The sequence below is a fragment of the Acetobacterium wieringae genome, assembly GCF_026646375.1.
GTDB lineage: Bacteria > Bacillota > Clostridia > Eubacteriales > Eubacteriaceae > Acetobacterium > Acetobacterium wieringae_A.
Genome location: NZ_JAIPPU010000010.1, coordinates 57672 through 115342 on the forward strand (window position 1 = coordinate 57672; position 57671 = coordinate 115342).

Genomic DNA, 57671 nt, shown 5'->3' on the forward strand with positions numbered 1-57671 from the left:
GGATTAATCAGTGGAATCAGGTTGTCTTCAAGTTGAGTATTTAGTCCACGAAGACGCTTTTCGCTGGTAAAAGAGGATGTCAGGGTTTCATAATACCCCTGACCCACCAGAATGTTTTTCAGGCTGTCTTCAAATTTCTGCACTGGGGTTTTACCGCCAACCATCGTTTCACCACCCATGATGGTGCCAGGGATGCGATCGTAGCCAAAAATCCTTACCACTTCCTCAGCCAGATCTTCTTTTAGCTCGATGTCCATCCGATAGCTGGGTACTTCAACTTCCAGAACGGTATCGCTTATTCTTTTCACTGTAAAGAATAACCGGGTCAACATGCTTGAAACTTCCTCAACAGTCAAAGAAATCCCCACAAACGCATTAAACCAATTCACATCGAGGGCCACTTTTTTTAATGTGGCCACCTGAGGGTAAACATCAATCATCCCTTCGATAACATCACATGCACTAATATCCAGCAATAGCTGGGTAGCCCGCAGTGCTGCCACTGAGGCTAATTCGGGATCAACACCTTTTTCAAAGCGTGACGACGCTTCGGTTCGCAAGCCCAGTTGTTTGGCCGTTAAGCGTACACTGCCTTTGTTAAAGTTGGCCGATTCCAGGACAACCAGGCTGGTTTTTTCAGTGATTTCAGAATTTTCACCGCCCATGACCCCAGCAATGGCTACTGGGGCTTTACCATTGGTGATCATTAGCATCGATTCATCAATTTCACGCTCTTTATCATCTAATGTGACAATCTTCTTATCCACAACAGTTCTGACTACAATTTCCTGGGATTGGAGACTGTGGTAATCAAAAGCATGGAGCGGTTGGCCCAACTCAAGCATCACATAGTTGGTGACATCAACAATATTGTTGATTGGCCGTACCCCACTGTTTAGCAACTTGATTTGCAGCCAAAGCGGTGAGTCTTCGATTTTCTTGACTTTGAGCATCTTGGCGACATATCGAGGACAAGCCGGATCTTCAATACGGACTGCTAAATAATCGGCGATTTCTGCGTTACTTTCTGATGTGGCATCATATCCTGTAACTTCAGCCATCGGCAGATCCAGTGTTGCTGCTGCTTCCCGGGCGATCCCCACAATCGATTGGCAATCCGACCGGTTAGCAGTCAGTTCCACATCAATGATCACATCATCAAGCCACAGCAATTCACGGGCATCCATTCCCAGTGGTGTATTTTCCGGCAGAATTAAAATCCCTTCCATGATTTCTTTAGAAAATAAATCGGTGTTCATTCCCAGTTCTTCAATTGAGCAGAACATTCCGTATGAAAGCACTCCTCTGAAATCATTGGTACCGATTTTGGTTCCATTAGCAATGACCGCACCATCAATCGCTACCGGAACAATGGCACCTTCAAAAACGTTTTTGGCAGCAGTGACAATCACCCGTTCATCCATTCCCAAATCTACCGTGCAGATGGTCAGCTTATCCGCATTGGGATGAGCTTCAATTTTGGTAATTTTTCCGGTAAAGATATTAACAACATTTTCCGAAACAATCGTTAGAGTTTCTACCTTTGTCCCAGACATCGTCAGAGCCTCCCCAAAATCAAATGGTGCCATTTTTATATCAACAAATTCTTTTAACCAATTCAGTGAAACGAGCATAGTTGGGTTCCTCCTATTTAAACTGCGCTAAAAAACGCAGATCATTTTCAAACAATAAACGCAGATCGTTGATGCCGTACTTGATCATCGTGATCCGGTCAAGACCCATGCCAAAGGCAAAGCCACTGTATTCATCCGGATCGATACCACAGAAACGCAAAACATTCGGATGAACCATCCCGCAACCAAGAATTTCAATCCAGCCGGTATTACTGCAAACCTTACAGCCAACGCCACCGCATTTAAAGCAGGTTACATCCATCTCAGCGCTTGGTTCGGTAAAATAAAACTGGTGGGGGCGGAACTTGGTTTTCGTCTGTTCTCCAAAAAGTTTCTTGGCAAATAAATCAAGGGTTCCTTTTAGATCACTCATGGTGATACCTTTATCAATAACCAATCCCTCCATTTGATGGAAGACTGGAGAATGAGTCGCATCGATTTCGTCGCATCGATAAACCCGACCCGGTGAAATAATCCGTAGGGGTGGCTGCTGTTCTTCCATGACCCGAACTTGAACCGGCGAAGTCTGGGTTCTCAGAACGATATCATCCTGATAGTAAAAGGTGTCTTGGAGGTCTCGGGCCGAATGATCCTGAGGAACATTCAAATAATCAAAATTATATTTTGCCCATTCAATTTCCGGACCTTCGGCAATGGAGAATCCCATTCCCAGAAAGATTTCTTTTAAATCATTGATAATCGTGGTTAGCGGATGCAGATTTCCTGCCTGATGTTTTTGCCCCGGCAGGGATACATCGATGCTTTCTTCTTTGATCTGCGCTTCAATTTCCTGGCGTTCCAGAAACTGTTTTTGCGCCATGATGTTGCTTTCAATTTCTTCCCGGATTTCATTGGCCAACTTGCCAATGATCGGACGTTCCTCATTAGAAAGCTTTCCCATGCCTTTTAGGGCAATGGTCAGTTCGCCTTTTTTACCCAGATACTTAATTCTAACATTATCTAATGTTTTCAGTTCGGTAACAGCATTTAGATCAGCTATACAGCGATCTCTTAATTGTTTGAGTTCTAACTCCATTTCTTTCTCCTTATAAATAAAAAAATCGTCCTCTCAAAAGGACGAAATCATTCCGCGGTACCACCTTAAATTAATACTCAATTGTATTCACTCAAAATTTTAACGCAATTAACGTTAGCTGCTATAAAACATCAAAATTGGTTGATGCGGTTCACAGCTAAAACTCCAGAGGGAACTTCAATAAATTTAAACACAAAATCTCTCAGCCTGGGATTTTTTCTCTGTAAAGTCTAATCTTTATTTACTCGCTCTATCATTGTAGATTAGTTATTCAATTATCTTCTTGCTTTGATCTGGAATACTGAAAGTGTTTTTACTTACAATCCCGAATCAGATCATACATGATGATGCCTGCAGCTGTTGACACATTTAGTGACTCCGCCTGACCAAAAATGGGAATTTTCAGTAACAGATCGCAGCATTCACTCATTTGTTTTGACATTCCCTGGGATTCATTTCCCATAACAACAGCAAACGATCCGCTGAGGGACTGACGTTCCCACAAGGAACTGCCACTTAAGGAAGTGCCGATTATCATTACTTGCTGATCTTTTAACTGCTTGACCGTTTCAAGCAAAGAAGAGACCTGTATAATTGGTATGTGAAAGACTGATCCCATCGAACCCCGCAGCACTTTTTCATTGTAAATATCAGCTGTTTTGGCTGATGTAATCACACAATCAAAGCCAGCAGCATCGGCAGTTCGAATAATGGTGCCAACATTGTAGGGATCCTGAACATCCTCCAGCAAAACGGTGCGTTTAATGGTTTTCGGTTGGCTGCTCATTTTATATAGCACCGCCATTATTCCTTCGGGTTTTTGTAAACTGGACAGGCTTGCCAAAATTGTTGGACTGACAATTGCAATGGTCACTTTATTTTTCTCCAAAGCAACCAGACAATCCCTGATGGAAGCACCATTGACTTCCAACCAGGTACTAGTGATAAAAATCTGCTTAAACTGCAATTGATTTTTAACTGCTTCCAGAAAAAGTTTGGTGCCTTCGATGGCAAATACACCTTCGGTATCCCGAAAAGATTTACTGTTGAGTTTACGCAAATACTTCAGTTGCTCATTATTTTTTGAAGTGATTTCGGGAAACATCGTTAATGGTCTTTTCGGGACAGTTTGTTAATCTCATTTATGGATCGATTCTCGCCCATTACAATTAATTTATCTCCGGCATGAATCACATCACTGGCCAAAGGAGAGGCATTCAGAACATCCAGACTCCGAATTGCAATTACATTCAAACCGTGCTTTTCTCGAAGGTTTAGCTGCTCCAGAGTCTTTTCTTCCCAGATATGAAGAGATTCCACCTCAACAATGGAATGGTTGGTATCCAGCTCCAAAATATCGATAAAATCGCCAGAAAACAGATTATGGGCAACCCGCTCGCCCATATCCCGCTCTGGAGAAAACACTTTTTTGACCCCTAATTTAAGTAGCACCTTTTCGTGCTGGGCATTGTTTGCTTTTCCATAGATTTCATTAATTCCCAGTTCCTGAGCATTGACTATCCCCATGATGCTGCTGTTAATGTCTGAGGTAATCGAAACAACCACCGCATCAACATTCTTTAAGCCAATAGACTTCAGCGCATTAATATCAGTCACATCCGCTTGCACCGCATAGGTTACCAAATTCGCAATGTTCTGAATTTTTTCTTCGTCATTATCGACGACAACAACATTACAGCCCAATTCGCTGAGGGTGATGGCCAGTGCTTCACCAAAACGCCCTAAACCAAGAACCGCAAACTGCTTTTCTTTCAATTAATACTCCTCCTCTAGCCAATCATAATGTTGCCTTCCGGCAATTTGAAATTTCCCACGTTTTCCCGGGCTCGTTTTTCACTGCGTGAAATCGCATAGGCTACCGTTAACGGACCCAGCCGGCCAACAAACATGGTCAAACTGATGGCTATTTTCCCCGCCGTTGATAAATGAGGGGTTAAACCGGTTGTTAAGCCAACCGTACCAAATGCTGAAAGCACTTCAAAAACCACCGTTTCAAAAGACGCTTCAGGTTCTGTACATAATAACACAAAAATCATGAAGATGACAATACCCAATGCAATGACAATCACTGAAATAGACCGGCGGATCGCTGGACCTAAGATGCTACGTTTAAATGCCACCACATCTTTTCGACCATGAAGAACTGAGACAACCGTCATCATAATGATCGCAAAGGTGGTAGTTTTAACGCCGCCACCAGTAGACCCCGGTGAAGCTCCGATAAACATAAACAGCATGGTTAAAAACAGTGATGGTGTTGTTAAAGCGGCAATGTCAATGGTGTTATAGCCTGCGGTTCTTGGTGTGATTGACTGGAAAGCGGCGGCCAGTAGTTTTTCGGGAAAAGAAAGTTTTCCCATGGTGTTTGGATTATTGTATTCAAAAATAAAAAAAAGCACAAAACCAATAATCAGAAGGACGCCGGTAACAGTCAAGGCCAGTTTGGCATGCATGGTCATCTTTTCAAATTTTCGAATGTTGATGATATCACTGGTAACAGCAAATCCCAAGCCCCCCAGAATAATCAGACCGCCAATAACAAAATTGACAATAAAATTGCCGACATATTTTGTCAAGCTGGAGTAATTTCCAAATAGATCAAAGCCGGCATTACAAAAGGCCGAAATCGAATGAAAAAAGCTGTATGCAGTGCCCCGTAAAAATCCATATTCCGGAATAAAAACCAGAGCCAATAATAATGCCCCAACTGCTTCAATGACCAGCGATGAAAAGAAAATATACTTGGTGAATTTGACTACTCCGGAAAGAGAATCCATGTTCACCGAGGATTGAATCAGCAGACGATCCTTGATCGTAATCCGTTTTCCCGCCAGTACAAAAAACATTGTCGTCAGCGACATGAAACCCAATCCACCAATCTGTATCAGTAAAATAATAACGACTTTTCCAAATACCGACCAAAAGGTACCGGTGTCTACAACCACAAGCCCCGTCACGCATACCGCTGAGGTCGCCGTAAATAATGCATTAATAAAACCACCGCTAGTTCCTGAAGCGCTGGCCATTGGTAAGGTCAACAAAGTGGCTCCCAGTAGGATCACCAGAGCAAATCCATAAATCAGCATTTCTGCCGGGGAACGTTGTCCCGCAAATTTTTTAAAGTTCCAACGTATTTTTTCTGCCATGATTCAAATCCTACCTAAAATATTTAATAACCATACCTATTCTAACACGACACAATAAAAAAGCAAGGATAATATCCATAAAAAAAACTTCTCAAGCATGGATAATCCGTTGAGAAGTTTTTCATTACGATTAGTTCATGTTTTTCTTTGATACTTCAACTAAGTCTTTGAAAGCATTACTGTCATTCATAGCCAGATCAGCTAAGATTTTACGGTCGATTTCAACACCAGCCTGTTTCAAACCAAACATAAATTTGCTGTAGCTTAAACCATGTATTCTGGCACCGGCATTGATTCGGGTAATCCATAATCTTCTGAAGTTTCGTTTCTTTTCTTTACGGCCAACATATGAAGATCTGAGTGCTCGCATAACGGCTTCATTAGCTGATCGATATAACTTACTCTTAGCACCATAATAGCCTTTTGCAAGTTTTAGTACTTTTTTATGTTTCTTTTTGGCATTAACGCCTTTTTTAATTCGCATTATCTATTTCCTCCTATCTTCAAATATTATCTTTTTACGATTTTGATCATTTTCATTACTACTTTAGCATCACCAGGTGCTAAACCAGTTGCTTTTCTTAAATTTCTTTTTCGCTTGCTGCTCTTTTTGTTAAGAATATGACGTTTGAACGCTCTTGAACGTTTAATATAACCTGATTTTTTTATTTTAAAACGCTTTGCAGCACCACGGTGGGTTTTCATTTTTGGCATAACTATTTCCTCCTCCCTGTACAAGGTTTCATTTATAAAAAACTATATCTGAGAAACGAACGTTTCACAATCAGATAGTCAATTAACAGTGTGAATTACTTATCTTTTTTGGGGGCTAAATACATAACCATGTTTCGGCCTTCAATTTTTGGTGCTTTCTCGACTACCGCCAGATCAGCAACCCGCTCAGCAAAATCCAGTAATACTTCTTTTCCCTGTTCGGTGTAAGCCATCTCTCGACCTCGGAAACGGATCGCCACCTTCACTCGGCTGCCTTGCTCTAAAAACTTGATGCAATTTTTAATTTTAACATTAATATCATGCTCTTCAACTCGAACCGACATACGAATTTCTTTAATAACCACAGCTTTTTGATTTTTTTTAGCTTCTTTTAATCGTTGAATTTCTTCGTATCTAAACTTACCGTAGTCAAGAATCTTACAAACCGGCGGTTTTGCGTTTGGTGAAACTTTCACTAGATCCAAATTTTTCTCATCGGCTAATGCTTGAGCTTCTCTGGTATTCATGACACCAAGCATTTCACCAGTTTCGTCAATTACACGGATTTCGCGATCACGGATCTCGTTATTAATTTCGTGTTGAACATCTTTGCTAATAGTAATATACCTCCATATAAAAAAATTGCAGGTAGAGTTACTCCACCTGCAAAAAAATACTTACGAACAATGATCATGCGTTCATTCATATTTACCTATTTCCCTGAGAAATGAGGTGAGAAGTGTGTTCCTCTACTTTGTTACTAAGCTAGTATATGCTTCTTTGAATCGATTGTCAAGTTTTTTTTTATGAAAGTAAGGCGCGGTCGTTGGCAAACTCTTCACCACTGACTTGGCCAAAGCGTTTTAGCAAATCTTCAACTGTGAGGCTCCGTTTTTCTTCACCGCTGATATCTAAAATTACATGGCCCTCATGCATCATAATCAAGCGATTACCATGTTCAATGGCATGGCGCATATTGTGAGTGACCATCAGGGTCGTCAGATTCCCTTCGTGGACAAAACGATCGCTGAGTTTTAAAACCTTGTCAGCTGTTTTCGGATCAAGTGCCGCTGTATGTTCATCCAACAATAACAGCTTCGGCTTTTTCAACGTCGCCATCAAAAGGGTCAAGGCCTGCCGCTGTCCGCCAGAGAGCAGACCAACCTTGGCATGAAGACGATTCTCAAGCCCCAGATCGAGATGGCTCAGGTACTCTTTATATATTTCCCGTTCTTTATTGCTAATTCCCCAGCTCAGTGACCGGGTTTTGCCGCGACGGTATGCCAGCGCCAGGTTTTCTTCAATTCCCATATTACCAGCTGTGCCCATCATGGGATCCTGAAAAACCCGGCCTATGACAGCTGAGCGTTTATGCTCGGGTAACTTGGTAACATTCTGTCCGTCAATCAGAATGGATCCCTTATCGACGCCAAAAACCCCGGCTACACAATTAAGAAAGGTCGACTTGCCGGCGCCGTTACCACCAATAACGGTGACAAAATCACCCTCGGCCAGAGACAGACTAAAATTTCGGAGGGCCACTTTTTCGTTGACCGTTCCGGCATTGAATTTTTTTTCAATTTCATTTATGACTAGCATTTTAGAGATCGCCTCCATTCATCGATTTTTTAATGGGACGAAGATAGCTTTTAAAGACTGGCAGTGACAGCGCAATGGCAACTGTTATGGCGGTAAATAGTTTTAAGTCGTTGGCTGGCATCCCCATTTTTAACACCAGGGCAATGATAATCCGATAGGTAATCGCACCGAGGACCAAAGAAATCAGGCAATTGAAAAAATTTCGGGTGCCAAAAATAACTTCACCAATAATAACCGAGGCTAACCCGATAACAATGGAGCCGATCCCCATTTGGATGTCCGCAAAGCTCTGACTCTGAGCGATTAATGAACCCGAAAGAGCAACCAGTCCATTACTGATCACCAGGCCTAAAATAATCATATTATTGGTATTAATGCCCTGGGCACGGGCCATCTGCGGATTGTTACCGGTTGCTCGGATGGCACAACCGATTTCGGTTCCAAAAAACCAGTATAAAAGACCAACAATTGCCATCACACTGATAAAGCCAAAAAGCATGACTGCATTGGTTGGGCTTAATCCCAGGTTCTCAAGTGGGGTAAAAACGGTGTCAATCCGCAGCAGAGACAGATTGGCTTTACCCATAATTCGGAGATTAACCGAATAAAGTGCTATCATCGTTAAAATGCCGGCCAGCAAGGCGGGTATTTTTAGTTTGGTATGTAGAATCCCGGTGACCAGTCCGGCCAGCATCCCGCCGACAAAAGCCAAACAGGTTGCGATGAATGGATTCATCCCGTTAAAAATTGAAAAAGCTGCGATGGCAGCTCCCATGGCAATACTGCCTTCGACTGTTAAATCAGCAATATCGAGTATTCGGTAGGTGATATATACGCCAATCGTCATGATCGCCCAGAGCAGGCCCAGCGATATTGCACCTAATAGTATCTCAAACATTATCATGCCTCACTTCTTATCTATTGTTTATGTTGATTAATAATTTTAGCAAGCAGCAATGGTACTCATTACTGCTTGCTAAATCGTTTCTATGTTAAGTTATTTATTTTGCGGTAATCACGTATTGCTGAAGATCCACAGGAATCGTTAAGCCAATTTCCTGTGCGACGGCACCGTTAATGGCATATTCAAACTTTGTTGCTGATTCAATCGGCATCGTTGCTGGTTCAGCTTCACCCTTAAGAATTTTTACAGCCATTAAACCAGTCTGATAACCCAAGTCTGAGTAGCTGATTCCTAAGGTCGCCAGTCCACCAGATTCCACCATTCCGGCTTCCCCACATATTACTGGGGTTTTTGACTGCGAAGTAATGCTTTGAACCTGAGGCATGGCTGAGGCAAAAACATTGTCAGTTGGAATATAAATGGCATCGCATTGGCTGACGATCGATTGGGTCGCCTGTTGTACGTCATTTGAGTTGGTAACCGTTACTTCGACATATTTCAGACCGAGTTTTTCAATGGCTTCTTTAGCGATTTTTGCCTGGATTACTGAATTATCTTCACTGGATGTATAAAGTACTCCAACGGTTTTTGCTGTTGGCACCAGTTTTACCAGAAGGTCAATTTGTTCTTTAATCGGATTCATGTCAGTGGTACCGCTGACATTCCCACCGGGAGCTTCGTTTGAAGAAACCAGACGAGCCGCTTCATAATCAGTGATGGCCGTTCCCAGAATCGGGATTTCAGTCGTTTTACCAGCAATGGCTTGAGCTGCTGGCGTGGCTATAGCTAACACCATGTCAACCTTGTTGCTGACAAAACGGTCGCTGATGGTTGAAAGATTACTTTGATCCCCCTGGGCATTTTGAACATCAAGGGTGATATTATCCCCATCTGTATAACCATTATCAGCCAAGGCAGTCACAAAGCCTTCCCGGGCTGCATCAAGGGCTACGTGATCCACGTATTGAACAATCCCGATGGTGGCATTCTTGCTGTCATCTTTTGACGCCGTACTTGAACAGCCAGCGCTTAAAGCGACCACAGCTGCAACGGTCAGCACAGCCATTAATTTTTTTCCGTGTTTTTTCATTTTCTTTTCCTCCATTTTCATTTTTATTCAATCAAACCTTTTCAGGCTGAATTGTTCGTTTTTAATATTTACACAAAAAAAATTCGTCTCTGTCTAACAGGGACGAACACAAATTCGCGGTACCACCTTGCCTTTGATGCATGTACATCACACTCTGCAAGTAACAAAAGTCACTTATCCATGATAACGGTTGGTATCCGGCCCAGCCTACCGGGCAGTGCCTTTCGGTGAGCAGCTCACAGGATGTATTCATAACGACGTCTTGCTTCCTTGCACCTACCGAAAGCTCTCTGTAAAGATCATCTTGTTATTACTGGTTCCTGATCATCACTTTATTGTTTTTTATTATATTGATACGGGTCGAATTTGTCAACCATTATTGCAAATTCGACCCGTATTATTCATTGATTAGTCTAAGGTTAATGATTTTGTTTTGATTTTTTCAATCAGCTTTTCTTTGAGATCCGCCAGGCTAATCAGACCAGCATCGCCAGTATCCCGGATTCGTAGCGCCAAGTCACCGCCTTCGGCTTCCTTATCACCAACCACCAGCATATAAGGCACTTTTTGCATCTGGGCTTCCCGGATCCGGTAACCCAACTTTTCATCACGACCATCCACTGAGGCCCGAACACCAATGGCGGTTAGTTCGTCGGCAATACCTTTGGCAAAATCATGATGGGCATCTGCTACCGGAATAATCATTACCTGCACCGGTGCCAACCATACCGGGAACTTCCCGGCAAAATGCTCAATCAGTATACCAAAGAACCGCTCAATACTGCCGAGAATGGTACGATGGACAATAACCGGACGGTGTTTTTCGCCGTCAGATCCAATGTAGTTTAGATCAAAACGTTCCGGCATCTGGAAATCCAGTTGAATGGTACCACATTGCCAGGTTCGGCCGAGGCTGTCTTCCAGATGGAAGTCAATTTTAGGTCCATAGAAAGCCCCATCGCCAGGGTTTAAGCGATAGTCGATTTCTTTCTTTTCCAGCGCGTTTCTCAGAGCATCGGTAGCAATTTCCCAGACTTCATCGGAGCCAATGGCTTTTTCCGGCTTGGTTGATAATTCGACCTTATAGTTAAATCCAAACACCCGGTACACATCATCTGCCAGATCAATCACCTTAATGACTTCTGCTTCAATTTGTTCAGGAGTCATAAAGATATGGGCATCATCCTGGGTAAAGTTTCGCACCCTCATCAGACCATGAAGCGCCCCATGCAGTTCGTGGCGGTGAACCAGACCCAGTTCGGCCATCTTTAATGGTAGATCCCGATAAGAATGGCCTTTGCGTTTATAAACCAGCATACCACCGGGGCAATTCATCGGTTTTACCGCATAGGAGGCGTCATCTATTTCAGTAAAATACATGTTTTCCTGATAGTGATCCCAGTGGCCGGAACGTTTCCATAGATCGGCATTTAAAATTATCGGTGTTTTTATTTCCTGATAACCCCTGAGCTGATGTTCCTGTCGCCAAAAATTCTCCAGTTCGTTGCGGATAATCATCCCTTTGGGGTGGAAAAATGGGAACCCCGGGCCTTCTTCCTGAAGTGAGAAAAGATCCAGTTCCTTGCCCAATTTTCGATGATCCCGCTTTTTTGCTTCTTCCAGTCGTGTTAAATAGGCTTCCAGTTCACTTTTTTTAGGGAAGCTAATTCCGTAGATTCGCTGAAGCATTTTATTTTTTTCATCACCACGCCAGTAGGCACCAGCCAAACTGAGCAGTTTAATGGCTTTAATCCCGCTGAGGTTTTGAATATGGGGACCCGCACACAGATCCGAGAATTCGCCCTGTGAATAGAAGCTGATAATGGCATCTTCTGGGAGGTTTTCGATAAGCTCAGCTTTGTAAATTTCACCTTCAGCATTAACTTTGGCCAGCGCCTCATTACGACTCAACACATAACGGTTGATTTCCAGGCCTTCCTTAACAATCTTGGCCATTTCTTTTTCAATTTTTTCCATGATTTCCGGTGTGATAACTACATCCACATCAATATCATAGTAAAATCCATTTTCAATAGCCGGGCCAATGGCTAGTTTGGCTTGAGGATAAAGCCGTTTAACCGCCTGGGCCAAGAGATGGGAACCAGTATGCCAAAAGGCGTGCTTGCCGCCCTCATCTTCAAATTTCAACAGATTAAGGGTGGCATCTTCATTTATGGCCTGGCGGATATCAACAACCTCACCGTTTAGTTCTCCAGCCAGGGTATTTTTAGCTAATCCCGGGCTGATATCATTGGCCACTTCAAGAACTGTAATTCCGGGTTCATAAGCCTTTATGGATCCGTCTTTTAACGTAATAGTAATCATCATTTTCTCCTTTTTTGCATTTCTATAAGCATATCGCGAATCTTAGCGATCCGACTGCTAAAAACGATTTAAATTTAAAAACAAAAAAGTCCCTTTGTCAAACAAAGGGACGTCTCAACGCGGTTCCACCCAATTTGATTCACAGTACGTGAATCCACTTAAGTTCTGAATAACGGTCAGCTCCGAAAAACCCTACTATTAACGAAAGCGCACATCAGAGCTTTCGGATCGAATTCAGGTTTCGACTCCAAGGTGGTTTTCAATTATCTTTCGTACAAGCAATTACAGCCAGGTTGCTTACTCTCTGAAACGTATGGATAACTTACTCGTCCTTATCAGCGTCTTTTTTTATTTTTATTGTCTATCAGTATAACCTTTATCTAACCAGGAATCAATACTTTTCAGAAAATTTAATATTTTATTGAATAACACTCTGCAATCCTGTTGCTGTAAAGAGCACTAATCCCGGCTGATCTGCAGTTGATAACGAAGCTCCGGAGAGTCGACTAAGAAAGGCTGCTGAAAAATATTGAAACTTGACCTGATTATAGATCTTTTTAGGAGCAAGATCGATAAAGTCAGCCAGATACTTATGAATATTATGCGGCTCTTTTAGAAACTCAAAGATCCATTCTTTATCCGGGGCCTGGTCACTCATACCCATTGGCATTCTAAAATTGCCCTGGGCGAGCCAATCATATCGAAGCCACTCATCAATCTGATCGACCTGTTGATGGTCCTTGAAAAAGTCGTGAAGAATACCAAAGATCTGTTCCTTTGATTTTCCCACATCATAATAGCCCTGATCTTCCCAATAACAGGAAAAGCGCTCAAAAAATTCGAAGGGCGTAAGAAAAATCTTATCCTCAAAAATATAGTTCATGCTTTGTTTAAAAACCCCACTATTGTAGTACCGATCGACCAATACTTCAATTTGACGTAATTGATAAAGTTCTTCTGCGCTGATGTATTTATTTGAAATAATTTCATAGGGTGGATAGCTGGCGTACTGATATTGATGAATTTCTGCTTCGTTGCGAATCCGGGTACCTTTTAGACATTTAAGAAAACCGAGCTGCAGCATATCCGGGCCAAGAGCTATCACCTGATTAAAGGATTCTCTAAAAATATCATAGCTTTCAAAGGGTAAGCCAGCAATCAGATCCAGATGGATGTGGATATTCTGTGGCACCAGCATTCTTTTTACATGCTCGGCAGTTCGGGTCACACTGATTTTTCGACCAATGGCGGAAAGGGTTTCCGGAGACGTGCTCTGGACGCCAATTTCAAATTGAATCAATCCCGGCGGGGCCGTTGTAAGTAGGTCAAGCATCTCATCATCAATCAGATCGCCAGTCATTTCAAAGTGAAAATTAGTTGTCCCGCCACGCTCTATCATATGGTTAAATATTCTTTTGGCCCGACTGATGTCGCAGTTAAAGGTACGATCCACCAGTTTGACCTGTTTGACACCGGACTCAATAAAAAAATCCAATTCAGCAAAAACCCGGTCGAGCCCCAACATATTTAATCCTTGTTTAGCTGAGGAAAGACAATAGGCACAACAAAACGGACAGCCCCGCATGGTTTCATAATAAATGATCTTATTCGTGAGGCTGGCCATATCCACATTAATATAGGGAAACACCAATTGACTTAAGGGTAACGCTTCAGTATCAGGTATTGTAAAAATCTGCTCCATTGAATTGCGATAGCAAAGTCCCGGAATTGTCTTAAGGCCTTCACGTCTATTACTGCACTCCAGCAGTGCTTTTAACTTGGCTTCCCCTTCACCCTGAATAATCAGATCACAAAAAGGATGGGCTTGCAGCAGCGCCGCTCCATCAAAACTAACCTCGGGACCACCGAAAATAATCTGTACCAGAGGATTCGCTTTTTTAATGACTTCCGCCAACTTGAGCACCATCTCCATATTCCAGATATAACAAGAGAAACCAATCCGTCTGGTATTCTGATCCAGAAGCAATTTGACAATTCGATGAAAGGGATCATTAATTGACGTCTCCACGATTTCGACATCAAAATCCGGCAGTTGTGCTTTCAAAGAACGTACTGCCAGATTCGTATGGATATATTTGGCATTAATGGCGACTAGGACAAGATCTTTCACGGTAACCTCCAGGCATTCGGGGATTCAATTCTGGGAATAAGTTAATAAAATTGCTTTGCTGCCGAGTCATCACACTCGTTGATGTCCTGAGCAGATGAACAGAACCAGATAAGCCAGTTTAACTTTGGACAACAACATTCCAGCGTAAACGGAAGCATGCTCACAGCGATTAAGAAAACAAACGATACTTGCTATACATTAAACCGGAAAAAAGTAACGTCGCCATCTTTCATGACATACTCTTTACCTTCAACCCGGGTGACTCCGCTTTCTTTGGCTTTTACTTCTGAACCGGCTTCAACCAGCTGATCGAAGCTGGTGATTTCAGCTCGAATAAAACCCCGTTCAATATCGCTGTGTATTTTTCCGGCAGCCTGGGGGGCTTTCGTTCCTTCAGTAACTGTCCAGGCCCGAATTTCCTGGGGGCCGGCAGTTAAAAAGGTAATCAGTCCCAACAGCTTATAGCCTGAGCGAATAACCTGATCCAGGCCAGATTCTTCCAAACCCATATCCGATAAAAACTCTGCCTTTTCAGCTTCGTCAAATTGGGCGATTTCTTCTTCAATTTTAGCCGATATTTTAATGATGTCTTTATGACTGCCGGAGTGATTTTCCTGCACTGTTGCCTTTAAACGGGTAACCATATCATTATCTTCATGGAGATCATCTTCAGAAACGTTGGCAATATACAGCACCGGCTTGATTGAAATCAGTTGAATGGTTTGGATAAATTCCCATTCATCCGCTGTAAAATCCTCGTCATTGGGCATTTTTCCACCTTCTAAGATTTCCCGGAGACGCATCGCCACTTCAATGTTAGCTTTTTCCTGGGGATTGGTCTTAGCGAGTTTTTTATTTTTTTCTATTCGTCGATCCAACATTTCAATATCAGCAAAGATCAGTTCCAGATTAATGGTTTCGAGATCATCAATGGGATCGATTTTTCCTTCGACATGTACCACGTTGTCATCTTCAAAACATCGGACCACATGAACAATGGCGTCAACCTCCCGAATGTGCGAAAGGAATTTGTTACCGAGACCTTCCCCCTTGCTGGCGCCGCGTACCAGTCCAGCGATATCCACAAATTCGATCGTAGTGGGAATAACCTTTTTAGAATTGTACATTTTTTCCAAAACCGCCAGACGGGGATCCGGTACGGTCACGACTCCGATATTAGGATCGATGGTACAAAATGGATAATTGGCAGATTCTGCTCCAGCCTTGGTTAAGGCATTAAATATAGTGCTCTTCCCAACATTGGGTAAGCCGACGATTCCTATCTTCATTATTACCTCTTTCTTATTTTCTTCTAATCTATTTATCCTGACATTTAAAAAGGTGGGTTTTCCCGTTCCGTTGGAACAAGAAGTACCACCATTTCAAATTGGTCAGCGCTTTTTCGTAAAACAGCCATCTATCGATTGACAACAGTGTTTTTCCATAATTTTTCGAGATTATAAAACTCCCGTTCTTCTGCATGGAAGATATGGACGATCACGTCGTAGTAGTCCAGCAAAATCCAACGAGCTTCCCGTAAACCCTCAACCCCTTTAGGAAAAATCTCGAGTTTTTGGGCTTCATACTCAATATTCTCTGCAATCGCCTTGACCTGTCGTTCAGAGCTCCCGCTGGCAATAACAAAATAATTGGCAATAGAGGTCATCTCCGTTACATCGATGACTTCTATATCATCACCATTTTTTGCTTCAATCCACTCTTTAATTTTTTGTGCAAATTCGTCTGGATTAATAATGATCACTCACTTTCTTTTTTAAATTTCTTGATTATTTTTTATCTTACATTTCTGGTTTTAATCAGCAAATCATTTCGTGCTTCAAGGGTATGCTTATGAAGCAAGGCTCCGGTTTGGGCTACATGGCAGATACTATTGGTTAAAGCCAATATGAGCGCCCGATCCAAATCAATTTCAGCTGCCTCACGAATGGCGTCTATCCCGGGAAAAGAGCGGTCTTTTTCGATATAATCTGCCAGATAAATAATCTTCTCCAAGGCACTCATTTTCTTGCACCCGGTGGTGTGGTAACATACCGCACGTTGAATCGCCGCATCAGTAATACCATAGCGTTCTTTAACCAATACTGCTCCCACCGGTCCATGAAGTAGTTGGGGATCATAACGACTAACACGGTCGACTTTGATTCGGTGCTCTTTGGCATAGCCAAGGAGCTTTTCATCCGACATATTTTTGGCACAGTCATGTAGCAGGGCTGCGAGTCTGGCCTGATTGAGATCAACCCCAAAATGACTCGCCAGTTGTTCAGCCGCTGCAACCACGTTAATCGTGTGTCGAAAGCGTTTTGAGCTCAGCTTATTTTCAAGATCAGTAATGATTTCAGCCCAGTTCATGTTGATCCCCATTTGTCTCATTCGGTAAATAGAGACCCTGCTCGTGGATATAGGCTTCCACGGGATCGGGTAATAAATACCGAATGGAGTAGCCATTCTTGATCCGAGATCGGATATCTGAAGAGGCGATGTCCATTTCCGTGGCGTAGAGTTTAAAAATCGATGCTCCATAAATCTCCTGAAGCTCTTTGATCCGCATATCCAGCCGCTCATGACTATACCCCGGGCGGAAGGTGGTGATGAACTTTACTGATTTTAACAGCTCCGGAGCACCCTTCCACAAGGTAATTTCAAACATTAAATCGGCCCCGGCAATAAAATAGAAATCACAGTCCGGATATATTTCTTTAATGCTGTTAATCGTGTCAATGGTATAGGTGATGCCACTTTGATCGATTTCATGGGTCAATATCTCAAAACTTTCATTGCCGGCAATGGCCAATTCCACCATTCTTAACCGGTGTTCTCTGGCAATTTCATCTTGTGATAATTTAAATGGGTTATTCCCTGTGGGAATAAACAAGACCTTATCCAACTCATATTGATCCCGGGCCGACTCTGCCAACAGCAGATGACCTGTATGGATGGGATTGAAACTTCCTCCCAGAAGACCGATTTTTTTCTTCATCTCAAACCTTTACTTTTTTATGAATTAGTGAATTTTCGTGATGGACTTAATGATTTTTTCTTAACCCGTTTGATGGGTTTCTGATTTTTAGTGGGAACTTCGATTTTTGTTTTTAATAAATTCTTTTTATAAAGGATGAATTTATTACCGATGGTACAGACAATTTCCGCTTTAGTGGCAGCGGCCAATTCGCGGGCGACGTCGCCAACTTCTTCCATTGAGTTATTCTGAACCTTTCCTTTGATTAACTCCCGGGCAATGATGGCATCCCTGGTTTGGATAACCACCTGCGGGGTAACGCCATCCTTGCCAACGAAGATGATATCAGGAATATCCATGGCCAGCTTTCTTAAATAACTTCTTTGTTTACTTGTTAACATTTTTTCTCAACTTTCTACGACGCTATTATAGCATATTCTTATGGGCAAAATCTATTTAAAATACTCAAATTCGATGTCCTCCAACTGAACGACATCCTCATTCTGAATGCCCATTTTTTCCAACTCTGCAAATACGCCTTTGTCTTTTAAAACACGCTGGAAGAAACCAACTGAATCCAGATCTTCAAAGTTTACCGATGTGATCAGTCGCTCCAGGAAATCACCTTTAACAATGTATAAATGATCAAGTTTTTCAACAGTAAATTGTTTTTCCATAAAATCAGGGATATAAATGGCTTCAGTCTCTGGTTCAATGTCAAAGATCGGTTCAACTTCGCCGATTTCATCCAGTAAGGCTATCGTTCGGCTAAGCAGCTCGTTAAGGCCTTGGCCGGTTACTGCTGAAATTACAAAAACCTCGTAACCAAGTTTTTCGAGTTCTGCTTTGAGTTCGGATGTTTCGTCGGCATCAGCGATAAGATCAACCTTGTTCAAAGCGACAATCTGCACTCGCTGGGCCAATTTTTCATTATATTTTTTTAGCTCATCATTAATCTTTTTAAAATCATCCAGCGGGTCCCGCCCCTCACTGCCAGCAGCATCCAACAAATGAATCAGCAACTTGGTTCGTTCCACATGGCGAAGGAATTGATCGCCCAATCCGGTGCCTTCATGAGCGCCTTCGATCAAACCGGGAATATCGGCAATCACGAACGGATCAAAATTTCGCCATTCAACCACGCCCAAATTGGGCACGATGGTAGTAAAATGGTAATTGGCTATCTTGGGTTTGGCTTTGGTGATTACTGAAAGCAAGGTTGATTTTCCGACATTGGGAAACCCAATCAAACCCACATCAGCCAGCAGTTTCAGTTCAAGAATAACGGTTCGTTCCTGACCTTTCACTCCACCCTGAGCAAAACGAGGTGCCTGTCTGGTAGCTGTTGCAAAATTCATATTTCCACGACCACCCCGGCCGCCTTCAGCCACCCGGTATTTTTGTCCGTGTTCGGAAAGATCGCAGATGATCCGTCCGGTATCCTTATCTTTAACAATCGTTCCAACCGGAACCTTAATAATCAGGTCTTCCCCGGTTTTGCCGGTGGAACGGCCGCCGGTACCATTTTCACCATTTTCTGCTTTGTGTTTTCTTTTATATTTAAATTCCATCAGGGTTCGAAAACCATTGTCGGCCATAAACACAATATTGCCGCCATGCCCTCCGTTACCGCCATCGGGACCGCCATTGGGGACATATTTTTCGCGCCGGAAACTCATTCCGCCATGTCCGCCGTTGCCAGCCTTCAGAATAATCTCTGCTTTATCTACAAACATTGCTACCTCGCTTTTTTATGGTATCTACCCGAACAACATAAAAATAAAACCTCTTATCTTGTAAAAACGAGCATAAGAGGTTTTATGGCTGTATTATTTTGTCACTGGAAAACTAGATGGCTTCCCGAGGATAAATACTTACTTGTTTTTTATCTCTGCCTTTTCTTTCAAAACGTACAATACCGTCTTCTAATGCGAATAATGTATCATCTCCGCCTTTTCCAACGTTAGTACCAGGGTGAATTTTTGTTCCTCTTTGACGAACAAGAATATTTCCTGCCAGTACGAATTGACCGTCGCCTCTTTTTACGCCAAGACGTTTAGATTCACTGTCACGACCATTTCTTGAACTACCAACCCCTTTTTTATGGGCGAATAGTTGAAGGTTCATTTTTAACATGTTGTTCACCTCCTATTTATATACTTCTTCAAACTGGATATAATCTCCATAAGCTTCCTTAATCCCCCGGATCCCCAGAAGATAAGTTGAAATAAGTGTCTCTGTCTTTGATTTCGTTGGTTCATCATTGATTTCGGGAACGACGAAGCGGACATAGCCTTCTTCGATTACTTCGCCAAGATCTTTTCGCCCAACGATTTCAGTAAGCCCGTTTAAGATGCTGATGGTTAAAACCGAAACAGCCGCACAAACGATATCCTCGCCATGATCGGCAAAACCGGCATGACCTGACACAATTATTTCATTCGCTTTATTATTCTTACCTTGAATCTTTACTGAAATCATAAAATTGCCTAGGCTTGGATGCCGGTAATTTTAACTTTCATGAATGGTTGACGATGACCTTGTTTTTTACGATAATCTTTTTTCGATTTATACTTGTAAATAATAACCTTAGGTCCTTTTGCAACTTCCAGAATTTCAGCTTTAACAACAGCATTTTCAACCACCGGCGTACCAATGATCATTTCACCATCTTTGTTAACTGCTAAAACTTCAGTAAAAGAAATTTCTTTTACATCTTCTTCAGTGAAATTGATTTTTTCAATTTGAATAACATCATTTTCCTGAACGCGGTATTGTTTACCACCTGTTTTAATAATTGCATACATGATTCTACACCTCCTCATACCAGACTCGCCACAAAAGGTGCTTTCGACTTAAAACCTTGTGTGTGCGGCTACATAACTTTATAAATATTAACATGGTGAGCTGCTAAAGTCAATCAAAATATTAATAATGGTTTTTTGCCATAAAAATACGCCTAAAGAGACTGAAATCATTTATTTTATTATGGGGGTTTTCCAGTATGATGGGTATAATAAAATAAATTGAGCTTTAGGAGGAAAATAAAATTGCAAAAAAACATGCCTAGAATAAAAATTGTAGCTGTTGTTTTATTAATTGCTCTTGCCATGGGATTCATAGTCTATAATTTTTATCCAACGATTAATCAAAACATGCAAAAGGATAAAATAATTGCCGTCGCAAAAGAAAACCGCACCGAGATTGCTGATCGGATCGATTTCAATGCCTTGCTGGCCATCAACCCCGATACTATTGGATGGGTTCAAATCGAAGGCACCCCACTCGAATATCCGGTTACCCAAACCACCGATAACGATTTTTATCTGTCCCATAATTTTTTAAGGGAATCATCTTTTGAAGGCGCCATCTTCCGGGACTACTTGAGTGATCCTGTGACAACACGGAATCACGTTCTCTATGGTCATTATATGTCAGATGAATCGATGTTTGGCAGCTTATGGAATTATCAGGATCAGGCCTATTTTAAAGCCCATCCGGTGATTCAGTTTGATCAGCCTGGCAATCCCGGAGATTGGGAGATCTTCTCAGTTTATATTACTGAAGCTGACTACGATTATCGCCAGCCAAGTTTTGCTAACGACACCGAATTTATCAATTATATGAATCGGCTTAAAGCCCGCTCCCTGTATGATACCGGTGTGGTTGTTTCCCCTGACGATGAAGTACTGACCTTATCTACCTGCATCTACACCTTCGATGATGCCCGCTTTGCGGTTCATGCCCGGAAAATAAAGTAAACACAAAAGTGTCCGCAATTTGGATCTCTTAATCCATTAACTGCGGACACTTTATTACATTTTAGGCAAGTTACTATTCGTTATCAATAACTGCCTTTTTTCCCAATTTTCGCAATTCACGTTCCGGCTTGATTACTTTATCTTCATAATCAAAACACTCTTTCGCAATGACATTACTTAAAACCAGTAATGAGATCAGATTAGGAATTGCCATTAATCCATTCATCGTATCCGAGAAATCCCAGACAATCTGAAGCGCAGTGGTGGCACCGACAAAAGCAATTAAACTGTAAAACAGTCGATAAACTTTCACTGCCATTGGCGCTTTAATTAAATATTCCAATGACTTCTCACCATAATATTCCCATCCCAATATTGTTGAGAAGGCAAACAGCATAATCCCAATGGTGACGATGTACCCCCCAATCGGGCCCAATGCCGATTCAAAGGCTGCAATTGTCAAGTTAGCTCCACTAAGTAGTTTACCGGCTTCAGTCATGGTACCCAGCATACCGGAAGAAGCGATAACCAGACCGGTAATAGTACAAACCACCAGCGTATCAAAGAAGGTTCCGGTCATGTTAATGTAACCTTGACGGGAAGGATGATCCGTTTTAGCTGCAGCTGCCGCAATTGGCGCCGAACCTAAACCAGCTTCATTGGAGAAAACTCCTCGTGCAACCCCCCAACGCATGGCACTGAGCATGCTGGCAATCACCGTACCGCCAACCCCACCAGCCACCGCTGTGGGAGAAAAGGCCATTGTAAAGATCTGTGAAATACCGGCAGGCAGGTTTTCAAAATTAATAATAATTACTAATATACCGGCCACAAAATAAAAGACTGCCATAAATGGAACAATGACACCACAAACGCGACCAATACTCTTAATCCCACCTAATAGCACCACAATAGCCAAAATTGTAATGACTGCTCCAGTAACCCAAGTAGGTATGCCAAAGGTTCCAACTACAGCACTGGCAATGGAATTAGCCTGGGTCATGTTACCGATTCCAAACGAAGCGATCACTGCAAAGGCTGAGAACAGTACCGCCAGAATTGACCCTATCGTCTTATTCTTGAAACCATTTTTCATGGCATACATCGGTCCACCGGCCATTTCGCCTTCTTTGTTGGTTTCCCGGTATTTAACCGCCAGAACACTTTCGCCATATTTGGTGGAAAGACCAAACAAAGCACTGATCCACATCCACACTAACGCTCCGGGTCCTCCCAGAACCATGGCGGTCGCCACCCCGACAATGTTACCGGTACCAATAGTTGCTGCCAGCGCCGTCATCAAAGATTGGAAGGGTGAAATATCCCCGCTCGATTCTTTTTTTGCCGGATCCTGTTTAGCAAAAACCGATTTCAATGCATAACCCAAGTTTCGCCATGGCAGAAACTTTAACCGGACTGTTAAAAAGATCCCGGTTCCCATCAATAAAGCTAGCATTACAGGTCCCCAAACAAAATTGTTGACAGCTGCAATAATTTCCGAAAAATTCATCTTAACCCCCTTAAAATTATAGTGGGATTATTTTATCATTATTTATCTTGCTTCACAATACTAAACATTCTAATGACAAGTATTTACCTTAAATGTATCTTAAGCCTAATCAAGAGGTAATTATTGTCATTCCCAATGATGTTTTAACTCAAATCCGGAACCAATGGCCGATAAATCGCCTCGTATTCAATTGAGCGGTTGGATTAACGACGCAAAGAGTTGAAAGGTTTCAAGAGCAAACCAGAGTTTAAGTTCAGTTAGCAGGGCTTCGTTTGAGTCACTGCAGTGGATCAGATTGTTACAGCAGCGAGCTTCCCGGTCGGCATTATCAAAGGAATCGGTGCCCAGATCACCCCGGATCGTTCCCGGTTCAGCCCGGGCCGGGTCGGTAGCACCCGTTAATTCCCGGGCGTTGCTGATGGCATTTTCCCCATCCTGACTGAGAATAATGGGCATCATTGCTTTCCCAGCAAAAGCTGTGATGGCCATTTTTTTAAACGATTCTCCCAGTTTTTCAACCACGTGGGCGTAATGGGTTAAGATTAAGTCGTCACTAACGCGTTTATATCCGATCATCTCGATCCTGAAGTCATGCTCGATAAACCGTTTTATAATCGGTTCAACTAATTCCGTTTCCAACGCATCGGGTTTCATAATAATTAATACATATGATTTCATTGCAAATCCTCACCTTCTATGTTTTGTTGTTATGATATATTAACAAACTAAGATATTAGATATTTTGATACTAAAATACTTAATTAACAGCAAAAAACGCTGAAGCCGATCCCGCAATAAATGCAGAACCGGCTTCAGCTTTCGATTTCAGATGTCATTCCTTTTGGACTCACCCCTTTCATTTCACCAAAAATCCACTTCTTCACTTTTCTAAAAGCAATAAACGCTTAACTGGCAAAATTCTTCTGGATATTTTTACATTCACTTCAAATTTTTACCGTTTCAGTGGCAAATCGTCATTTCCATTATTACGTGGTTAATTATCGTTGATCCATTATTTGTTTTTATGGCCACAGCACTTTAAAAAGTGATGCTTACATCCATAATTAAATACCGATCACCAATTAATCAGGCCATCAGTGCGATGCATGTACCCAATTTGGCTTTAATAACTGCTGCATCTTTGGAGATGACAATCGATAAAATCTTATTCATCCATTCGGGTTATTTTAAATTTTTATCTCTAAACAAATCACCGTCTTTCTAATCTTATCGGCTGTTAAGGTTTATTTACTTTTCAATGATCTTATAATCAATTGAGAAAAGGATTGTGTTGATCTTTGATTTAGCTAAATTATAGCACGTTTCTTTGAAATGTAAAGGCATTTTTTGTAAACGTTTTTATTTCTTTTGTAAACCTTAAGCATCGGCTTTAAGCAGCAGTTTTTCGCGATGTAATTCAATCGTCGGATCGATCACAAAAACTGCACTGATTTGATCATTAAAACTCGCTAAGACCTGTTCCGGCTTGACACATTGCTGCTCGATATAAATCAGTGTCATCTTAACATTGACGTGATCGATTTCGCTGTCTGGAAATACCGAAATCGATTCAATAAAGGGTCGGATATTTTTTTCAACAAATTTCCCTTTTTTATTTCTTTTCTGAACCAAAATCTGTGGAAGTTCCAGATACATGCGCACTGACTCTGCCAATTCGCCTAAATCAGTTTCTGGCATGACCTTGACACGAATCTGATAGTCACTTTTATACAGCGATGCCGACAGGGATTCGACCCCCTCACCACAGATTTTTGCAGTAACAATTTCCAGACCACTCGGCAATACATGGTTCATGCGGCTGATAAAGCTGTCCACATTGATATCCGTTGACACAATCACCTCGCCATACTCCGAGTCACTGGTTAAACCCACTGACATCGCCAGCGCAAATGACATCCGGGGATGGGGATTAAAACCCTGGGAATATGCGACCGGGATATTCGCCCGGCGAAACGCCCGTTGAAACAATCGTTGCTGATCCAAATGGGATAAAAAACGCAGCGGAGTTGATCGTTTAAATTGATACTGTATTTTAACCATTGCATTTCCAGCCTTTCTTGAATTCCATAATGCCACAATTTGAACACGTATCGGGGCAAAACGGCGTTGTTAAAGCTGTCTCGGCTTTTTCCGCTTCGCTTTGTAAAAAGTCCTTAGTAATGCCCGTATCAATAAAATCCCAAGGTAGAATTTCGCTGTAGTCTCGGTTTCGCAAAGCATAAAAATCTGGGTCGACCCCGGCTTCAACAAAGGCATCCATCCATTTTTGAAGATCAAAGCATTCGCCCCAGCCATCAAAGCGGCAACCTTTTTGATGAGCTTTTTCCAGCACCGAACCCAAACGACGGTCACCCCGAGCAAAGACTGCTTCTAAGAAGCTAACCCCGCTGTCATGCCAGCTGTACGAAATCTTGCGATCTTTAATACTGGCTTTTAAATGACGTTGTTTCTGCTTAAATTCTTCCTGGGTATTCTGGCCCATCCACTGAAAAGGCGTAAATGGCTTGGGCACAAAGGAAGAGGTGCTTAAAACGACTTTCAAACTTTTGTTACGCTCTTCCCGATCTATTTTAAAATATTCGTCCACAACTTTTTGCCCTAAATCAGCAATACCTTCAATATCTGCCAGCGTTTCCCCTGGTAAACCAATCATGAAATACAATTTAACATGTCCCCAGCCCTTTTCAAAAGCGGTTCGTACCGTATCAAGCAGGTTTTCCTCGGTAACACCTTTATTGATAACGTCCCGCATCCGTTGGGTTCCTGCTTCTGGTGCCAGCGTCAAACCGGTTTTGCGAACTTTCTGGATTTCTTCAAGCATCTCAATGCTTAAGGAGTCAATTCGCAGTGATGGCAAGGAAATACTGACTTTTCCATCTGTATAATCACAAACCAGGTTTTTAATCAGTGCCTCAATTTCACTGTAATCGCCGGTACTGAGAGACGACAGTGAAACCTCATCGTAGCCAGTGGCGTCGATCAGTGCTTTTATTTTTGCCTGGATGGTAGGCACGGTTTTTTCCCGAGTCGGGCGGTAGATCATCCCAGCCTGACAAAAACGGCAACCCCGGCCACAGCCTCTAAATATTTCATAGCTGATTCGATCATGGACGGTTTCGGTATAAGAGACTACAATTTTTTCAGGGAAATAAGCATTGTTGAGGTCTTCAATAAATTGTTTGCGGATTATTGATGGCGCCTCTTTGACAATCGGCTCAAAGGCGGTAATCAACCCAGTCTGTTCATCATAGTTGACCTGATAAAATGCCGGGACATAAACCCCTTCTATCTGTGCTACCCTTTTCAGAAAGTCCTGGCGGTTACCACCCGTATTTTTCCACTCCCGGTGGGCAGCCATAATTTTAAGAATCACCTCTTCTGCTTCACCGATGACAAAAAGATCAATAAAGTCAGCCAATGGTTCCGGATTATAGGCGCAGGGGCCCCCGGCAATCACAAACGGTTCGTCTTCCTCTCGCAAAGCGCTTCGTTGGGTGATCTTGCCTAACTCCAGCATGTTTAAAATATTACTGAAGCTCATTTCATATTGCAGTGTAAATCCCACAAAATCGTAATCGTTCAAGGGCAGCATTGATTCCAGGCCATATAGTGGCAAATTATGCTGACGTAATTGTTCTTCCATATCGACCCAGGGGGCAAATACCCGCTCACACCAGATATCTTTTTCTTCGTTGAGTAAACCATAGAGTATTTTCATACCCAAATGGGACATTCCCACCTCATACGTATCCGGAAAGGCAAAGGCAAAACGAATCATCTCCGGACTCGGATTCTTATGGACTGCGTTCACCTCATTACCCAGATAGGTGATTGGTTTTGTCACCAGAGGTAAAATATTTTTTTCAATATAATTATTCATTCATTTCCTCATATTTATAATTTTTAAAACTGTCTGACTCATTTTAGCACACCTTATCTTACATGATTCTTATCAGCTTGTACAGTCCTCACCTCAGAATAAATATTCAGTCACATCACCCTGCTCCGACAATTATTCTAAAAAGCGCATTTGATTAACGTTATCAATTATGATAGACTACACCCTGTTTGAAAAATTTGAGTCAGGTAATTTCAAACAGCTGAGCGTTTTTTTGAGCTTTCTGCAATTATCTGAAACTATGTTCATGAGAGGAGAAAAAATTGTTTGAAACAGTCGATGTGGGCATTTTGTCCATTATTCCACCAATGATTGCCATTGTTCTGGCTTTGATTACAAAAGAAGTTATCTCCGCCCTGCTAATCGGAATTTTATCCGGAACCCTGATTTATGTCATTAACAGCGGCGGCGGTCTGATTGAAATGGGTACGATTGCTTTTGGCCTGATGGCTGAAACCGTCGGTGAACCGGGCAAGTTTAATATCATCCTATTTTTGGGGCTGCTGGGAGCCTTGGTTTATGTCGTAACCATTGCCGGCGGTTCTCGAGCTTATGGCAACTGGGCCGCCACCAAGCTTAAATCCCGCCGCAGTGCTCAACTGGCAACCAGCGCTCTAGGCGTTATTATTTTCGTTGATGATTATTTTAACTGCCTCACTGTTGGCACGGTTATGAAACCAGTCACTGACAAATATCAGATTTCCCGGGCCAAGCTGGCCTACATTATCGATTCCACTGCTGCTCCAGTCTGCATCATCGCCCCGATTTCCAGTTGGGCGGCAGCTGTAGGCTCAACACTCTATGAAACAGGATCTTTCCAAAATGAACTGAGTGCTTTCGTGGCAACAATCCCTTACAATCTTTATGCGTTATTAAGTATCTTGATGGTTATTATTATTTCTGTTACCAATATGGACTTCGGATCTATAGCCCGGATTGAACAGCGAGCCACCGAAACCGGCGAACTGGGTGCCCTGGATACAGAACTGGAAGAAAAAATTCTGATGGATGGCAAAGGCACAATCTGGGATCTGATTATTCCAATCACCTCGCTGATTGTCTTTTCTATTCTCTCGATGCTCCAAAATGGTGGCTACTGGTCCGGCAAAGGCTTGACCTTATCGGAAGCCTTTGGTAATTGTGATGCCTCTGCCGCCCTGGTAATGGGCGCCTTCTGGGCACTGGTTGTGACCTTTTTGCTATTTATCCCACGTAAACTGATTGATTTTAAAACCTTTATGGGTGGCATCGGCGAAGGAATCAAAACCATGGTTCCGGCGTACATTATTCTAACCCTTGCCTGGACCATTGGTGCCCTGTGTCAGGATCTGCTGGGTACCGGCCTCTTTATTGGCGAACTGGTTAAATCCAGCAGTATCCCAGTGGGGCTCATTCCGGCCATGATTTTCCTGGTTTCGGCACTGTTATCTTTTTCCATCGGTACAGCCTGGGGTACCTTTGGGATCTTCATTCCGATTGTCGTCATGATTTCCCAATACACCGCCCCGGAGCTGATGGTAGTGACCTTATCAGCGACTTTGGCCGGATCAGTCTTTGGCGACCATTGTTCACCCATTTCGGATACCACCATCTTATCTTCAACCGGTGCCGGCTGTGATCATATTCAGCACGTCTCAACCCAAATGCTCTATGCCCTGGTGGTGGCATCCTGTAGTTTTATCGGTTATCTGGTCGCTGGTTTAAGCTATGGAAACCTTCTGCTGACCTGGGTAACCTCGGTCGGACTACTGATTGGATCACTAATCGTATTCCATCGGATTTCCCAAACCCGCATCACAAAACTAGATTTCTCCACCCCGGATTAATGCTGTTCATTTCAAATGTCCGCTATTTTGCAATAAAATGGCGGACACTTTTTCTACATCACACTATTTCCCAGATCAGTTCGCCTTTTCGTTGTTGTAACACTTCAGTTACCACGCCATTTTCTGCCACTTGAGCCAAATGTTGATGAACCTGTGCAAGCTGATCCGGATTATCTAAAACGGCCAGTTCCCGAGTATAAATCCCCTTTGCTTTTTCCAGTGGGAAAACTCGCTTATGAAGCCCTGTTTCATATGTCAGTTCGGGGAATATTCCCTTTGTCCATAAAATATTAAAGATATAGTTCAGCTTATTAAACTGGCGGATATAATGTTGATTTGTTAATGTGTAGAGTGTTTCTTTCAGACAACTATGTCGTTCCACAAACGATGACAGATAACAAAAACCTCTGGAGGCACCGATCATTTTATAAAGATGATCCGGTTTGCAAATCGCCGGCGACATGCTGGCAATTACCAGATCAAAGGATTCTAGGTAGTGAAAGCTGTCCCAATCCGAGTGAATAAACTCGGTATTTTGTAACCCTGCTGCTTCGGCATTTTCTCTGGCATAGCGCACCATCTTTTTAGAAAAATCCAGCCCTACCACTTTTTTTGCTTTTTTTGCCAACTCAACTGCAAATTGTCCCGGCCCACAACCAATATCCAAAACGGTTGTTTCATTTGTGATAATCCCTTTGTTAATCAAGGCCTGAACCTTGTCTTTTCGATTTAACTGGGCATCTTCTGTTGACGATGAAAGATTGTATTCTTCCGCCCGAAAGTCCCAAAATTCTGCAGTCGGTTCTTTTTTTTGGTTATCACTTAACCAGAGCTCTTCAAAATATGCTGTTTTAAACTGCATCCGGCATCCTTCTCCTTATTTAAATTTAATTACAGGTAATTATCGATTAATAAAAAACAATCCTATCAGGCAAAGTGCAATTCCCACCAGATGATTGGTGGTCAAAACCTCTTTGTATAGTAAGATGCCAATAGGTATCAGTAAGATCGCCAATGAGATATTGGCAACCAGCGACCCCAGGCTGATATTCCATCCAGCCCGGTAGGCGGTAATGTAACCAAATTCAAGGGCAACAACCGAAATCCCCAGAGCAAAACTGGTCCAGTTCAGTCGTTTAACCGACTGGACGATTCCTTCTTCCAAGCCATTGGCCAGCATCAGAATTAGCGTCAATAACGCAGCTACCAGATATGTAACTAAGAGTGATAAAAAAGGATTGACCGTCTCCGGTGTCGACTTCGTACAAATGTTATAGAACACATTAGCGGTTACAATTAATAAAATGGGCAGATAATAGGCGAATTCATTCAACGTTCTTAGGCACTCCCCTTCCTTATAAATTAGTGTATGACTGTTTAAAGATATGTAGAGATTCCCAATGTTGTATAATGTCAGCTCTTAAAACCCGAAAATTCTGATAGGGTTTTTCAATGTACAATAACCGCTTGATGACTAACCGCTCTTCTTCTGATAGATTAAACTGTTCTATTCCGCCGTGATTTGGACTTGCGGTTATTTCGTCGCAGTTTAATGCCAGACGCATAAAAACATCACCGATCCCCCAAAAATCCGGATTAAAGTGAGTGTCAAATGACACCATCTTTCTGGCTGAACCAAAATCAATCAGTGACAACTGCTCACCAGTCCATAGAATATTGTCAACTTTAATATCCCGATGGCTAATGCCAAGGTTTTCCAGATAATCCATAACCGCAATTAATTGATAGAAAATATTGGTGATTTCAGTTTTACTAAAAGCATAGTCCCACGCCAGCCAATCATCCAGGGTTTGGCCCGGCATTTTTTGCATCACCAATCCAAAGCACCCATCCTGATCAATGACCTGTATCAATTTGGGAATGGCAGGATGACTGATGGTTTTAAGAAACTTACTTTCCCAGATCAATTTCGTTTTGCGGCGCTTGACATCATTCGAGTGAAAAATTTTAGCTACATAGTCCTGATCTTCCCGGGATATCAAATAGCAGCACCCAAAGCGACCCTGACCCAGGGGTTTAACCAGTGCAAACCCATTAAGCGCAAGAACTCCCCGGAGAGTAGTGAGACGACTACCATTCAATCTCATCAACTGATAAGGGCTTTTCATTGAGATAACTCTTCTGAACCTGACCATTTTTCATAATAATGACCTTATCGGCCATCGGTGTAATGGCTTGGTTATGGGTAATCAGAATGACCGTCATCTTTTCTTTTCGGCTGGTTTCCTGGAGTAGTTTTAAAATATTCTTGCCCGTATTATAATCCAGCGCTCCAGTCGGTTCATCACAAAGCAATAGTTTGGGACGTTTAGCCAGAGCTCTGGCAATCGCCACCCGCTGCTGTTCGCCTCCGGAAAGCTGTGAAGGAAAATTTCCCAGTCGCTCTTCCAAACCCACACTTCTTAAAACCGTTTCAGCATCCATCGGGTCATGACAGATCTGGGTCGCCAACTCAACGTTTTCAACCGCCGTGAGATTTTGAATCAAATTATAAAATTGAAAAACAAAACCGGTGTCGTAACGCCGATATTCGGCCAACTCCCGACGGTTTAAGGCCGCAACATTTTTTTCACCAACAATCACCTGGCCTTCATCACAGTCGTCCATTCCCCCCAGAATATTAAGAACCGTTGTTTTTCCAGCCCCGCTTGGGCCCACAACCACTGCAAATTCGCCCTCATCAATAAAAAAATTGATCCCATTGGCGGCATTAATGGTTACCTCTCCCATATGATAGCGCTTATGTACATCTTTAAATTCAATAAAATGTTTCATCTTTTTTGTCCTTCTTCAGTTAATTGAGGTACTGCACCCCTTACAAACAATCATGGCTGTTATCAGTATAGCGAATAAACCGCTGAAAAGCCAGTCAGCTCGAAAAAAAAGAAAGGTTTCCCTTTCTTTGAGGTTGTCGATAAACTCCCGTACCGACCAATGACCAAGGGGTCAGACCCTTGTTAATCTGTTGTCCGCTGCGGATTCGGACAAGCGAGCCGTGTCCGCTGCGGACAACATGATGTAACAAGTGTCGGTACTAGGCTATCTTTCTGATTCGTATCTGATCCTGTAGCAGCAACAGATTTGTTATTTTTTGGCTGGCTCCCATTTGCAGCGTATCGGGGAGACAATGGCTTCTTCTTTTTTTAGCTGCTTAAAGGCTTTATCAACTTCTTTGCGATCAACCTTTAAGGCTTTTTCAACTTCGCCAGCAGTCATCGGTGCGCCATACTGTTCCATGTAAGCTAAAATTTTATCCTTCAGTTCCATATTTGCCCTCCAAATTCATTCATTCTTATGACAAATTCTAACAGAACATTCTTAATTCGGGTTTTAATTTTACCAATCACTGGCCATAGTGGTGCTTAATTTTCGCCCACTGCGATAATTGAAGACTGGTTTAGTTTTTTGCTTTGTATCCCCAATATGTGGTTCAGTACCAAAGCAATAGCAGCGAAGATAATGATTACAATAAAGGTCGAACCATAGCTACCACCAGAGCTCTGCAGCAAATAACTAGAGATCATTGGTCCGATAATAGCCGCTGGTACCAGCAAAAAATTAGACAAGCTGAAATTAAGGGGATAGTTTTTTGAACCAAAACTGGAATTGATAACCACCGAGGACAGGGCTGGTACACCACCATAGGTAACTCCAACTGATAAAAGCCCAATGAAAATGAAAATGACATTATTCATCGTGGCACCCATAAACAAGAAAACACCAGCAACCAGCAAGAGTATGGTATTGATTCCCATTGCCTTTGCTCGGCCCATTTTGTCAAACACTGTTCCGATCACAACTCGACCACCACCATTAAAAACAGATACCAACAGCCCCAGCTGGGCTGGTGCACCAAAGGCTACCGCAATGGTTGCCGCACTTCCGATAATCAACAGACCCGATGCGGTAATCATAATTCCCCATAAGAAATAAGTCCAGAATACTCCAGTTTTTAACATTTCTCTGGCTGTATATTCTTTTTTCTGACTGGTCTCATCGGCTACAACCACGACTTTTTTGGGCGCAGTAACCGGTTTTTTTATAAAGAAGGAGCCTAGAACCATAACAATTGCTCCCATGATCGCCAGATAAAAGAAGGTGTTCAAAACGCCGACGCCGCCGATTAAAGAACTGATCATCGTTCCCAGAATCAAACCGCCAAGTCCAAAGCCCATTAATAAAATTCCTGATGCCAAACCGGCTTTTTCAGAAAACCAGGGTACAACCGCACTGATAATTGAGTTATAGCCCATACCAACTCCGGTTCCGCAAAGCACCCCATAAAACAGATACAACAGCATTAAGCTTTGAGCTGGTTGCGTTGGATCCATTTTTGAAACGCCGAAAAATCCGACAAACAGCATCGCCGCTGCCATTAAAACAATGGTCTGATTTTTGATAAAACGGGTTAATTGTCCGCTGACAAAACCACCAATACAAAAAAAGATAATCGAAATGGTAAAATTAAGTGATAAGTCCGTGACTGTCCAGCTTTCAAAGACTTTGTTCAGCGGCGCCCGAAAAATTGACCAGGCATACAATAATCCCAAAAACAACAGCATGATGGTTCCTACACTGAGGTAGATCCACCGTTTTAAATTCTCATTTTTCATCATGTTCCTCAACTTCCAAAATTTCTTGCTTTATTGTATCAGCTTGCTAAAGTAAATACAATCATAAAAACCAGTAATTGTTATCTATCTTACTGGTTTTTATCATTCCACTGGACAGCTTGTTTTAAAAAGATTAAAATATACCCGAGTCATAACAACAGCAACACATTGCGAAGGTGACGTTTTCTGCGTCCCGCTTCTCAATGAGTAAATTATCAGAAGAAATGACAGGAGGAAATTATGGATTTATCATTTTTTATCGGTCCGATACTGGGGGGTATCATCGGTCTGATTACCAACGGCATCGCTATTCGGATGCTCTTTCGCCCACTTAAACCGATCAAGCTTCTCGGGCGAACCCTCCCCTTTACTCCGGGCATGATCCCCAAAGAAAAACCCCGCATCGCCAGATCGCTGGGTGATGTGGTTGCCAACAACCTGCTCAATGAAGATGTGATTAAAAATGGGCTGCTATCCCCGGAAATGGATGATAAGATCGCTATTGCCCTCAACAAACTCATTACTAAAAAAAGCACCAGCGACGAAACCCTCCGGGAATTATTTTACTCCTTTTCCGGCGAGCAGCAAGGCGAATTGATTCTTACCGACGTGACTACTAAGGTTGTCGGCTTTTCCTACGAGCGGATGGTTAAAATGGAATTGGGGCCATTGTTATCGGAAATAGCAGTTACCGAAATCGTCAGTAATCTCCATGGATCAATGTTTGCCATGCTGATCAATGAAAATCTAGTCAGTTCTGCCAAACTCAAAATGTCTGAAATCATTGAACGAATGGTGGTTGAAAAAGGTGAAGCTATTCTGAACAATATTTTTGAAAAAGAAAGCCAAAATCTCCTTGACAAACGACTTTGTGATCTTTACACAGAATATCAGGAACGGATTCCGGATTTTGTTTCCTGGGTTATTAAAACCTATCATCAAGTGATTGATAAAAACATCGGTATCTTAATTCACGCCCTAAACCTATCAAAGCTGGTAGAAGATCAGATCAATGGCTACGATGTTCTGACATTTGAAAAAATGTTGTTGGAAATCATGCATAAAGAACTCAATGCGATCGTCTGGTTGGGTGGATTATTGGGCTGTATTATGGGCCTGGTAATGGCCTTTGTCTAGAATACCAAAACAGATTTTAGAGCTTTAAAAAACTGCTATTGTTTTTAAAGTGGTAAATAACCAGGAGTATCGATTATCAAGCGGTCTTACGCCTGTTTGTTAACACGTTACGATACTATTTTTTAAATACCGGCGTCAAAGCAAAGTTTGTTAGATTCTATCAAAACTCGCAATCACTTTAGGATAAGAAAAAAAGGAGCAAAAAATGACTAATTTAGAAATTAATTGGGATCAATTGGGATTTGATTATATCAAAACGGATTATCGCTATCTGTCGAGCTGGAAAGATGGACAATGGGATAACGGGGTTCTGACTGAGGATAATGTTTTACATCTCGGCGAAGCTGCGCCCTGTCTGCACTATGGACAGCAGTGTTTTGAAGGCTTGAAGGCCTACCGTACCAAGGCTGGCGGGATTCAGTTGTTTCGAGTTGACCAGAATGCCAAACGCTTTCAATCTTCCTGTCGGCGACTGTTAATGCCAGTTGTTCCGGAAGAAACCTTCATCAAAGCCTGTCTCGATGTCGTTAAGGCCAATGAAGACTATATCCCTCCTTATGGTACCGGCGGTTCGCTATATATCCGACCAATGATGATTGGAGTGGGCAACAGCATGGCTGTCAAACCGGCCAATGAATATATCTTCACGGTTTTTTGCATGCCAGTTGGGGCTTATTTCAAGGGCGGACTGACGCCGGTTAATTTTATGGTCTCTGATTATGATCGGGCAGCCTATAACGGTACCGGCCAGCAAAAGGTTGGCGGCAACTATGCGGCTTCGATGCTGGCTCATGAAATTGCGGTACAGAAAGGCTTCGCTGATTGCATCTATTTAGATCCCACGACCCATACCAAAATTGAAGAGGTCGGTGCCGCCAATTTCTTTGGCATCACCAAAGACAATCGCTTTGTCACCCCGGATTCCTCTTCGATCCTACCCAGTATCACCAAATACTCGCTGCTCTATCTGGCTGAACATGTTTTGGGAATGGTCGTTTCGGAAGAAGACGTTTTTATCGATGAATTGGACACTTTCTCCGAAGCCGGGGCTTGTGGTACAGCAGCGGTAATCACCCCTATCGGTGGGATTTTCCATCACAACCGACTCCACGTCTTTTACAGCGAAACCGAGGTGGGCCCCATAACGAAAAAGCTTTATGATACCCTCACTGCCATCCAACTGGGTGATCGGGAAGATCCCGATGGCTGGATTACCAAGCTATAATGAACACTTGATCAAAACTAGGCTGTAAACCGATGGATTAATCCCCATCGGTTTTTTTCTAATCAACTTAATGAATCGATTTTTCTTGCAATTTATCAAATAAGTCGATAGACTTATAGCCATAACTACTCGTGGACAGGAGAATTATGAAAACAGAATTATTGTTCCTAATTAAACGTTTATGTGATCTTGAAGAAGAATTCACCGAACTAACTGAAGAAGAAAAAGAAATTGTTGTATCGACTGCTGAAAGCATGACCGGAAGTCTGGTCTTTTTATTGGAAGCTCTGGAAGATTATTCTATGAGCGGTTTTTATGACGAGGATTGATTCCAACAAAAAAAATAATAAGGAGGTCGTGTGATGAAAATAGCTGCTTTTGTTTCCAGCATGGTTGCCCTGACACTAGGTGCCGCCGCCCTAACTTTAAGTATTATAGCTGTTTCAAAAACTGCCCGTTAACGGCAAAAGAGCAACACTTAGACAAGGTTGCTCTTTTTTGGGGTTATTTCAAAACTACCGTGCAACCAATGACCATTGTGTCACAATATGGTGTGACACTTACGACACTGGACTAGCTTTTAATCTTGCCTGGTTTACTATTTTTAGTCGGTAAACTCGACAATGACCTGATCAATATCCCAGAGGGATTCGATTTTTTCGACTGCATCTTCTCTGATGGCGTTGGCAAACTGATGAGTTTCGGGGAGATCGATGACGATCCGAACCACGCCACCTGTAATTTCAATTTCCTTGACCAGATGGGTTGCCACCATATCCAGGCCTTTAATTGGATTCATGACCTTCTTCAATCGTTTTCTGACAATTTCTTCAGTAGTAGCGACCTTTTCGGTTACCAGGCCGTGCTTTTCTTCATAATTCTGGATCGCCGAACGCAGCACCTCCACTGCCAACACCGAACAATGCGCCTTAATTTTTGGCAACCCGCCCAGGGCTTCCGAAGCTTCCTGCCAGGTGATTTTTTTAGCTTCGTCAATGGTTTTGCCTTTGGCCAATTCGGTAATAATCGAGCCGGTGGCGATGTTTGAGGCACAGCCGTAGGATTCAAATTTGATATCATCGATCACCCTGGTTTTAGGATCGACCTTTAAATAGAGTGACACCATATCACCGCAGGCCGGACTGCCTTCGGTTGCTTTACCATCAGGATCTTCAATCCGTCCAGTATTGCGGGGATTCTTAAAATGTTCCAGAACCAGATCATTATAAGGACTTGCCATTGTTATCTCCTCCTATTCCTTTCCCAAAGGGCTGATTTTGCGCAGGTTCTCAACCACCTTTTTAAGGGTTTCCTCCACAAAAATAACCTCTTCCATGGTATTGAATCGACCCACCGTCAACCGAATCGATCCGTGAGCCCGCTCATGATCACCACCGATGGCCGCAATGACGTGACTGGCTTCCAGAGAGCGGCTAAAACAAGCTGAACCGGTACTGACGGCAATGCCATACATGTCCAGATGAAGGGTGATCGATTCCCCCTCCACGTAATGGAAAGTGATGTTGGCATTCTGTGGTGTTCGTTGCCGCGGATGACCATTTAGAATAACATCAGGGATCTGCTCACTCACCATCGTGATAATGTGATCCCGCATTGCTGCCAGCCGGATGTTTTCATCCGCCGTCACCAGTTCCGCCGCTTTGGCAAATCCCACCGCTCCGGGAATGTTATCCATTCCCCCGCGAAGGTCAAATTCCTGAAAACCACCATCCATAATTTTAGCCAGAGTGGTTCCTTTTTTTACATAGAGACCGCCAATTCCCTTGGGACCATGCAGAGTATGGGCCGAGACGGTGATCAGATCAACGGCGATGGTGTTGACATCCAGTGGTACTCGCATAAAAGTGTGAGTGGCATCGGTATGAAAGAGCACTCCCCGCTCCCGGCATATGGTACCGATTACACCAATGTCTTGTATGGTGCCGATTTCCTGATTACCATGCTGAATCGAAACCAGAATGGTTTCGGGTTTGATCAGCGCCTCAAGTTTTTCGAGATCCACCAGCCCCTCCCCGTCAACATCCAGATAATCAACGGTAAATCCTTCTTTTTCCAGGGTTCTGGCGCTGTACAGCACCGGAAAATCTTCAATTTTAGAAACAATCAGATGTTTACCTTTTTTTGTGCCCAGGGCCTTGGCAACCCCTTTTAATGCTAAATTACTGGATTCGGCACTGCCGGAGGTAAAAATAAACTCATCACTGTTGGCACCCAGGGCCTGAGCGAGCCTACTTCTGGCATCATCCAGAGCCTCTTTCGCCTCAACGCCCAACGAATAGCCAAATTCCGAGGTCGCCACCGAGTAGCGGTCAAAATAAAGCGGTGTCATCACATCCAATACTTGCTCATCCAGCCGGGTGGCGGCAGCGTTATCCAAATAATACACTTTTTCCATGAGTTCCTCCTTAGATAAACAAGGTAATCGCAGACTGTCGGGCTTCCTGAATGTAGGTTCCGACGGCCCCATAGTCGTCAATGATATCTTCGATCAGATCGGATCGTTTTAAACCCATGATGTCCATGGTCATTTCACAGGCGATTATTTTGCCACCAAGTTCCTTAAAATCAGCCATCAGCCGTTCCAGGGAGGCGACATTATTTTTTTTCATCCGTCCCAACATCATCTTTTTACCTAAGCCCCAAAAATGCATTTTCGATAAAGGGCCTTTTTCCAGACCGCCTTTTTTCAGACGTAGCAATCCCCAAAAAGTGAAATACAAAGACACCTCCATCCCCATAGCCAACGAACCATTGGACACAATCAGAGCACTGTACAGTTTATCCATATCACCGCTCTGAACAATAATTGTAGTTTTGTCCGCCACTAAAAAGCCTCCTTTACTTTTTAATTTTTATAATCCAAGTACCGTCCTGTTCGTCAATGCTGATGACGGCCAGCGATAACGCATCGGCAGCCATCGGAATTTCTTTTTTTGAGGCCACATTGTTCCCGGTAATCTCAATGATATCCCCTGGCTGCGCCTTTTTGACGGCTTTACGCATTTCTACCAAAGGAACCGGGCAGGTTTCACCTCTTACATCTACATAAATTTCTGCCATGATCTTGCCTCCTACGCAATTTTTAATTTATTGCTACGCTTTTCTGTCGTTGTTTTTTTCATACCCAATTACGGTCAACTTACTTGTGTTTTTAATATCAAGCAACATAATAAACATAAAAAAAGCAGGCCTGCCGATCATCCGAGGCCTGTTGTGATTGTTGCAAACTGCCATACTGACCAATGACCAAGGGGAGCAGACGCTTATTAGTCTGTTGTTCGTTTCGGTATCGGACGCAAATAAGAAATATCAAATCTTATTCGTGTCCACTCCGGCGCGTACAACATACAAAATTGTCGGTATGGGGTTAGTTTGCAAGTTTTATTTTTTATTTTTTATAATCTCGAGAAAATGGGTTGAATATGTCAGCGTCTCAGTAGGGCAATTATCGACACAGTGACCGCAGCCGACACAACGCAATTCGGATACTGGACGACCGGTGGCGGCACTGGATTTTAAATCGATGGCCATCGGACAAGCGGCATTGCAGCGGCCACATTGGATACAGTTGCTCTGATTGGTGGTAATCCGCTGACCAACCAGTTTGCCGAGCAGGCCCACCACCGTTCCCAGGGGGCAATAGTAACAATAGCCGCGACCACTAAAGGCGACCCAGAAAAACATTGCCATCAACAGCTCGGCGGAAAGGTATTTATAGGTTTCAATTTTTGCCACAGTTTCGCTGTTAGAAAGCGGCAGGCCTAGCAGATAGAGTACCCAGTAGATGGTAAAACCGATAGCGCCTGCCAGAAACAGCCAACGTAGGTAGGCAAACAGTTTTAAACCGCGAGCCTTGAGCTTTTTCCGGGTTCCCAGTAAGGGCATCACGGGATCAAATACCTCACTGGCAAAACCATTGAACAGGCACAGAGTCGCGCACTGCCAACGCCGTCCCCAAAGCAACGTCCCGACCAGAACAACAATGGTGATAAGCAGATAGAAGGCCAGTGCTAATGTAATGCCAGTGAACCCAAAAACAGGCAGGTATTTAAGATAAAAGGCTGTATTAGTGTTCATCAGTTGTAAGGGGATGGTAGTCCAGGGGAGTGGCATCGCAAAAAAGTATAGTTCCTGATTATCTAAAAGAATCGGCCCGACAATGTGAACCACCAAAGCCATCACGATAAAACCGGTCAGATTGCGTTTACGCATCTCAGTCCGCCCGGATGCCCCAATAATCCGCAGAGTCAGAAAGCTACCAATAACAATAAAACTGGTCTTCACCCAGTTTTCATAAAAACCCCACAGCCAGCTGATGAAGGCGGCCACTTCCGGCGTAGCCCGACTGACATAGCCAAAATTGAGCCCGGCAATGATCAGGCAGAGGATGATATACACCCACAGGATTGCTTTTAGTGCTTTTATTTCATTGGAGGCTTTTGTTTCGTTGGAATTACGGTGATTCGCCATGGTTCTCGTCCTCCTCGACACCCATAATTTTGTCTTAATTATAAACGTCTTTCGCAATAAACACAAGAATAGTCATGATACGAATCAGAAATAGCTGCTTGACTGCCAGTATAAAAATCGGTACGATAAGTTTCAACTTAAGGATTAAATAAAAAAATGGAGGAAACAAATGCGACGTTCAAACCGTGAAGTAACCGAACTAACGGAGATTATTGAAATTATTAACGGCTGTAAAGTGTGCCGACTGGCCATGGTGGACAATGATGTACCCTATGTGGTGCCTCTAAATTTTGGCTATCACCAGAATGACTCCGTCATTACCATCTTTCTGCACTGTGCCAGAGAAGGCCGTAAACTCGAGATTCTGAATCAAAACAACCAGGTCTGTATTGAGATGGATCAAATGAAAGAACTGCTAAACGGTGAAAAAGGCTGTGATTACAGTTGTTATTTTGAAAGTTTTATTGGCACCGGTCAGGCTATTTTTCTGGATGATGCCGCAGCAAAGGCCGAGGCTTTACAAACGATTATGAAACAGCAGACCGGTAGGGATGACTTCTGTTTTGATCAGCATATCCTCGATCAGACCACCGTGATTGCGGTAAAACTAAGCCGTTATTCGGGTAAACGACACTAGTCCCTTGACGGTATAAAATTATCCAGGATCATTCGCTTTTGAAATTTTCTACGGTGATTTTATTACTCTCCGAGCCGGTTATTTTGCTCGGGCTTTCGGGATTTTTGGTGGCGATTAGAATACCGCTGATTATCAGGCTCATCCCAAGAAAATGACACAGCTGGATTTTTTCATTCAGTAGGATGGCTGCCAGGACAATGCTGCTGACCGGTACCACGCTAATGAAGATTGCTGCACTGCTTGCAGTAATCCTGGCAATCCCCCGAAACCACAGGACATAAGAGATAAATGAGACAAAGATCCCGTAATAGCCAATACACATAATGGTCTGAAGCGACATTTCTGCAAATGGATAAACCCAGGCATCAGCGATGGCCAAAGGTAATAAACAGATGAAGGCCAGCCCCGCCACCAGTGTCGTCCGATACACCGGGGACATCGGGATGCACTTTATTTTACTGAGCACCGAAAATAATCCCTCACCAGTGACAGCAATCAGAATCAGAAAATTTCCCAGAACCGAACTATTAAGGGTTCCTTCCACTAAATAGCTGTAGAGGTTGATACAGAGTAATCCGACGATAACAAAGATCAGTCCGATGGCATTGTTTTTTGAAAGCTTCTCTTTTAAAATAAAAAATGCCAGAATCACCACAATGGCTGGCCCAGAGCTGGAAATTAAACCGCTGTTGGCAGCTGAGGTTAATTGCAAGCCCCAGAAAATAAAGACCCGATAGAGGACAATCCCGGCCAGGGCCTGACCCAACAGCACCGCCATGGTAATTTTATCCAGACGGTGGTGTTCTTTTTTGATCACAAAGGTCACCAGCAGCAGCAAGATCAGTCCGATGGCAATTCCCAGTTCGGTGGCTAAAAATACCGGCACCCGAGTCACCATCATCTTACTGACTACAACCGCACTGCCGGCGATTGCCATCGCCACTGTCAAATCCAGATAGGCACTTAATTTTTCTCCCATAATAATCCTCTTTTCTGCTTCAAATCGTTATGATAAAATCTTACCAGAGTGATGTGGTTTGTAAAGAGCCACTTTAACGCATTTTTGGCAAACCACTTTAGGAGGATCGCAATGTGGATTACTATTGAAAAAAAGAGTGACTGCTCTTTGATGCGGCAGATTTATCAACAGATCAGGGATCTTATCTTAGAAGGCCAGCTGGCTCCGGCCGAGAAGCTGCCCTCAACTAGACAGCTGGCAACCAATCTGGGGATCTCCCGTAGTACTGTTTTGGAAGCTTACAATCAATTGATTGCCGAGGGGTATCTGATTGGAAATCATGGGTCGGGGACAGTGGTTAGCAGTGGCATTGATATCGTTTCACCTTCCCCGAAAACGGCTGTAAAAAAACACTCAGCCACTACGGTGACAGTAAAAGCGTCCACAACTAGCGTGATTAATTTTCAATCCGGCGTGATTGATTCATCCCGATTTCCGCTGTCGGAGTGGAAAAAAGCCTATCAACGCAGTCTGGATCAAATCCCCGAAACGGCTTTTGGTTATCATCCCAGCGCCGGGGTGTCGACCCTGCGCCAGACGATTGCCGCTTATTTGCGGCGCACCCGGGGACTCACTTGTAGTCCCGACCAGATTATGATCGTTTCTGGATCAACCCAAGGACTGGCGCTGATCGCTACTTTATTAAAGGATCGGAAGAAGACAGTTCTGATTGAAGACCCCACCCACCCCGGATTGCGCCAGATTATTGAGCGCGCAAAACTCAATTTAATTGGGATCCCGGTGGATGATCAGGGTCTGTTGATTGACAGCCTCACCTCCCATCCGAATCCGGCCTTTATCTATACGACCCCTTCCCATCAATATCCGCTGGGTGGCATCCTGCCGATCCAACGTCGACAGAAACTGATTCAGTATGCCATCGCCAATGATACGTATTTACTCGAGGACGACTATGACAGTGAATTTCGCTTTGAAGGCCAGCCGGTTTCATCCCTTTATGAACTAAGTCCTGACCGGGTCATTTATCTCGGTACCTTCAGCAAGATCCTTACCCCGGCGATCCGGTTGGGGTATCTGATTCTACCGGATCAACTGATCAAACCTTACCTGGAGCTCAAAAAATATTCCGACGTTCATACCGAAGCCCTGACCCAGTACGCCCTGGCCGAATTTATTGAAAGCGGCGGGCTGGAAAAGCATATCTGGAGGATGAAAAAAATCTATGCTAAAAAACGCCAATGCCTGATTGATGAATTATCGCGTCACTATCCTGATAAATTTGAAATTAAAGGCCATGCCGCCGGGCTGCACATGGTTGTCCGTTTTAACGGTGTTGTTTTTGCACCCCCACTGATCGATCGCATTAATGCCCGACAAGTCCAGGTCTACCCCATCGCGAACTATGTTTTTGGCAACAAGGCAGCTTACGGCAGCGACATCCTCCTCGGATACGCCCATCTAACCTTTGCCGAAATCACCACCGGCATCACCCGGCTCTGTGCTGCCCTTAGAGAACCTGGATTTTGAGCACAAAAAAACACTCGCGCGAGTGTCAAGATAGTAAAATGATAATTCAGTACCGACAATTGTTACATCATGTTGTGACCTAGGGGTCAGACCCTACGCATCGGAGCGGACATGGCAAAGCCTGCGTGGAGGCAACGAACCAAGCACAAGCTTGCATGTAGTTGGCGATAGCCCACGACTAATAAGAAATTTAATTTCTTATTAGTGTCCGATTCCGCGGCGAACAACAGATTAACAATTGGTCGGTACGGGAGTATCGCGATAACCTCAAGAGATAGATTCGAAACTGGTTATTTTTCGACAGAATTTATGGCGGAATCAGCATCCGTCACAGTTCCATCCGGAGTGGATGGCGACAAGGTCATGAAAAAGCCGTCGGTTTGATCGACAAAGACAGCAGCGCTATCGAAGCTGACATCGAGGAGGTGGCCACCCTTGCTGCGGTCATCAGCGATAAAATGAAAATGGTAGCCTTTGACATTCAAACCGCCAATGTCTTCCGGACACCACAAGCCGACCAGGGTGCCACTGATCTTTTGATAGTCAAAGATCGACTGGCTTTTGACGGCTTCAGAAAGCACCGGATAGGGTTTTTCCTGACTGGGTACTGACCGGGCTTTGATGGTATTGAAAGTGCCGTCAACCCGAAATACATAAAAAGCGTCGGGATTGGTAATCATTTTGTCGAGTTCCGTTTCCAGTGCTTCCAGACTGGCGGTTTGACCCAATGATTTAGTCGCGTCCTCGTTAAAGTAGGTAACTGCGGCAAAGGGGGTGGTATCGGTATCCGAGACTTCCTCAACGGCACCGCTGGCTTTGACTTTGTAGACGGTGTTGTCAATCATCACCAGCTCACCGTCCAAGGCGTTAAAGGTTCCGATTCCGACATCACCATGTTGTTTCAATTCACCAAAACTCATAAAGCCATCGTAATTCCCGGCCAGTAGCGAATTAATGGTCGATGCCTGAAAGAGGGTCTCCTCTTTGGCTGCAGCGGTATCACTACTTGTCGCTGTGGTTGTGGCGGCACAACCCGCCAGTAACAAAACACCCAGAACCGACACAACAATTGCTGTATTTATTATTTTCATAACACACTCCTCATTTCTTAATTTAAGTCTAATCTCGCCATCCTTGGGATGGAAATAATAATTATAAGTTAACACATCTTAACGTCCGGTACCATTTATTTGTATGATCCAAACCACCTTTATATAGCGTCTGTCAAATCCGATTGTCTGTCGAGCAAATTGTCATTATAAAGTGCCGTGATTTCATCCGGTTCCAACGGTTTACAAAAGACATACCCCTGAATGCCATCACAGCCACTGTTTTTAAGGATATCAACTTTGTCCCACTCCTCAATACCCTCGGCGATAATTTTTAAATGAAGACTGTGGGTTAATAAAATCAGGCTTTCAATCACCTTAAAGCGGTTACCCTGCAAAAACTGATCGCTGATCGATTTATCCAGTTTAATTTTATTGACCGGTAGATAGGACAGACAATTCAGCGACGAATAACCAGTGCCAAAATCATCCAGGGCCACCGCCAGTCCGGCATCTTTAAGCGCCTTTAGAAACTGCTTCGTCTGGCCATCGTTTTCCAGTAAGATGCTTTCGGTAATCTCAATCTCAATGAATCGAGGCGCAACATGATGCTGATGCAGTAGTGTGGTGATATATTCGATATACTCTTTGTCCCTCAGCTGACGGTTGGAAAAATTGATGGCCACCGTTTTTTCAGCCAGTCCCTGATTTCGCCAACGGACAATCTGGGCTACCGCTTCCCGGATCACCCAGCGGCCAATCTCGCTGATCAGCCCAGTTTCCTCGGCGACTGGAATAAACTGATCTGGTCCCAGATAATTGTCCTTTAAACGCAGCAGCGCTTCAAAACCGCAGATATGACCACTGCTCAGTTCGACCTGGGGCTGATAGACCAGCTTGAACCCATCATTCTTGAGAGCTATCCGGAGCAGTGCTTCAATTTCAATTTTTCGGCTCATGGCTTTTTTTAATTCCTGATGATAATACATGTAGTGATTTTTGCCTTGACTCTTGACCTCATACATAGCTGTATCGGCATTCATAATCAGCTGATCCATAGCACTGCTATCATAGGGGTAGCATGAAATCCCCATGCTGATGCTGACAAAAACTTCCCGGCTATCGAGCTGGAAGGCTTCATCGAAGGCGCTCAAAATCTTATTCGCATAGGCTTCAATATCGGCTTGATGGCATTTATTGGTAATCAGAATCAGAAATTCATCACCACCGAGCCGACCTACCATCATGTTTTCGTCAGCAATTGACTGCAATCGGCCAGCTATCAGCTTTAGCAATTGATCACCAAAAAGATGACCAAGGGTGTCATTGATACTTTTAAAATTATCAATATCCAGGAGCAACACAGCCCCCGTATGGCCAGCTGCCAGTTCTTTCTCCAGCTGCATCAGAAAGCTCATCCGGTTGGGCAGTTGAGTCAAATAATCATGTCGAGCCAGATGCCTTATTTGTTCTTCCTGAAGTTTGAATTTTGTATTGTCTAGCAAGATCCCGTGCAACTTATAAAAATTGCCGTCTGTCGATTTAATCCCTTTGCCACGAATCAGCAACCATTTTTGCTGTGCTTCTGAGCCCGCCGTTAGTACCTGAATATTGATCTGAGCTGATTTGCCCTGGAGGTAATTGCTGACCTCTGTAATCAGACGCTCGCGATGACTGGTCTCCAGAACCATATCCAGCCAGTTATGGACATGACAATGATTACTGAGGGTTCGATTGATAATCCGGGAGCAATCCCCGGCAAAATAAACCGTTTTTGATGTAAGGTCGACCTCCCAAACCGCACTGTTTGTGCCCTCGATAGCCAACTCAAACTTCTGATTCAGTTCGCCAACTTCCCGGTCATGTTCGGTCATCACTTCATATTGCCGCCGCAAGCTCCCTTCCACCGTTTCCAGCTCTTTGTAGGTTGCTTTTAACTCGGCATTGCTGGCTACCAGGGCTTTTTGAATGCTCCGGCGTTTCAGATTGTCATAAATTAATACCAGCGTTACCAAAGTCAGAAAACTAAGAATGATGGCAGTGGCCCAAATCAGATTGCGATATTTATCCAGAGGATGTTCAGTTTTATTGATCAATACCGCATCAGTGGGAATCAGGTGATCAGGTATCTGATAATGCTGAATCAATTCATAATCGAAGATGTAAAAATAGGGGGTCTCATAGACCATTGGGATGGATGTGACTGGGGTACCTCCCAAAATATCGCTGACCAGTTCAGCCGCTCTTTTGCCCAGTGCATGATAATCCACCATTTTTCCGCCGATTAGTCCATAACCAACACCGCCCACCGAAGCCCGATAAACTGGGATCTGGGTATGCTGGTTTAGAAAAGCTGCAGCTTTTTCAAACTCCATGTAAGCCCCGGTCTTGTCCGGGTTCATATCCAAAAATAATAAAATAGTGTCTTCCCCCAATTTTTCCAGTTCCGTCCCCAGCTCATCAAAGCTGTAGTTCGGAGTATTGAGGGTAGTAAAGGTCAGTTCAGGATAGCTCTGACGTAAGGCTTTAAACTGCTGTCGGTTGCCCTGACCGGTCAAGGTTTCATCGGTAATCCCAACGATTCGGGTGGCCCGAGGGTTAAAGACTCGGGCAATTTCCAGCGTTTCTTTAATTGAGATCCGCTCAATAATACCAGTAATAAAAGGATCTGCAGCAGCTTGCCGGGCCCGAGTTTCATCGTTTACACCTAAAAACACAATCGGGATCTGAAAAAACAATTCGGCCTGATGGTCGAGGGCAAATTGAAGCGCATTGTCATCGCCCACAATCACCGCGTCATAGGGTGGCAGCTGGGCCAATTTGAATTTCAGGCTCTGATAAAAAACCTGTTTGTTCTCCGGAGTATCGAGACGTTTGGTATCCATGTATTCTATTTCCAGATTGATCTTCTGTTCATCAAAAACCGACTGGATACCAGCAATCTGATCAGGTACTGAGACAAAGCTTTCGCTATAGGAACTAATAAAAAGCACCGACTTTTCATCCTCGGCCTGGACAAAAAAAGTTGGTTCAAACAGTATCCCGGTTGCAAACATCCAGATCAGGATCATACTTGCCTGGATGGCCGCTTTCATTGATTTTATTAAGTTGCTACGATGACTGAGTTCATGGTTTGGCATTGGCCCCTCCGAAAAAAACTAGCATACTTCAACGCGATTACGCCCCTTTTCCTTGGCCTTATAGAGGGCTGTATCAGCCCGAGAAACAATGGTCTCCGGAGCGTTGTCGGTAGCAAACGCCGCTACCCCAAGACTGATCGTCACCTGACCGGCCGTGGTAAATGCATGACTGGCAACCGCCTGACGTAGCCATTCAGCCATCACCGTGGCGTCTGCCAAGGTCGTATTTGGCATAATAATCAAAAACTCTTCGCCGCCCCAGCGCCCCACCACATCGCCATTGCGGACATTATCGTGGAGTACCTCGACCAGTTCGATCAGAACCCGATCCCCGACCTGATGGCCGTAGGTATCGTTAACCAGCTTGAAATGATCGATATCCAGAATGATGGTAGCAAAGGGCAATCCGTAACTTACTGACCAATCAAATTGTTGTTCCAGGGTTTCATCCAACTTTAAGCGGTTGAAACTCTGAGTCAGCTTATCGGTGATCGACAGCCGTCTTATTTCTTCCTCCATCAGTTTGCGTTCACTGATATCCCGGGTGACCCCGAGCATCCCGATAAAGCGCCCATCTTCACTGTAAATTCCGGAAACAGTCGCTTCAGTCCAAACCGTGGTACCATCTTTGCAGGGTTGTTCCAATTCCCCGCGATAGACTTGAAAAGGCAAACCATTCTGAACCGAATTGATGGCCCGGGCCAACCCCTCCTGCATCTGAATCAGAGATCCCGGACATAAGACCTCTTCCTGGGACTGGGCCATGACTTCTTCAACCGTGTAACCCCGGAGCTTTTCCACCGACGGGCTGATATAGGTGAAACGCCCGGTCAGATCCATGGTCCAAATGACATCTGCCGCGTTGTCTGCCAGTAGTCGATGCCGCTCTTCACTTTGCTGCAGTTTCGCTTCAATCGCCTTGAGTTCGGTGATATCCCGAATCACGCTAAGAGCGTGGGGCATCCCCTCAATGGTGATTTTTTTTGATGATACCAGACCAATATGTCGCTCGTTGTTCTTTCCATAAAAACAGATCTCCAGATTTTCAACAAAACCGTTGACTTCAAGGGCTTTGATGAAGCTTTCCCGTTGGCTGGCATCAATGTACAGATCTCGGATATTAAATAAACCGACGGTTAAATCCACATCGGTAAATTTTGTAGCTTCCATAAAAGCCCGGTTATAGGCAATCAGCGTACCATCAGCGACTTTGGTAATCACGGTGGCATCCGGAATGGTCTGAAACACCATTTCAAAATGTGAGCGAGCTTCTTCCAATTCATGGATGGAAGACTCCAGTTTTTCGGTCATACTATTAAATGCCTCGGAAAAATCCCCAAGAAAATGAACCCGCTGGGAAAAGTCGCCTGAAGCAATGGTTTTTGTGATCCAGGTCAGGTTCCTAAGCGAAGCCTGGAGGTTTTTTAAAGACCCCAATACATAACCCCGGCCTCTAATGTCATGGGATAAATTGCCGTTTCTCAGTTCGATGGCTGAATTTCTGATCGTTTTAATGGTTTGATCAAGCGCAATAAAGGCATTATCACTGCTGATATTTTCAGGGGGCACCGGGCTGGTGTGAAGGTCATTTAGCAGGGATTGAAAATACTCTAAAATTGTCCGTGCGTCTTTACTGATCATTGAGGTTTGTCAGCTCCCTTCTTAATGGCTGTATGTATGACATTTTGCGTTAGCTAATAAGTTCTGAGTGTACGCAATTTACCGATTGACTGCTTTAGCACTGAATCGACAGGTTCGATCGCCGGTACACCAGCAGTCAATCTCTTTGACAATAAATGGCTTACCGGAAAAATTCTCCAACAATGCCGAAATAAAACCTTCATCATAGGTACAGATCTCGTAACCTTCCTCCGGCAATCCGGAGCAGTCAAGATCTTCAGAGACCGTCAGAATCAGCTCACCTTTGACCATATCAGCTTCTTCCACCCGCAGTATACCCATACCCAACTCTTTTAGTACAGTCTTAAGCTGATTGACAAAATGATTGAGGTCATCGGTTTTCGTAATCATATGTTGATAAAATGCGTTACCTGCTAATTGTCCAGCTTCATAAAAAATTTCATCGGTTTCTTTTACCCCAACATGTTTCTCGATAATATCTCTGATGGTAAACTGCATCAGTCGATAGATCTCAACCCGGGTGGTATTCCCCAGATTTGGTCGTCCTTCACCAATATCTCCCAACAACTCCCAGGTAAATTCATATTTTTCAGCCAATAATGATGCCCTCCACTTAACGCTTCTTAAATTACTCATGCAACCTGTTTTTTTCGCAATCGTAAATTGATTCTATTTTTTCATTTTACCACGGTAACCCGGGTCATTGTCAAGCTGCTTTAACTGCTAAAGGCTCTGACAGAGCTAGAATACGCCTGTCTTATTTAGAAAGATCTACTCTCTCATCGTCATCGGTACCGACGGTTATTATTTTCGCCCTGAAAAGATCTCGTTAACGGGATCTTTTTTGTGCAAACGATTCGCTAAAAGTTGACTTGACAATTAAAAATTCTTCCGATAAAATAGATAGCATGCTAAGTAATGGAGGCGTAATGAAAACAGATCAATTTAACTTTGGTGGCTTTGTCAAACAATTGAATAACATTATGGAAATGCGCTTTAATCATTCGTTAAAACAATGGAACCTGACCTCCTCCCAATTTTCTGTGATTATGTATCTGCTTCACCATCAGGATCAGGAAATCAACCAAAAGATGATTGAAGAAGCTTTTCGTCTCAAAGGACCAACCGTTACTGGGATTGTCAAACGGTTGGTAGAAAAGGAGTTTATCCAGCGCCGACCTGATTCTCAGGATCGCCGAATTAATTATCTGGAGCTGACTAAAAAGGGTCTGGCGCTGGAGTCGCTGGTTTGTACCGAGATTACTCGTTTGGAAGCGGAAACCCTCCGGGACATCTCACCTGAACATCTCAACCTGCTGGAGTCCCTTCTGCATCAGATTTTAAAAAACATTACCGACCCTAACCAATGATTCACAGAAAGGAATTATCTTTATGAAAAATGATTTATTTGAAAAGTACCCAATCCCCAAGGCGGTGATGACCCTAGCCATTCCCACCATTCTCAGTATGCTCGTGACGATTGTCTATAACATGGCCGATACCTATTTTGTCGGCCAAACCGGTGATGCCAATCAGGTAGCTGCCGTTACCCTAACCATGCCAATCTTTTTTCTGCTAATGGCCTTTGGAAATATTTTCGGGATCGGCGGTGGCTCTTATATTTCCCGACTTTTGGGGGAACACCGGATTGTGGATATCAAGCACACCTCCTCCTTTGCCTTTTATGGCTCGATTGCCTTGGGTCTGATCGGGATGGTGGTCTTTCTGATTTTTATGGATCCAATTTTGACCATTGCTGGTGCCAGCCCCAACACCATCGGTTTTGCCCGGGACTATCTGACCATTGTCGCTTACGGCGCCATCGCCATCAGTCTGCAAAATTCACTGGCCCAGATTGTCCGCTCCGTCGGTGCAGCCAAAGAATCGATGATCGGAATGATGATTGGAACCGTTATTAATATCATTCTTGATCCTATTATGATACTCGCCATGGGCATGGGCGTAGCTGGAGCAGCCTGGGCCACTGTGATTGGGAATGCCTGCGCGGTAATATACTTTATTTATTATATTTTCAAACACAGTGATGTGCTCTCCATCTCCCCCCAGGATTTCCGGATTGAGGGCGCTATTGCTAAAAATACCTTTGCGATTGGGATTCCAGCCTCTGTCAATAATATTCTGATGAGTTTTTCGATGATTATGTTAAACAGCTATGCCTCCGCATATGGCGATACCGTCATTGCAGCTCTGGGGGTTTCCGGCCGGGTCTTCTCGATCGTGGTCATGTTGGCGCTGGGTCTGGCAATGGGTATTCAGCCCTTTATCGGCTACAATTACGCCCAACAGAACTATAAACGGATGAATGATGCAATTAAATTTACCGGTGTGGTTGGTATGTTTATGGGAACTGTGGTAATGGTTATCGCGATCCTTTTTGCTGCCCCGATTGTCACTTTCTTTATTAATGATCCGGAGGTCATCACCATTGGTGCTACAATGCTGATTATTCAAATGTTGGTCAGCCCCTTTCTGGGTCTTCAATTTATTGTCACTACCGTCTATCAGTCGTTGGGAAAAGCCATTCCGTCGCTGATTCTGACAGTATGCCGACAAGGACTGGCATTTGTCCCGATCCTTGTTATCGGTTCCACGCTATTTGGCCTTCAAGGGATCATCTGGGCCCAACCGCTGGCCGATGTTGTCTCAATTATCCTGGCGGTATCGATGTACACCGTCACTTACCGAAAACTGCGGGCCAGCAAAACCGAACCGGTTTCCCTGGCAATGGAAGACGGACTGGCTTAAGCCATCAAAAAAGCGCCCCTAGATAGGGCGCTTTTTTAGTTCACTGGCACGGAGCCGATGTTCTGTGTGAATCATTCCAATATTGGTAGTCATAACATTGCCGGTGGTGGCAGGATAATCCAGAAAGATGGCAATGGTTACGGCCAGTGCCAGCCCTTCTAAGGGAATACCCAGAAGGTTGAAAACGATGGTGAAGAGAAAAGCCCCCATACCTGGGGATGGTGGCACAGCCACCGAAAGAATCATGCACAGAATCACAACCGGAATCATATCCGGCAATGAAAAACCGATTCCGTAAATATTACCTATAAACAAAGATGTTAATAATAACATCGGAATAGCGTCCTGCTTATTAAACAAAACCCCCACTGGAATCGAAAAATTGACGACATAGTCCCGGATTTTCTGCTTGCTCATTGCTGTTGCAGTATGACTGGCAAAGGTGGCACTGGAACTGGCGGTTGAGAAGGCTATCAACAGAAATGGCGCTGCGGTTTTTAAATAAGTCACTGGGCTTATTTTTTCATAAACCGTTAAACTCAACAGCATGAACACATTAATGATCAGAAAAGCAATCAGCAACAATACAATCAGCCATACGGCCCCCAGCAGAGCTGCCCCTTCACCGGAAATCATCATGTTCAAAATACTGATAAAAACCACCACCGGCATCAGAGCACAAACGGCATCCAGGATGGTGGAAAAAATCAGATTAGCTTCGGTGATAATTCGCGTGATTTCTGGAAAGCGGCCCTTTAAGGTCAACATCACAATACCACCGATAATCGCCAAAAACATGATCTGTAAGGTATTGCCATCGATAAAAGGCTGAATAATATTGGCTGGAATGATTCCAAAAACCATCTCACCAATCTGGTTCCACAAATCCCCCTGACCAGCCTGACTTGCTGACCCAGTGTTGCCCAGCAAAAAAATTTGAGCCATTCCCAGCGAAACCGCTGAAGCCACGAGAATAACTACCATCGACCAAGTCAATAACAATCGGAAGATCCGTTTCATCTGAGCCAGATTATCCATATTGAAAATACTGCCGATGGCGGAAAAAAACAGTACCGGTATCACAATGGCATTGAGAAAACTAAAAAATGTACTGCTAATGGGAGAAAGAATCCCGCTGCCAAGCTGTTTGCCCAGCGCTGGTGCCGTCATCTGGATAAGAAAGCCGGTCAGAATAGCACCAATCAGGGCAATGGCCGTTGTCAACGCAGGGTTTAGCGGTTTTTGCTTAAGCGTATAAGCAACGTTATTACAGCCCTTTTCGTAGGAATAGGTCACCGATGACAGTCCGATTAAAATATTCTGTCCAATTCGATTGAAGTCAGCCGCCTCGCCCTCCGGCATTTCCGGTAGGGTCAATGGGTTTTCCGGATTACCCCAGTAATTCAGCGTCAGAGTAATGGTTTTAAATCGCTTCTGAATCGACAACTCAAAATACGCTTGCGCATTGGCCCGCTCACTCCAGTAAACAATAGCTTCTTCCACAAAAAGTTGTGCTTTCATGTTATCGCTTTTAGGACACTTGTATTTTTGTAATAGCTCCGAAACAAAGGTATTGGCTTCATCGAGACTGGCCAGACTAAGTGGTAAAATCTTTTTTACTTCCATGGTTCCTCCTTATGCATCTATCTTATGACTGCGTTTGTGTGAACCATGCCACTGATAGTCCCGGGTTGTAAAACTGTCAAACCTGAAATTATCTGGCTCTGGCATAAAGAACACACGGCATTGCCCATACCGTGTGCCTTTCACCATGATAAAAAATTGTCATGATCATCAAATGGTGAAATGATAGTCTAAGATTACCCCATTATACCACTTGACGCGTTCTGCCGTCATCATAATTTAACTGCCAATTTACCCCAAATTTATCGACCAGCGAACCATAAACCTTACTCCAGAAGGTTTCCTGCAATTCGGTTTCGACAGTCCCGCCATCTTTTAATTTATAGAAAAGGCCTTTGATCTCATCAAGATCATCACTAAAAATGACCAGAGTCATCTTTTCTTTTTGATTGTCCAGTGATTTTGAGAGTTTATCCGATAGCGATATCCGCAGTTCATCGGAGTTAAGATCAGCACGAATGGTCACTTTTTCGGCCCGGTCGGGATTCCCCGGTTCGATCAGGGTTTCATCAAATAATATAATTTCAGCCTGATCCGTGCCAAAAACATCGGCATAGAATTCCACCGCTTCCTGACAATTTCCATTAAAACTAATATAGGGTTGTACCTGCATTTCTACACTCCTTTGCGTTTGGGTGCACCCTTTGCTGATAGTATTTGGGGCGTGCACCAGGATCTCGGTTTTTACTAATTTTACAGCACCATGACACTCTGTTACATGGTATAGCCCTTTTTTTACGATTTAAACGGTTTCGGGTAAATTTTTTACAACTTTCTGTAAAATAAAATTGACCTGATGCCAATCTGCTGTTATTGTTATAAGGGTCATATATGCAGATTTATTTTCATTCATTTTTGCCTTGTTACAGACAACCTGATCTACTTTTCTGCAATCTGTTATTATTTGAGGGAGGATTTCTTGTGAGTATTATTTTTTTAATTATCGGCCTAATATTATTAGTTAAAGGTGCCGATTTTTTTGTGGAAGGTTCGTCCTCCATTGCCAAGCGCTTTAACATCCCCAGTATGGTCATCGGTTTGACCCTGGTGGCTTTTGGCACGAGTGCCCCGGAACTGGCGGTCAGCGTGTCCGGATCGCTAAATCAAGCCAATGGTATTGTTTTTGGGAATGTGGTGGGTTCCAATATTGTCAACATCCTCTTTATTCTGGGGATCTCAGCGTTTATTTCCCCCATCAGTATCAAATCAAAAACAATTTTTAAAGAGATGCCTTTTGCTATCCTGACTACCGTTGCTTTAATGCTGATGGTGATGGATGGTCTGATCAATGGCGATCCAATCAGCGCAGTTTCCCGTTCAGAAGGATGGATTCTATTGCTCTTTTTTGCCATCTATCTTTATTCGATGGTAGAAATTGCCATCCTTGGCAAAGAAGAATCCGAGGGTGAAATACTTGTAATGCCTGTTCCCAAAAGTATTCTCTTTACCATCGGCGGTCTGGCCGCCGTTGTTTTTGGCGCTGATCTGGTGGTTAATGCAGCCATTGAAATTGCCACCATCCTGGGGATGTCCGAAACCGTGATCGGTTTGACAATCGTGGCCATCGGCACCTCCCTACCGGAACTGATCACCTCCGTGGTAGCAGCCAAAAAAGGCGAGAATGATATTGCTGTGGGCAATATCATTGGTTCCTGTATCTTTAATACGCTGTTTGTTCTGGGGGTTTCCGGGGTTATCTTCCCAATTGAAATTGCCGCTGAAAACTATGCCGATCTGTGGATTCTGCTGGCGGCGATGATTATCGTCGTTCCAATGATGTATACTTCCAAGAAAATCAGCCGCTGGGAAGGGGCCGTCATGATGCTGGGCTATGTCGGTTATTCGGCCTTTATTATCATGCGGGCGATTTCTTAGAGACTTATCCATTTTGAACAGTAAAAAAGCACTCGCTTAATGCGGGTGCTTTTTATCGTAATACTATGCCTGGCCTTCATAGCGTAAGATCAGCTGATCGATGGCGGCCAAGGTGTCCTCTTTGGGCAACACATAGGAACTACCAGGCAGACTACCAAAAAAATCATCAAAAGCCGCTACAATTTTCGCTTCTTTTAATTTTATCGTCTTAAAAATCTGTTGATCAGCTTTCTGATAATGCAGGATCAGATGCACCAGAGTCGCTTCATTCACAAATTCTACTGCTGAATTAAGAACGATCTTTTTTTCATCGAATGCGTAAGTTTTTCGGGTATCAGTGGCAATATCCTGACGTACCAGTTTGGTCAACATCAGGCGTTCGGCCGGAGTAAAGGGATGACATACCTCCTCCGGAAAATACATGTTGCCAGTATCCATGAAGGTTTCCAGGTTATTTAATGAAAAAACATTGATCATCGAGCGGTTTTCTGCTTTAAAATAATCATAAAAGCGATTTGTGGCCGATACCAGGTCATCATAGAAGGGCAATTCCCGGCGAACCTTGTCGGCCACCATTTCATGAGTGGCATAATAGGCAAAGCATGGCAGAGGCTAGATGACCTGACGAATACGATAGGTCGTATCCAATGAATATATAGCAAACAGATCTCGACTTTCTTCGATAAAGGGTTCGGATTGCAAAAGGATGGTCAAAAAACCTTTCTGGTAGAGATCATAAAGCGACGGATCCTGATAGCGGATGGCCCTGCAAAAATCCCGGGAAATCACAATGACTTCTTCCGATGTGAGCATAAAATAGGGAAACAGTACATTGATTTCCTGACTCTTCCCAATTGGCTGATAATAATAGTTGGAGTGATAAGTAATATTATCAAGCAGCGACAGGCCAATCAGAGTTTTTAGGGTGCTAAGTCCCGGATCGGCAACGCTTTCATCACTGCCTTCCGGAAAACACTGAACATCCTGCAAAATCAGGTGTTTTGTGTTTCCCAGCATTTGCGAAAAAATGTGCGCATAAACCAGTTCAAAATGACTGGGGATGGAAAGCTTCAGATGCGGTGCAACCTGGCAAAAAAGCTCCCGATCAATGCTGTTTTCGATGACGCTTCGGACAGCTTCAAAACTAGTCACAATCTGAATTTTTTGTTGTTCCCCTGAGCTGATCGCAGCGGTATCCGGAGCTTTTAATTCTTTCGAGAAAGGAATTTGATAGTTGGTCAATTCAAAAATGATGGCCATCAACTCCACAATTTTTTGACGATTATAATAACGCCGTTCGCCGACCTGGGTGATTTCTTGTAAGGCCTGTAATTCTTCGATTTCAGTCGTTGACAGGCGAAGCGCTTTACATAAGCTTTCAAAAACTTTATGTGTAGGCAACCGCTCGCCCGTTTTTATCCGCTGCAGAGTGGTGCGATTAATTTTTCCAATTTCTGCCAGAGATTGTACGGTTTCGCCACTTTCATCAATTAGTTCTTCGATTTTTTTACTAAAACGTGTCATCGGCTACTCCAGTTTCTATATTTTGGGAACCTTTTACTCTTATTATAACCGTGTCGGAGCCAATTTCAAGATGTGGCATTTTGTGTGCCAGAAAATTTTGCAGTTTTTTGATCCTGTCGAATCGGAAGTGGTTAGCTATAGGTCTAAGATCGGTCATAAAAAAACAAGTGCAAATGTTTCAGCACCAATGACATGCTTAACACTTACACTTCTATCGTACAAAAAAGAGTACCCACATCACTGATCCGTTGCGTACTCTTTTTTACTCTATTTATCTAGGCGATATTGCAAACAACACGATTAGACCACTTGATTGCTTCCCGGTAGTCGTGATAAATGTGGTAATCCGCAATTTTTAAGACTTGAGCCAATTCTTCGACCAAGCTCCATTCGCCTTTTTCATAGGCCACCATCAAAGCCAGGATCGGAAAAAGGATTCCCTGCTGGTTGATCAGAGCCTCTAAAATCGCTTGAGGCAAGGCGATCCCCGCCAATACCACATCCATTGGTTGATCAAGAATTGCATCCAGAACACTGAAAAGGCCCATCAGCGCGGCATCATGTTCCAATTCATGCAATCCCGAGCGTTTCGCCAGTGACTCGGCAAAGCGGGTGCGAATCAGCGACAGTTTGATCAGTTCGGTGGGTTTGTCTTTGCTGACTTCATGAATCATTAAAATACTAATCCAGCGTTCAAATTCGCGCAGACCAATATAGCTTAGGGCAAACTTGATGGAGCCAATCGATTCGCTGCCAGCCCGAAAACTGGCCAGCCGGAGTAACCGATAGGTCAAGGTCACATCCTGCTC

Annotated in this window: 56 protein-coding genes, 1 pseudogene and 4 other annotated features (2 of these 61 cut by a window edge); of the genes and pseudogenes, 10 read left to right on the forward strand and 47 right to left on the reverse strand. The window is 43.5% G+C overall.

The window, feature by feature from the left end; all coding sequences use genetic code 11:
• From pheT to rplU, 22 genes are all read right to left on the reverse strand, one after another.
• Nucleotides 1–1634 carry the 5' portion of a phenylalanine--tRNA ligase subunit beta gene (gene pheT / locus Q7P33_RS10355; RefSeq protein WP_303870104.1) on the reverse strand. Its footprint begins 748 nt before the window's first position, so 1634 of the gene's 2382 nt are visible here — the first part of the coding sequence; its start codon is at nucleotides 1632–1634; its stop codon lies off the left edge, out of view.
• A 13-nt stretch (nucleotides 1635–1647) separates the two neighbouring features.
• The gene (gene pheS, locus Q7P33_RS10360; RefSeq protein ID WP_303870105.1) at nucleotides 1648–2670 is read right to left on the reverse strand and encodes a phenylalanine--tRNA ligase subunit alpha; all 1023 of its coding nucleotides are present in this window, start codon (nucleotides 2668–2670) and stop codon (nucleotides 1648–1650) included.
• Nucleotides 2671–2704: 34 nt separating this feature from the next.
• Nucleotides 2705–2936, reverse strand: a binding site (T-box leader).
• A 47-nt stretch (nucleotides 2937–2983) separates the two neighbouring features.
• Entirely contained in the window at nucleotides 2984–3775 is a 792-nt protein-coding gene (locus tag Q7P33_RS10365; RefSeq protein WP_303870108.1) for an RNA methyltransferase, read from the reverse strand.
• 2 nt (nucleotides 3776–3777) lie between these two features.
• Nucleotides 3778–4446 (reverse strand): TrkA family potassium uptake protein, encoded by a 669-nt coding sequence (locus tag Q7P33_RS10370; RefSeq protein ID WP_303870111.1) that lies wholly within the window; start codon nucleotides 4444–4446, stop codon nucleotides 3778–3780.
• A gap of 14 nt (nucleotides 4447–4460) precedes the next feature.
• Nucleotides 4461–5837 (reverse strand): TrkH family potassium uptake protein, encoded by a 1377-nt coding sequence (locus Q7P33_RS10375; protein ID WP_303870114.1) that lies wholly within the window; start codon nucleotides 5835–5837, stop codon nucleotides 4461–4463.
• Between the two features lie 130 nt (nucleotides 5838–5967).
• A complete protein-coding gene (rplT, locus tag Q7P33_RS10380; RefSeq protein WP_070371430.1) occupies nucleotides 5968–6324 on the reverse strand; it encodes a 50S ribosomal protein L20 in 357 nt (118 codons plus the stop codon).
• A gap of 23 nt (nucleotides 6325–6347) precedes the next feature.
• Nucleotides 6348–6551, reverse strand: coding sequence for a 50S ribosomal protein L35 (gene rpmI / locus Q7P33_RS10385; RefSeq protein ID WP_070371431.1), 204 nt, complete (start codon nucleotides 6549–6551; stop codon nucleotides 6348–6350).
• Between the two features lie 95 nt (nucleotides 6552–6646).
• Nucleotides 6647–7174, reverse strand: coding sequence for a translation initiation factor IF-3 (gene infC / locus Q7P33_RS10390; protein WP_084633632.1), 528 nt, complete (start codon nucleotides 7172–7174; stop codon nucleotides 6647–6649).
• A 7-nt stretch (nucleotides 7175–7181) separates the two neighbouring features.
• Nucleotides 7182–7312, reverse strand: a sequence feature (ribosomal protein L20 leader region).
• Nucleotides 7313–7355: 43 nt separating this feature from the next.
• Nucleotides 7356–8150: an ABC transporter ATP-binding protein gene (locus Q7P33_RS10395; RefSeq protein ID WP_303870120.1), complete on the reverse strand. Its 795-nt coding sequence runs from the start codon at nucleotides 8148–8150 to the stop codon at nucleotides 7356–7358.
• Between the two features lies 1 nt (nucleotide 8151).
• A complete protein-coding gene (locus Q7P33_RS10400) occupies nucleotides 8152–9048 on the reverse strand; it encodes an ABC transporter permease (protein ID WP_070371434.1) in 897 nt (298 codons plus the stop codon).
• Between the two features lie 103 nt (nucleotides 9049–9151).
• Complete coding sequence (locus Q7P33_RS10405; RefSeq protein ID WP_303870124.1) at nucleotides 9152–10144, reverse strand: ABC transporter substrate-binding protein; 993 nt, start codon at nucleotides 10142–10144, stop codon at nucleotides 9152–9154.
• 95 nt (nucleotides 10145–10239) lie between these two features.
• Nucleotides 10240–10481: a binding site (T-box leader), on the reverse strand.
• A 71-nt stretch (nucleotides 10482–10552) separates the two neighbouring features.
• Nucleotides 10553–12469, reverse strand: a complete 1917-nt coding sequence (gene thrS, locus Q7P33_RS10410; protein ID WP_303870241.1) for a threonine--tRNA ligase — start codon at nucleotides 12467–12469, stop codon at nucleotides 10553–10555.
• A gap of 102 nt (nucleotides 12470–12571) precedes the next feature.
• Nucleotides 12572–12817 (reverse strand) — a binding site (T-box leader).
• A gap of 70 nt (nucleotides 12818–12887) precedes the next feature.
• Nucleotides 12888–14600, reverse strand: coding sequence for a B12-binding domain-containing radical SAM protein (locus Q7P33_RS10415; protein ID WP_303870126.1), 1713 nt, complete (start codon nucleotides 14598–14600; stop codon nucleotides 12888–12890).
• Between the two features lie 191 nt (nucleotides 14601–14791).
• Nucleotides 14792–15889: a redox-regulated ATPase YchF gene (gene ychF, locus Q7P33_RS10420; protein WP_303870128.1), complete on the reverse strand. Its 1098-nt coding sequence runs from the start codon at nucleotides 15887–15889 to the stop codon at nucleotides 14792–14794.
• A 128-nt stretch (nucleotides 15890–16017) separates the two neighbouring features.
• Entirely contained in the window at nucleotides 16018–16362 is a 345-nt protein-coding gene (gene rsfS, locus Q7P33_RS10425; RefSeq protein WP_084633633.1) for a ribosome silencing factor, read from the reverse strand.
• Between the two features lie 32 nt (nucleotides 16363–16394).
• Nucleotides 16395–16970 (reverse strand): bis(5'-nucleosyl)-tetraphosphatase (symmetrical) YqeK, encoded by a 576-nt coding sequence (gene yqeK, locus Q7P33_RS10430; protein ID WP_303870130.1) that lies wholly within the window; start codon nucleotides 16968–16970, stop codon nucleotides 16395–16397.
• Nucleotides 16957–17598, reverse strand: a complete 642-nt coding sequence (gene nadD, locus Q7P33_RS10435) for a nicotinate-nucleotide adenylyltransferase (RefSeq protein WP_303870132.1) — start codon at nucleotides 17596–17598, stop codon at nucleotides 16957–16959. Before nadD ends, yqeK begins: the two co-directional genes overlap by 14 nt.
• 17 nt (nucleotides 17599–17615) lie before the next feature.
• Nucleotides 17616–17978: a YhbY family RNA-binding protein gene (locus tag Q7P33_RS10440; protein ID WP_303870134.1), complete on the reverse strand. Its 363-nt coding sequence runs from the start codon at nucleotides 17976–17978 to the stop codon at nucleotides 17616–17618.
• A gap of 51 nt (nucleotides 17979–18029) precedes the next feature.
• Nucleotides 18030–19313, reverse strand: a complete 1284-nt coding sequence (obgE, locus tag Q7P33_RS10445; RefSeq protein ID WP_303870136.1) for a GTPase ObgE — start codon at nucleotides 19311–19313, stop codon at nucleotides 18030–18032.
• A gap of 112 nt (nucleotides 19314–19425) precedes the next feature.
• Nucleotides 19426–19713, reverse strand: a complete 288-nt coding sequence (rpmA, locus tag Q7P33_RS10450) for a 50S ribosomal protein L27 (RefSeq protein ID WP_070371443.1) — start codon at nucleotides 19711–19713, stop codon at nucleotides 19426–19428.
• A gap of 12 nt (nucleotides 19714–19725) precedes the next feature.
• Nucleotides 19726–20058, reverse strand: a complete 333-nt coding sequence (locus Q7P33_RS10455; RefSeq protein WP_303870139.1) for a ribosomal-processing cysteine protease Prp — start codon at nucleotides 20056–20058, stop codon at nucleotides 19726–19728.
• 8 nt (nucleotides 20059–20066) lie between these two features.
• Nucleotides 20067–20384, reverse strand: a complete 318-nt coding sequence (gene rplU, locus Q7P33_RS10460; RefSeq protein WP_303870141.1) for a 50S ribosomal protein L21 — start codon at nucleotides 20382–20384, stop codon at nucleotides 20067–20069.
• Between the two features lie 243 nt (nucleotides 20385–20627).
• Between rplU and srtB the strand changes: the two genes are divergently transcribed.
• Complete coding sequence (gene srtB / locus Q7P33_RS10465) at nucleotides 20628–21338, forward strand: class B sortase (protein WP_303870144.1); 711 nt, start codon at nucleotides 20628–20630, stop codon at nucleotides 21336–21338.
• Between the two features lie 73 nt (nucleotides 21339–21411).
• On the opposite strand, the gene Q7P33_RS10470 is transcribed toward srtB, so the two are convergent.
• From Q7P33_RS10470 to Q7P33_RS10485, 4 genes are all read right to left on the reverse strand, one after another.
• Nucleotides 21412–22848: a sodium:alanine symporter family protein gene (locus tag Q7P33_RS10470; protein WP_303870146.1), complete on the reverse strand. Its 1437-nt coding sequence runs from the start codon at nucleotides 22846–22848 to the stop codon at nucleotides 21412–21414.
• Between the two features lie 186 nt (nucleotides 22849–23034).
• Nucleotides 23035–23526, reverse strand: a complete 492-nt coding sequence (locus Q7P33_RS10475) for a nucleoside-diphosphate kinase (RefSeq protein ID WP_303870148.1) — start codon at nucleotides 23524–23526, stop codon at nucleotides 23035–23037.
• Between the two features lie 699 nt (nucleotides 23527–24225).
• Nucleotides 24226–24909 (reverse strand): TIGR03936 family radical SAM-associated protein, encoded by a 684-nt coding sequence (locus Q7P33_RS10480; RefSeq protein WP_303870151.1) that lies wholly within the window; start codon nucleotides 24907–24909, stop codon nucleotides 24226–24228.
• Nucleotides 24902–26749 carry a TIGR03960 family B12-binding radical SAM protein gene (locus Q7P33_RS10485; protein WP_303870154.1) on the reverse strand — a complete coding sequence of 616 codons (1848 nt, stop codon included), beginning with the start codon at nucleotides 26747–26749 and terminating at the stop codon, nucleotides 24902–24904. The genes Q7P33_RS10480 and Q7P33_RS10485 overlap by 8 nt, the downstream gene beginning before the upstream one ends.
• A 281-nt stretch (nucleotides 26750–27030) precedes the next feature.
• Between Q7P33_RS10485 and Q7P33_RS10490 the strand changes: the two genes are divergently transcribed.
• Complete coding sequence (locus tag Q7P33_RS10490; RefSeq protein ID WP_369693294.1) at nucleotides 27031–28593, forward strand: Na+/H+ antiporter NhaC family protein; 1563 nt, start codon at nucleotides 27031–27033, stop codon at nucleotides 28591–28593.
• A gap of 58 nt (nucleotides 28594–28651) precedes the next feature.
• Here the strand turns inward: Q7P33_RS10490 and Q7P33_RS10495 are convergent, their stop codons facing one another.
• The 6 genes from Q7P33_RS10495 to Q7P33_RS10520 form a co-directional block, all read right to left on the reverse strand.
• The gene (locus tag Q7P33_RS10495) at nucleotides 28652–29455 is read right to left on the reverse strand and encodes a class I SAM-dependent methyltransferase (RefSeq protein WP_303870156.1); all 804 of its coding nucleotides are present in this window, start codon (nucleotides 29453–29455) and stop codon (nucleotides 28652–28654) included.
• 39 nt (nucleotides 29456–29494) lie between these two features.
• Nucleotides 29495–29926 carry an EamA family transporter gene (locus Q7P33_RS10500; RefSeq protein ID WP_303870160.1) on the reverse strand — a complete coding sequence of 144 codons (432 nt, stop codon included), beginning with the start codon at nucleotides 29924–29926 and terminating at the stop codon, nucleotides 29495–29497.
• 22 nt (nucleotides 29927–29948) lie between these two features.
• Nucleotides 29949–30701 carry a protein kinase family protein gene (locus tag Q7P33_RS10505; RefSeq protein ID WP_303870161.1) on the reverse strand — a complete coding sequence of 251 codons (753 nt, stop codon included), beginning with the start codon at nucleotides 30699–30701 and terminating at the stop codon, nucleotides 29949–29951.
• Complete coding sequence (locus Q7P33_RS10510; protein ID WP_303870163.1) at nucleotides 30685–31389, reverse strand: ABC transporter ATP-binding protein; 705 nt, start codon at nucleotides 31387–31389, stop codon at nucleotides 30685–30687. Before Q7P33_RS10510 ends, Q7P33_RS10505 begins: the two co-directional genes overlap by 17 nt.
• A gap of 309 nt (nucleotides 31390–31698) precedes the next feature.
• Nucleotides 31699–31881, reverse strand: a complete 183-nt coding sequence (locus tag Q7P33_RS10515) for a transcriptional regulator (RefSeq protein WP_303870165.1) — start codon at nucleotides 31879–31881, stop codon at nucleotides 31699–31701.
• A gap of 95 nt (nucleotides 31882–31976) precedes the next feature.
• Nucleotides 31977–33230, reverse strand: a complete 1254-nt coding sequence (locus tag Q7P33_RS10520) for an MFS transporter (protein WP_303870168.1) — start codon at nucleotides 33228–33230, stop codon at nucleotides 31977–31979.
• A 237-nt stretch (nucleotides 33231–33467) separates the two neighbouring features.
• On the opposite strand from Q7P33_RS10520, the gene Q7P33_RS10525 reads away from it, so the two are divergent.
• The 3 genes and pseudogenes from Q7P33_RS10525 to Q7P33_RS10535 all read left to right on the forward strand — a co-directional run bounded on the left by Q7P33_RS10525 (nucleotide 33468) and on the right by Q7P33_RS10535 (nucleotide 35918).
• On the forward strand, nucleotides 33468–34364 hold the full coding sequence (locus Q7P33_RS10525) for a DUF445 domain-containing protein (RefSeq protein ID WP_303870171.1): 897 nt from the start codon (nucleotides 33468–33470) through the stop codon (nucleotides 34362–34364).
• Between the two features lie 202 nt (nucleotides 34365–34566).
• Nucleotides 34567–35589 (forward strand): annotated as a pseudogene (locus Q7P33_RS10530) (branched-chain amino acid aminotransferase); the annotation flags it as partial.
• A gap of 146 nt (nucleotides 35590–35735) precedes the next feature.
• Nucleotides 35736–35918: a hypothetical protein gene (locus tag Q7P33_RS10535; RefSeq protein ID WP_303870173.1), complete on the forward strand. Its 183-nt coding sequence runs from the start codon at nucleotides 35736–35738 to the stop codon at nucleotides 35916–35918.
• 275 nt (nucleotides 35919–36193) lie between these two features.
• Here Q7P33_RS10535 and Q7P33_RS10540 read toward each other — a convergent pair whose 3' ends face one another.
• The 5 genes from Q7P33_RS10540 to Q7P33_RS10560 all read right to left on the reverse strand — a co-directional run bounded on the left by Q7P33_RS10540 (nucleotide 36194) and on the right by Q7P33_RS10560 (nucleotide 40080).
• Entirely contained in the window at nucleotides 36194–36829 is a 636-nt protein-coding gene (locus Q7P33_RS10540) for an iron-sulfur cluster assembly scaffold protein (RefSeq protein WP_303870174.1), read from the reverse strand.
• 12 nt (nucleotides 36830–36841) lie between these two features.
• Nucleotides 36842–38005: a cysteine desulfurase family protein gene (locus tag Q7P33_RS10545; protein ID WP_303870176.1), complete on the reverse strand. Its 1164-nt coding sequence runs from the start codon at nucleotides 38003–38005 to the stop codon at nucleotides 36842–36844.
• 10 nt (nucleotides 38006–38015) lie between these two features.
• Nucleotides 38016–38435, reverse strand: a complete 420-nt coding sequence (locus tag Q7P33_RS10550) for a DsrE/DsrF/DrsH-like family protein (protein ID WP_303870178.1) — start codon at nucleotides 38433–38435, stop codon at nucleotides 38016–38018.
• Between the two features lie 13 nt (nucleotides 38436–38448).
• A complete protein-coding gene (locus Q7P33_RS10555; RefSeq protein WP_303870179.1) occupies nucleotides 38449–38670 on the reverse strand; it encodes a sulfurtransferase TusA family protein in 222 nt (73 codons plus the stop codon).
• Nucleotides 38671–38991: 321 nt separating this feature from the next.
• Entirely contained in the window at nucleotides 38992–40080 is a 1089-nt protein-coding gene (locus Q7P33_RS10560) for a 4Fe-4S binding protein (RefSeq protein WP_303870180.1), read from the reverse strand.
• A 169-nt stretch (nucleotides 40081–40249) separates the two neighbouring features.
• Between Q7P33_RS10560 and Q7P33_RS10565 the strand changes: the two genes are divergently transcribed.
• On the forward strand, nucleotides 40250–40717 hold the full coding sequence (locus Q7P33_RS10565) for a pyridoxamine 5'-phosphate oxidase family protein (protein WP_303870181.1): 468 nt from the start codon (nucleotides 40250–40252) through the stop codon (nucleotides 40715–40717).
• Between the two features lie 28 nt (nucleotides 40718–40745).
• On the opposite strand, the gene Q7P33_RS10570 is transcribed toward Q7P33_RS10565, so the two are convergent.
• Complete coding sequence (locus Q7P33_RS10570; protein ID WP_303870182.1) at nucleotides 40746–41696, reverse strand: DMT family transporter; 951 nt, start codon at nucleotides 41694–41696, stop codon at nucleotides 40746–40748.
• 111 nt (nucleotides 41697–41807) lie between these two features.
• On the opposite strand from Q7P33_RS10570, the gene Q7P33_RS10575 reads away from it, so the two are divergent.
• Nucleotides 41808–43223, forward strand: a complete 1416-nt coding sequence (locus Q7P33_RS10575) for a PLP-dependent aminotransferase family protein (protein ID WP_303870184.1) — start codon at nucleotides 41808–41810, stop codon at nucleotides 43221–43223.
• Nucleotides 43224–43513: 290 nt separating this feature from the next.
• On the opposite strand, the gene budA is transcribed toward Q7P33_RS10575, so the two are convergent.
• The 4 genes from budA to Q7P33_RS10595 all read right to left on the reverse strand — a co-directional run bounded on the left by budA (nucleotide 43514) and on the right by Q7P33_RS10595 (nucleotide 49650).
• A complete protein-coding gene (budA, locus tag Q7P33_RS10580; RefSeq protein ID WP_303870186.1) occupies nucleotides 43514–44314 on the reverse strand; it encodes an acetolactate decarboxylase in 801 nt (266 codons plus the stop codon).
• 119 nt (nucleotides 44315–44433) lie between these two features.
• Complete coding sequence (locus Q7P33_RS10585) at nucleotides 44434–47412, reverse strand: ABC transporter substrate binding protein (RefSeq protein ID WP_303870188.1); 2979 nt, start codon at nucleotides 47410–47412, stop codon at nucleotides 44434–44436.
• A gap of 18 nt (nucleotides 47413–47430) precedes the next feature.
• The gene (locus Q7P33_RS10590; RefSeq protein WP_303870190.1) at nucleotides 47431–49053 is read right to left on the reverse strand and encodes a diguanylate cyclase; all 1623 of its coding nucleotides are present in this window, start codon (nucleotides 49051–49053) and stop codon (nucleotides 47431–47433) included.
• A gap of 78 nt (nucleotides 49054–49131) precedes the next feature.
• Nucleotides 49132–49650 (reverse strand): V4R domain-containing protein, encoded by a 519-nt coding sequence (locus Q7P33_RS10595; protein ID WP_303870192.1) that lies wholly within the window; start codon nucleotides 49648–49650, stop codon nucleotides 49132–49134.
• Nucleotides 49651–49982: 332 nt separating this feature from the next.
• On the opposite strand from Q7P33_RS10595, the gene Q7P33_RS10600 reads away from it, so the two are divergent.
• Together Q7P33_RS10600 and Q7P33_RS10605 are read left to right on the forward strand one after the other, a co-directional pair.
• Nucleotides 49983–50423 (forward strand): MarR family winged helix-turn-helix transcriptional regulator, encoded by a 441-nt coding sequence (locus tag Q7P33_RS10600; protein WP_303870193.1) that lies wholly within the window; start codon nucleotides 49983–49985, stop codon nucleotides 50421–50423.
• Nucleotides 50424–50445: 22 nt separating this feature from the next.
• The gene (locus Q7P33_RS10605; protein ID WP_303870194.1) at nucleotides 50446–51819 is read left to right on the forward strand and encodes an MATE family efflux transporter; all 1374 of its coding nucleotides are present in this window, start codon (nucleotides 50446–50448) and stop codon (nucleotides 51817–51819) included.
• A gap of 18 nt (nucleotides 51820–51837) precedes the next feature.
• Here the strand turns inward: Q7P33_RS10605 and Q7P33_RS10610 are convergent, their stop codons facing one another.
• Complete coding sequence (locus tag Q7P33_RS10610) at nucleotides 51838–53445, reverse strand: dicarboxylate/amino acid:cation symporter (protein WP_303870196.1); 1608 nt, start codon at nucleotides 53443–53445, stop codon at nucleotides 51838–51840.
• Nucleotides 53446–53647: 202 nt separating this feature from the next.
• Nucleotides 53648–54076: a VOC family protein gene (locus Q7P33_RS10615; protein WP_303870198.1), complete on the reverse strand. Its 429-nt coding sequence runs from the start codon at nucleotides 54074–54076 to the stop codon at nucleotides 53648–53650.
• Between the two features lie 308 nt (nucleotides 54077–54384).
• On the opposite strand from Q7P33_RS10615, the gene Q7P33_RS10620 reads away from it, so the two are divergent.
• Nucleotides 54385–55338, forward strand: a complete 954-nt coding sequence (locus tag Q7P33_RS10620) for a calcium/sodium antiporter (RefSeq protein ID WP_303870200.1) — start codon at nucleotides 54385–54387, stop codon at nucleotides 55336–55338.
• A 63-nt stretch (nucleotides 55339–55401) separates the two neighbouring features.
• On the opposite strand, the gene Q7P33_RS10625 is transcribed toward Q7P33_RS10620, so the two are convergent.
• The 3 genes from Q7P33_RS10625 to Q7P33_RS10635 all read right to left on the reverse strand — a co-directional run.
• On the reverse strand, nucleotides 55402–55914 hold the full coding sequence (locus Q7P33_RS10625) for a hypothetical protein (protein WP_303870202.1): 513 nt from the start codon (nucleotides 55912–55914) through the stop codon (nucleotides 55402–55404).
• Between the two features lie 36 nt (nucleotides 55915–55950).
• Complete coding sequence (locus Q7P33_RS10630; protein ID WP_303870204.1) at nucleotides 55951–56862, reverse strand: helix-turn-helix domain-containing protein; 912 nt, start codon at nucleotides 56860–56862, stop codon at nucleotides 55951–55953.
• A 275-nt stretch (nucleotides 56863–57137) separates the two neighbouring features.
• Nucleotides 57138–57671, reverse strand: the final stretch of a protein-coding gene (locus tag Q7P33_RS10635; RefSeq protein ID WP_303870205.1) for an EAL and HDOD domain-containing protein. Its footprint extends 675 nt past the window's final position; 534 of the gene's 1209 nt are visible here — the last part of the coding sequence; the start codon falls outside the window, past its right edge — the gene reads right to left on this strand; the stop codon is at nucleotides 57138–57140.

What these genes read in the sequence shown, in the direction of transcription:
- pheS (WP_303870105.1), bottom strand. Translation starts at nt 2,670, where the DNA reads ATGGAGTTAGAACTCAAACAATTAAGAGATCGCTGTATAGCTGATCTA.
- Q7P33_RS10365 (WP_303870108.1), bottom strand. Translation starts at nt 3,775, where the DNA reads ATGTTTCCCGAAATCACTTCAAAAAATAATGAGCAACTGAAGTATTTG.
- Q7P33_RS10375 (WP_303870114.1), bottom strand. Translation starts at nt 5,837, where the DNA reads ATGGCAGAAAAAATACGTTGGAACTTTAAAAAATTTGCGGGACAACGT.
- rpmI (WP_070371431.1), bottom strand. Translation starts at nt 6,551, where the DNA reads ATGCCAAAAATGAAAACCCACCGTGGTGCTGCAAAGCGTTTTAAAATA.
- Q7P33_RS10395 (WP_303870120.1), bottom strand. Translation starts at nt 8,150, where the DNA reads ATGCTAGTCATAAATGAAATTGAAAAAAAATTCAATGCCGGAACGGTC.
- Q7P33_RS10400 (WP_070371434.1), bottom strand. Translation starts at nt 9,048, where the DNA reads ATGTTTGAGATACTATTAGGTGCAATATCGCTGGGCCTGCTCTGGGCG.
- Q7P33_RS10405 (WP_303870124.1), bottom strand. Translation starts at nt 10,144, where the DNA reads ATGAAAAAACACGGAAAAAAATTAATGGCTGTGCTGACCGTTGCAGCT.
- thrS (WP_303870241.1), bottom strand. Translation starts at nt 12,469, where the DNA reads ATGATTACTATTACGTTAAAAGACGGATCCATAAAGGCTTATGAACCC.
- ychF (WP_303870128.1), bottom strand. Translation starts at nt 15,889, where the DNA reads ATGAAGATAGGAATCGTCGGCTTACCCAATGTTGGGAAGAGCACTATA.
- yqeK (WP_303870130.1), bottom strand. Translation starts at nt 16,970, where the DNA reads ATGAACTGGGCTGAAATCATTACTGATCTTGAAAATAAGCTGAGCTCA.
- nadD (WP_303870132.1), bottom strand. Translation starts at nt 17,598, where the DNA reads ATGAAGAAAAAAATCGGTCTTCTGGGAGGAAGTTTCAATCCCATCCAT.
- Q7P33_RS10440 (WP_303870134.1), bottom strand. Translation starts at nt 17,978, where the DNA reads ATGTTAACAAGTAAACAAAGAAGTTATTTAAGAAAGCTGGCCATGGAT.
- obgE (WP_303870136.1), bottom strand. Translation starts at nt 19,313, where the DNA reads ATGTTTGTAGATAAAGCAGAGATTATTCTGAAGGCTGGCAACGGCGGA.
- rpmA (WP_070371443.1), bottom strand. Translation starts at nt 19,713, where the DNA reads ATGTTAAAAATGAACCTTCAACTATTCGCCCATAAAAAAGGGGTTGGT.
- Q7P33_RS10455 (WP_303870139.1), bottom strand. Translation starts at nt 20,058, where the DNA reads ATGATTTCAGTAAAGATTCAAGGTAAGAATAATAAAGCGAATGAAATA.
- rplU (WP_303870141.1), bottom strand. Translation starts at nt 20,384, where the DNA reads ATGTATGCAATTATTAAAACAGGTGGTAAACAATACCGCGTTCAGGAA.
- Q7P33_RS10470 (WP_303870146.1), bottom strand. Translation starts at nt 22,848, where the DNA reads ATGAATTTTTCGGAAATTATTGCAGCTGTCAACAATTTTGTTTGGGGA.
- Q7P33_RS10475 (WP_303870148.1), bottom strand. Translation starts at nt 23,526, where the DNA reads ATGAAATCATATGTATTAATTATTATGAAACCCGATGCGTTGGAAACG.
- Q7P33_RS10480 (WP_303870151.1), bottom strand. Translation starts at nt 24,909, where the DNA reads ATGGTTAAAATACAGTATCAATTTAAACGATCAACTCCGCTGCGTTTT.
- Q7P33_RS10485 (WP_303870154.1), bottom strand. Translation starts at nt 26,749, where the DNA reads ATGAATAATTATATTGAAAAAAATATTTTACCTCTGGTGACAAAACCA.
- Q7P33_RS10495 (WP_303870156.1), bottom strand. Translation starts at nt 29,455, where the DNA reads ATGCAGTTTAAAACAGCATATTTTGAAGAGCTCTGGTTAAGTGATAAC.
- Q7P33_RS10505 (WP_303870161.1), bottom strand. Translation starts at nt 30,701, where the DNA reads ATGAGATTGAATGGTAGTCGTCTCACTACTCTCCGGGGAGTTCTTGCG.
- Q7P33_RS10510 (WP_303870163.1), bottom strand. Translation starts at nt 31,389, where the DNA reads ATGAAACATTTTATTGAATTTAAAGATGTACATAAGCGCTATCATATG.
- Q7P33_RS10515 (WP_303870165.1), bottom strand. Translation starts at nt 31,881, where the DNA reads ATGGAACTGAAGGATAAAATTTTAGCTTACATGGAACAGTATGGCGCA.
- Q7P33_RS10520 (WP_303870168.1), bottom strand. Translation starts at nt 33,230, where the DNA reads ATGATGAAAAATGAGAATTTAAAACGGTGGATCTACCTCAGTGTAGGA.
- Q7P33_RS10525 (WP_303870171.1), top strand. Translation starts at nt 33,468, where the DNA reads ATGGATTTATCATTTTTTATCGGTCCGATACTGGGGGGTATCATCGGT.
- Q7P33_RS10535 (WP_303870173.1), top strand. Translation starts at nt 35,736, where the DNA reads ATGAAAACAGAATTATTGTTCCTAATTAAACGTTTATGTGATCTTGAA.
- Q7P33_RS10540 (WP_303870174.1), bottom strand. Translation starts at nt 36,829, where the DNA reads ATGGCAAGTCCTTATAATGATCTGGTTCTGGAACATTTTAAGAATCCC.
- Q7P33_RS10545 (WP_303870176.1), bottom strand. Translation starts at nt 38,005, where the DNA reads ATGGAAAAAGTGTATTATTTGGATAACGCTGCCGCCACCCGGCTGGAT.
- Q7P33_RS10555 (WP_303870179.1), bottom strand. Translation starts at nt 38,670, where the DNA reads ATGGCAGAAATTTATGTAGATGTAAGAGGTGAAACCTGCCCGGTTCCT.
- Q7P33_RS10560 (WP_303870180.1), bottom strand. Translation starts at nt 40,080, where the DNA reads ATGGCGAATCACCGTAATTCCAACGAAACAAAAGCCTCCAATGAAATA.
- Q7P33_RS10565 (WP_303870181.1), top strand. Translation starts at nt 40,250, where the DNA reads ATGCGACGTTCAAACCGTGAAGTAACCGAACTAACGGAGATTATTGAA.
- Q7P33_RS10570 (WP_303870182.1), bottom strand. Translation starts at nt 41,696, where the DNA reads ATGGGAGAAAAATTAAGTGCCTATCTGGATTTGACAGTGGCGATGGCA.
- Q7P33_RS10575 (WP_303870184.1), top strand. Translation starts at nt 41,808, where the DNA reads ATGTGGATTACTATTGAAAAAAAGAGTGACTGCTCTTTGATGCGGCAG.
- budA (WP_303870186.1), bottom strand. Translation starts at nt 44,314, where the DNA reads ATGAAAATAATAAATACAGCAATTGTTGTGTCGGTTCTGGGTGTTTTG.
- Q7P33_RS10585 (WP_303870188.1), bottom strand. Translation starts at nt 47,412, where the DNA reads ATGCCAAACCATGAACTCAGTCATCGTAGCAACTTAATAAAATCAATG.
- Q7P33_RS10590 (WP_303870190.1), bottom strand. Translation starts at nt 49,053, where the DNA reads ATGATCAGTAAAGACGCACGGACAATTTTAGAGTATTTTCAATCCCTG.
- Q7P33_RS10600 (WP_303870193.1), top strand. Translation starts at nt 49,983, where the DNA reads ATGAAAACAGATCAATTTAACTTTGGTGGCTTTGTCAAACAATTGAAT.
- Q7P33_RS10605 (WP_303870194.1), top strand. Translation starts at nt 50,446, where the DNA reads ATGAAAAATGATTTATTTGAAAAGTACCCAATCCCCAAGGCGGTGATG.
- Q7P33_RS10610 (WP_303870196.1), bottom strand. Translation starts at nt 53,445, where the DNA reads ATGGAAGTAAAAAAGATTTTACCACTTAGTCTGGCCAGTCTCGATGAA.
- Q7P33_RS10615 (WP_303870198.1), bottom strand. Translation starts at nt 54,076, where the DNA reads ATGCAGGTACAACCCTATATTAGTTTTAATGGAAATTGTCAGGAAGCG.
- Q7P33_RS10625 (WP_303870202.1), bottom strand. Translation starts at nt 55,914, where the DNA reads ATGGTGGCCGACAAGGTTCGCCGGGAATTGCCCTTCTATGATGACCTG.
- Q7P33_RS10630 (WP_303870204.1), bottom strand. Translation starts at nt 56,862, where the DNA reads ATGACACGTTTTAGTAAAAAAATCGAAGAACTAATTGATGAAAGTGGC.